Here is a 57,368-nt window from a genome sequence, read left to right on the forward strand (position 1 = left end):
GACGATGCCGTCCGCGACGGCCCGCATCAGGTCGGACCGATCGTCCACCGTCAGCCTTGCCCAGGGGCCCTTCTGCGCCGCCCGCGCCGCCTGCACCGCCAGGTCGATTTCGGCGCGGCCGCCCTCATGCACATGGCCGATCAGCGCGCCATCGCTGGGCCGATATTTGGGGAAAGTCCTGCCGGACGTTCCCTGCGTGAAGGTTCCGTCGATGAAATGCTGGAAATGCGCCAACTGTCCTCTCCATGTCGTTGCCTGACCTTCTAACGAAGGATAGCCTTACCCAATAATACTGTTTTATACGCTTTGAGATACCTGTAAGGCATATCTCGAACGGCATCGAAAGGCGCAAGACATGTTCGCGAACCGCATCGACATCCGCCACCTGCGCTATTTCGTGGAGACCGTGCGCCATGGCAGCATCCGGGGCGCATCCCAGGAACTCCATCTGTCCCAGCCGCCGCTGACCCGCCAGATCCAGTATCTGGAGGAAGTGCTGGGCGTGTCCCTGCTGGTGCGCAAGCGTCATGGCGTCGAACCCACCGCCGCCGGGCAGGCCCTCTATACGGAGGCGGTCAACATCCTGAACCTGGTGGAGCAGGCCTGCGCCACGACGCAACTGATCGGTCAGGGCGCGCTCGGCCGGCTGGACGTGGGCGTGTTCGGGTCCGCCGTGCTAGACATCGTGCCGCGCATCGTGCTCGATTTCCGAAAGCGCTATCCCAATGTCGAGGTGATCCTGCACAATATGGACCGCGACACACAGGTGAAGGCGTTGCAGGAACGGCGGATCGCCATCGGCTTCAACCGGTTCTTCCTGGAATATCCCGGACTGCAATGGGAAACCGTGGTGCACGAGCCGATGATCATCGCCATGCCGCGCAACCACCGGCTGGCGGGCCGCGCATCCATCGCCCTGTCGGACCTGGCGGGGGAACCGATGATCTTCTATCCCCGCGCCAGCCAGTCGGGCGGGTTCAGCAATTTCCTGCTGCGCGCCTTTCACGACCTCAACATCGAACCCAATGTCGTGCAGACGGTCGACGACGTGGTGACGGCCGTCGCCTTCGTGTCGAGCGGCGTGGGACTGGCGGCGGCGGTGGAATCGGCGCGGACGCTGCAATTGCCGGACGTGGTCTATGTACCGCTGGCCGAAGATGACGGTCCGGCCGCGTTCGACCTGTGCATGATCTACCGTTCCGGCGACGAATCGCCGCTGATCGACGGTTTCCGGCAGGCGGTGAAGACGGTGACGGAACGGCCGTTCGGCCACGGCCGTTGATTTCCGGCGGGGCCCTTCATCCGCCCCGCCGCCCCTTCCAATATTGCACCTGCGCGCGCGTCATGCCCAGCGCGGCGGCGGCGGCGCTGACATTGCCGCCGCTGCGGCACAGGGCGGCCGCAATCAGTTGATCCGCGATCTGTTGCTGGCTGAGTCCGCTGTCGAGCAGCATCGCGGCGACATCCTGCTCAGCGCCCCTGCCATGCTGGCGAAAACGGCGCGCGACGAAATCGCGGAACGGGTCGGGCACGAAGCCCTCTGTCCGGTTGCCCACGCCCAGCGTCAGATGGTGCAGGCCGATCGCCTCCCCATCCGCCGCCAGGATGACGCCCCGCTCCACCAGATTCTCCATCTCGCGGATATTGCCCGGCCAGCCATAGTCGTGGAAGGCGCGGACGACCTCCGCCTCCAGGCGCAGCGGGCCGCGGCCGTGCCGCTGGCAGAGGCGGGCAAGGAAATGATTGGCCAGTACCGGGATGTCCGCCCGGCGCTCCCGCAGCGGCGGGATATAGACGGGAAAGGGACTCAGCCGGTGGAACAGGTCGGCGCGGAAACGGCCCGCCTCCATCTCGGCGCGCAGGTCGGCATTGGTGGCGGCGATCAGGCGGACGTCGGCGGTCAGCGTCTTCGTCCCGCCCACCCGCTCATAATCGCCGTCCTGCAAAACGCGCAGCAGCTTGCCCTGCGCGGCGAGGGACAGCGTGCCGATCTCATCGAGGAACAGGGTGCCGCCGGCGGCCCGCTCGAACCGGCCGGGGCGCGTCGCGACGGCGCCGGTGAAGGCGCCCTTCTCCACCCCGAACAATTCCGCCTCCAGCAATGTCTCCGGAATGGCGGCGCAATTGACCGCGACGATCGGCCTGTCGGCGCGCCGGCTGCGCTTGTGCAGTTCGCGCGCGAACACTTCCTTGCCGACGCCGCTTTCGCCCAGGAACAGCACGGGCGCCATGGTGGGCGCGACCTTGTCCACCAGATGCAGCACCGTGTTGAAGCCGGACGACGCGCCTACGATCGCGCGCGCGCCCATATGCAGGTCCACGTCCACCGGCCCTGCGCTGTCCGGCGGCACCGGCCGACGGCTGTACGTGTCGGCGCGGAACCAGCGCAGTTCGGCGTCGGCGTCCGGCCATTCGTCCGCCGGCCGCCCGACCAGATAACAGCGGTCATGCCCCATCGCGATGCATTCCAGTTCGCGGAACACCATCGGCCGACCGAAGAAGGTGGAGGCATAGCCCGATGCATAGCCCGCCTGCTGCCATCCCGCCGGATGCGCGCCGATGCCCATTTCCTGCACATGGGACGCGCATTCCGCCGAATTGTGCCAGACATATTCGCCGTAGAAGCGCCCGGCCTCGAAATCCGCCTCGAACGCCAGTTCCTCGACCTGCACGGCCCCCTTCAGCGCATGGAATTGCGGACCGGCGCGATAGATGTCCTCCAGGCTGCCGCGATGCCGCAATTCCTGCGCGAGCTGCGCATCCGCGACGCCGGTGCCATAGCCGATGCGCGACATCAGCATGCGCGCGCTTTCATAGCCTAGCGCGCGCACCAGTTCGCGCCGCAACTGGCCCAGGACGATGTCGTCGACCAGCAGCATCCGCCGCTTGCCCAGGCGGATCTCCGCGCTTGCCGGGTCGAAATGGAAGCTGTCGCGCAGGTCGGCAAGGTCGCGGTCGCCGGTGGGCGCGACTCCCCCATCGTGAAATGCGGTCCCCAGTCCCGACTTGCCCGATGCCGATCCGCCTGCCCGCGCCATGCCCCACTCCTGTCGATTATTCGACAACCATAGGGGAAGAAGCAGATGATTTTCAACAGTCCGATCCTGTTCCACCCCCATCCAGGGGGTCGTGCGCGGCATGTCCTTCCCACCCCTTGTCCGGGAAGAACGGGATTTCGGCCCGCTTATGCGGAACGGACGGAGCGGAGACGCACAATCTGGCACGCTGCTTGCTGAACGATCCGCATCAGCCGCCATCCGTGCGGCGACCATGGGAAAAGGATCATCATGTCTGCAAAGAGCCAGTATCTCAAGCGCGCCTGGTACGTCGCCGCCCTCTCCAGCGAAGTCGATGCAACGCAGCTTTTCCACCGCCGGATATTGGGCATGTCGATCCTGATCTACCGCGATGCGCGGGGAGAGGCGGTCGCACTTCAGGACCGCTGCCCGCACCGCTTCGCCCCGCTTTCCATGGGCAGCCGGGTGGGCGACGCCATCGCCTGCCCCTATCATGGACTGCGGTTCGACGCGGGCGGGCATTGCGTCCACAACCCGCACGGCCGCGGCCAATTGCCCAAGGGACAGGTCGTGCGCAGCTTTCCGCTGATCGAACGGCACGGCTTCCTGTGGATCTGGATGGCGGAGGAGGCCGCCGATCCCGCGCTGCTGCCCGACTTCGCGCCGCTGGACGAGGGCCATGCCAACGGCGTCGGCCACACCTATATGAAGTTGCCGGTCGATTACCGGCTGATCCTGGACAATGTCATGGACCTCAGCCATGTCGACTACGTCCATGGCGAGATCATCACGACGCGCGGACAATTGTCGCCGCTGATCCCGCAGGTGGAGGAAACGGATCACAGCGTTTCGGCCAGTTGGGACTACAGCCAGACCCCGCCCATCGGAATCTTCGCCCCCTTCCTGCCCCGCCCGGAGGAGACGGCGCGGCACAGCATCCGCGTCACATGGACGGCGCCCGCCAACATCCAGTTGTCGATCGCGGCCGCGCAGGACGATGTGCCCTTCGAACAGGGCGTCAGCCAATATGACCTGCACAGCTGCACGCCCGGCGACGAGAATGAGACCCATTATTTCTTCGCCACGCGCCGAAACCATGCGGAAGAGGATGGAGACTATAACAGGTTCAAGACGGCGGCCATGCACGCGGCGTTCGAGACGGAAGATGGCCCCATCATCGCCGCGAGCCAAAGGGAGATGGGGGGCGAGGAATTCTTCGACCTCAAACCCATGCTGCTGTCCAACGATCTGGCGGCCGTGAAGGTACGCCGACAGCTGCAACGGGCGATAGATAATGAAAATGCGACTTCAAGTGGATGGGGCCGCGCCGTTGCCCGGTCCTGAACCAAAATAGTCGGGCGGCGCCGGGATTTCGCGCTTCATCGGCAAGAAGCGCCGGGCGTCAGGCGCGAAAACAGGTCGGCATCAGGGATTTACTTCCGGGCGGGCGACAAGTTCGCCTTCCCCTGCCGGCAGGGGCGGCGGCATCAACTCCCGGATCACGCCCCAATAGCTCTGCGTGACGTGCGCTTTCGCCGCATAGACCGGATCGGTCATCAGATGCGCGTGCAGCCGGCGCAGATTGGGCCAGGGCACCGACGGGAACAGATGATGTTCCAGGTGATAGCTCACGTTGAAGGGCGCGATCAGGAACCTGTCGAGCAGGGTGGGGATGACCGTGCGCGTGCCCTTCAGCTCGCTTTCGTCGGAGACGCCGTTATGCTCCGCCATTGCCCGGATCCGATTGAAGACATTCGCCCAGATGAACTGCGGGATCAGCAGGAGCCCCAATATCTTCCAGCGATAGGGCGACAACAGGATCAGGCCGTAGAAGAGCAGCGCCCACAGCACATAGCGGATGCGCAGGCCCAGGGGAAAATCATAACCGAAGCGCCCGGGATTGTGGAAATTGGCGAAAGGCGCCCAGACACGGCTGTCCCGCGCCATGCGATAGAGGTTGAGCCCGGTCACGCTGCGGACCAGCAGCCAGGCCATGGCAGCGGCGCTTTTCGGGAAATGCTGGTCGGAATCCCGCCGCTGGACACGATAATCGCGGTCGCGCAGCGTGTTGGTGTAGCGGTGGTGATGCAGGTGATTGGCGCGGTACAGGTCGACGCTGAAGCCGAGCGGATAGGCGACGAATATGTCCCCTATCAGGTCGTTGAGGCGCCGATTGCTGAACAGCATGCCGTGACATGCATCGTGCATCATCACTGCCAGGCACTGAATGCGCGTTCCGATGACGATGCCGGCCAGCAGGTAAACCGGAATTCGGTCGACATGGATGGCGATCGCCCCGGCCCCGATCGCTATTGCCCATTGGAGGACGAGCAGCAGAGCGTTGCGGCGATCGTCGATGACGGAAAGATCGCGGATCAGCGCCAAAGTGCCCCGCCGCGAATATCGATAGCCGGGGGGACGCTCCTTGGCGCTTTCTTCCATGGGAGTAGGTCTCCGAATGCAACATCAAACCGTCGCGGACGCTATGATCGGTGCGATCCGGCGTCAAGCTCGCTCCTGATGCGGGCGCTCGCGCAGCGCATCGGATCGCCCGCCGCCGCGGGCCAGTTTTCCTGAAGGGCGGACAACCGGTCCATCGCGCCCGTTCCACAAAAGGTCGGGGCGGCGATTGCCGCCATGCCGGATGGTGATAAGGATGGCTTATGCCCGCCTCTGAACCACTTGACCGCCGTTCGCTCACCCTTGCGGCGCTGTCCACCGTGGTCGAATGGTATGATTTCACCCTGTTCCTCTACCTGGCCACGGTGCTGGCGCGCGTGTTCTTCGTGGGCGGGAATGCGATGCTCACGACGCTGGCGGGGTTTGCGGTCGCCTATCTGATGCGGCCGCTGGGCGCGATGGTGTTCGGGCATTTCGGGGACCGGCATGGGCGAAGGGCGACGCTGCTCCTGTCCATGGCCTTGATGACGGTGGCGATGCTGCTGAGCGCCCTGCTGCCGACCGTGGCGCAGATCGGCCCGCTCGCCGGGATATTGCTGCTGGCCCTGCGGTGCGTGATGGGATTTGCCGTGGGGGGCGAATATACCGGCGTCGTCGCCTATCTGCTGGAAGGCGCGGCGCCGCATCGTCGCGCGCTCGTCACGTCGATGGCGGCGGCGACCAGCGAGGTCGGCGGGTTGCTGGCCGCGGGCGCGGCGGCGCTGACCGTGAGCCTTCTTCCCGCTCCGGCGCTTGAAAGCTGGGGCTGGCGATTGCCGTTCCTGTTCGGCGCGGCGCTGGCGGGCACGATCCTGGTGGCCCGCGCGGCGATGCGGGAATCGCCCGAGTTCGCGCTTCATCGCGCGGCAGGGACGCTGGTGAGCAGGCCGCTCGGTCATGCGGTATCGCGCCATGGAGCAGGCGTGGCGAGGGGCTTCGCCATCTCGGCCCTGGGATCGATCACCTATTATGTCGGCATCACCTACCTGCCGATCCATCTGGTCTCGTCTGGCGGGCTCGGCGAGGCGGAGGCGCTCAAACTGGCGACCGTCGCGGCGGTCGCGGTGATTGTCGTGACGCCATTTGTGGGCCTGGCCGCCGACCGGTTCGGGCGTCGCCCGGTGCTCGTCGCCCTGGCCGTCCTGTCGGCCGCGCTGCCCTATCTGTCCTTCCGACTGCTCGCCGGAGCGGGAACGTCTTCGGCGCTGGCCGGCGCCGTGGTGCTCGCCGCATTGGCCGGCGGCGTCAGTGCCGTGGGCGCGGTGACGACGGCCGAACAGGTTCCGGCCGAAGGGCGGCTGAGCGGGCTAGCCCTTGGCGCCACGACCGCGACCGCATTGTTCGGTGGCCTAACGCCGTGGCTCGCGCAACTGCTGACGGAGCGAACAGGATCGACCGCGGCGCCGGGCATCATGATCGCGCTGGTGTCGCTGGCGGTGCTTCCCGTGCTGCTGACGCTTCCCGAGACGCGGCCGCCACGAGGCTGAACCTCAGAGACCGAAGCGCCCCTTGGCTTGGGGCCGTCCAGAAATTGCAGGCCGTGAAGCTGGGCTTTGGGTGCCCCTGCCCGCAAAAAACCTTCCCAACGCCTTTCGCGACAGCAGGGCTATTGCCTGATCGGGGGCAACTGTGCTCATCGGGGGCAGCGCGCCATGGGAGGATCGCATCCTCCCGCTTTCGTCGGCGCCCGGCAGAATGAGGACTGGCCATGCATGCGATCCCGAAGCTTTCCCCCGCAACCATCGCCATAGAAGGATCGCAGGAGCGCTTTCCCGTTCGCAGGATATTCTGCGTCGGTCAGAATTACGCGGACCATGCGCGGGAAATGGGGTCCGATCCGGACCGGGCGCCGCCCTTCTTCTTTTCAAAGCCCTCCGACGCCGTCGCGGCGAATGGATCGCGCCTTCCCTTTCCGCCCTTGACGAGCGATCTGCATCACGAGGTCGAGCTTGTGGTGGCGCTTGGTTCGGGCGGTGCGAAGATCGGCGCCGAACAGGCGAGCGCCGCCATCTGGGGTTGGACTGTCGGCCTCGATCTCACACGCCGCGATCTGCAGTCGGAGGCGAAGAAGGCGGGCCGCCCCTGGGACATGGCCAAGGGGTTCGACGATTCCGCACCCGTCGGAGACCTGCGCCCCGGCCTGCCGCCGTCGTCGGGGGCCATTTCGCTGGCTGTCAACGGAGAGCTTCGCCAGTCCGGCGACCTGTCCCAGATGATATGGTCGGTGCCCGAAATCATCGCCAATCTTTCGACCTATGTGACGCTCGCCCCCGGCGATCTCATCTTCACCGGTACGCCCGCTGGAGTGGGGCCGATAGGAAGAGGCGACAGGCTGGTCGCGTCCATCGCCGGATTGCCGCCGCTGGAAATCTCCTTCGAGGATTGAATGCAGGCCCGCGCCCGCTGCGCATCCGTTCGCCGGCCTAATCGACCGCATAGGGTTTCAACCGAGCGCAAGCCGATGCGCGCATCGCCCGGCACGCGCTCAACGGACAGTCACCGACAAGGAGAGGAGCGCGGCGGACACAGCCGCGCATCCTTCCTGCGCCATGCCCTCAGGCGTCGAAGCCGGGCGACTGGCGCTGCGCCTTGCGGAGCGCGGCCTCCCAGACGAGGTCGTAATGCGATCTGGCGCCTTCGACCGGCTTGCGCTCGCGGCTCATCTGGCGGCGGACTTCCTCCTGCGCGGCTTCCGGGGCGATCAGCACCCTGTCGCGGCCCACGGCAAGGCTGCGGACCTGCGCCTTGCAGGCTTCCTCCAGATGATAGATGCCGCTGAACGCCTCGCCCGGCGTCGAACCCAGCGCCAGCGTGCCGTGATTGCGCAGCAGCATGACATTGGTGTCGCCCAGGTCGGCCACCAGCCGTTCGCGTTCGTCCAGATTGAGCGCCACGCCTTCATAATCGTGGTAGGAAAGGCGCGGGATCAGGGCCAGGGCGCGCTGGTTGAGGGGCAGCAGCCCTTCGGCATGGGCCGACACCGCCATGCCGTCGGCGCTGTGGAAATGGGCGATATAATGGGCATCGTCCCGCGCGCCGTGGATCGCGCTGTGGATCACATATCCGGCATAGTTGATGCTATAGTCGCTTTCCCCGATGACATTGCCGTCGAGGTCGACCTTGACCAGGCTGGAGGCGGTGATCTCATCGAACATCAGGCCGAAGGGGTTGATCAGGAAATGATGCTCCGGCCCCGGCACGCGCGCCGAGATATGGGTGTAGATGAAATCGTCCCAGCCATAGAGGGCGGACAGGCGATAGAAAGCGGCAAGATCGACGCGGACCTTCCATTCCGCTTCGCTGATGCCCGACTGGCGGAAACGGTCGTCCTTCAAGACTGTGGCCATGGCGCTGCTCCTTTGCGCGGTATTTTAGGGAGGCGGCGGGACACCGCCCAATGAGAATGACTTATCGATCGATTGGCGACGCTCATGCGGGGAACAAGCCTGCGTCCACGATCGAGGCGACGTCGATATGGGCAGGCAGCTCGCCATCGGCATGGAAGCGGTCGACCACCCGTTGCAACGGCTTCACCACCGTCGCGTCAGGCGGGATCAGCAGCGGGTTCTGCCGTTCCACGATCAGGGCGGCCAGTTTGGGGTCGACCTTCGTCTGCCGGACGAAGATACGGGCGTAGTCGGCGGGATGCGCCTGCGACCACAGGCTCGCCTTGCGGAGGCGGGCGAGGACGTCGCGCAGGGCTTCGCGCTTCGCCGGGTTGTCGAGCGCCGCTTGCGACGCGGCGATCAGGGTCAGGCCGCTGTTGATCCCCTCCCCGTCGCGCAGCACGCGCGCGCCGCGTTGTTCGGCCGCGAGCTGGTAGGTGCCGAAGGTCGCCCATGCCTCTATCTGCCCGGCGGCGAAGGCGGCGGCGGCGTCATTGGGCAGCATGAAGCCGATGTCGACCTTTCGCCGGTCGAGCTTCGCTTCCTTGAGCGCTTCGAGCAGCAGATAATGGGATATGCTGCCCCTCGCGCTCGACACGATCACGCGCTTGCCCGCAAGGCCCGCGACGGACCGGATCCGAGAGTCGCCGGGCACGAGAATGCCGATGTCCCTGGTCGATGAAATCGAACCCGCGATGATCTTCAGCGGCACGCCGGCCGAGGCGGCCAGCACGACCGGCAGGTCGCCCGCCGGAGCGGTGTCGACCGCCCCGGCGTTAAGCGCCTCCAGCAGCGGCGCGGCGCCGACGAAATTCGCCCATTGCACATCATAGGGCAGGTCGTTCAGGGCGCCCGCCGCCTCCGCCTTCGACTCCAGCAGATGGACCTGGTCGCCCAGCACCAGTTTCGTGCGGCCGCTTTTCCCCGCGCAGGCGGCGAGGCCGAGGGCGGCCGCCCCCGCCAGGAAGGTCCGGCGATCAGAAAGCAAGCGCGATCCGTCCATAATAATAGCCGCCTGCGGGGTTGAAGGGCGACGGGCCGTAATAGCCCTGCCCGGTCTGGGGATTGCCCGGCCCGTTGGTTTCCGGGCGGACGTCGAACAGATTGGTGGCGCCCACCGAAAGCGTGGCGAATTCCGTCACCTTCGCGCTGACGCTGGCGTCGGTGATGACCTTCGCCCCGAAATGACGGTCGTCGCCCGCCGCCGTGCGCTGCGTATATTTGCCGTAGCGGGTGGCGGTGAGGCTGAAGCCGAAAATGCCCTTGCTCCAGTTGAGCGTGCTGACCAGTTTCGTGTGCGGCTGGAGCACTTCCAGCTCACCGATCTTGTCGCCGCCGAAGAAGACCGAACCCGCCCCCAGCAGCGAAGCGCCGGTGGGACCGAAGAGTTGCGACGGGGTGGCGACGACGTCCGTCACCTTGGTCTTCGAATAGTTGAAGGCGAAGGTCAGGCCCAGCTTGCCCAGATCGCCCAGGTTCCTCGAATAATCGGCCACCAGGTCGAAGCCCTTGGTCGTGGTGTCGGCGGCGTTGATGAAATATTCGGCCTGTTCGATGTCCGACAGGCCATTGGCGGCGAGGATGGCGGAAATTCCCGGCCCGAACAGGCGGCCGGTGCGTTCGATCCGGTTCTTGATGCGGATATAATAGCCGTCCAGCGTCACCGACAGGGACGGCGTGGGCGTAAAGACGAAGCCCAGCCCGGCATTCCAGGTCTTTTCCGCCTTGAGCGGCTTCGCGCCCAGCAGCTGGCCGACGGCGGAATCCGCCGTCACCAGCTTGGCGACGGTGGGGCGCAATTCGGTCTGGCCGGTCTGCGCGTTGAAGAAGGAGGAGGTGCGCCCATCGGTCTGCGCATAGCCGATCTGCGTCAGCGACGGCGCGCGGAAGCCCGTGCCCACCGTGCCGCGAACGGCGAAGGTGGGGCTGACCTCATAACGGCTGTTGAGTTTCAGGCCGACCGGACTGCCCGAACCGTCGCTATAATGTTCGGCGCGGATCGCGGCGCCGATATACCAGGCGTCGAGCGGATAGATGCCGAGATCGACATAGCCCGCATAGACCTTGCGGCTGATGTCGGCTTCATCGGCGGGGGAGAGGACGATGCCCCCCTGCACCACCGGCGAGGCGGTGACGCCGACATTCCAGTCATATTGCTGGTCGCCGGGACGGAAGCTGTATGTGGCCGGTTCATAGGCCAGCGGATCGCCCGCGAAGGTGCGGAAACGGTCGAGCCGATATTCGCCGCCAATGGAGATTTGCAGCGGTTGGGCCAGGCCGATCTCAACCTCCCGATGCAGATCGACATTATGGGTCCATTGCCGGAACTCGAAATTGGCGAGATTGGGCCAGCTCGTCGGGCTGGTCGGTCCCAGCGAAGGACGAACGGACAGTTTCGAATATTGATGGCTGTAGTTGCGGCCGAAGGAGGAGCTGACATCATAGTCCCAGCCCCAGAGCCTCCCCCGAAGACCGCCGACGAACTGGAAGTCGTTCTCGTCTATATTGTTGAGCGGATAATAGCCGTCCGGGAAAAGCGCGGTGAAATTGGCGGTGCTGTTGGGGCGGCGGAAATTATTGCCGATCTGGGCGTCGCGCTCGCCATAGGTGCCGAAGCTGTAGAGGGTGGCATTCTCCGTCACCGGCAGTTCGGCATTATAGGAGAGGTTGAACGCCTTGATCTGCGGGTCGCCATTATGCGCGCCGTCGCGGCTCCATTGGGCGTTGCGGGCATTGGCGGCGGCGACATTGGCCAGCACCTGATCGCGGGTGAGGCCGCTGGTCGCCGCCACCTGGTCCACCGTGCGGTTGGCGGGAAGGCCGTAGATGTTCGCGTCGGTCGCGGGCAGATTCCACCAGGCGCCGCCGCGCTTGCGGATGTCGCCGCTCAGGGTCAGGAAGCCATCCTCCCCGATCTTCGTGCCGTAGCGGATCGTACCCTTCCAGCTGTCCGGCCTGCCATTGGCGTCGTAGAGCGTGCCATAGGTGAAATCGCCGCTCAGCCCTTCCTTCTTCGCGAGTTGGATATTGATGACCCCGGCTATGGCGTCCGTGCCATATTGGGCGGCGGCGCTGTCCTTCAGCACCTCGATCCGGTCGATCGCGCTGGTGGGAATGAGGTCGATGTCGACCGGGTTCGCGCCCGAGGTGTCGGCGGTCGAATTGTTGAGGAAGGCGCCATTGTGCCGCCGTTTGCCGTTGACCAGCACCAATGTGTAGGCGGGCGCCAGGCCGCGATTGGTGACGGGGCGCCCGATGGAGAAGACGCCCGCATGGGTCGCGCCGAAATTGAGCGAGGGCAGCAATTTGGACAGCGCTTCGCCAAATTCGGCCGAGCCGGTGGCCTGCAACTTCTCCGCGCCGACCACATCGATGGGCGCGGGGCTTTCCGCCACGGTGCGGGGCGCGCCGCGTACGCCGGTCACGATGATGGCGCTCGAATCGGCCGCCTCGGCATCCGCGCTGTCAGGTGTTGCAACGGTCTGCGCGAGCGAGGGCGCCGACGTCAGAAGTACCGCGGCAAGCGCGGTCGAGCACAGATAAAGGCGGTCAAGGTTCATGAATATATCCCCCGGTTTCCGGGGACCATCTATTTACTATCGATATGATTGAGAAATGACTTCGCTAGCCGATTCATGAGTAAATCTGAATTTTAGATATGCTTGGCGGCGACGAAGCTCAGCTTCATCCGCCCGTGCCGAAGCTGCGGTCGAAGGCGTCGGCCACCGGGCGCTTGCCCTCGGTCAGACCGGCTCTCTGGAAGCGCTGCGTGATGTCCTGCTCATGCGCGACGATCTTGCCGTTGATGGGCCGCGCCACGCGGTTGTTGCGGTCGAAACTGGCGCGGGCGATGTCGAGCGGCAGTCCGGTTTCCTTGGCCAGCACCTGCGCGAATTCGTCCGGATGCGCGCGGGCCCACTCGACGGCCTTCGCCTCCCGCCGGAGGAAATCGGCAAGCAGGGCGCGCTTGGGGCCGATGGAATCGCCATGGGCGATGTCGATATAGACCGGCAGGCCATAATCCTTCGCATCGACGACAGCCCGCGCGCCTTCCTTGATCGCCACATTGGTATAGGGCGTCCAAATGGACCAGGCGTCGATGGCACCGCTGTCGAAGGCGGCCTTGGCGTCGCCGGGCGGCAGGAAGGTGACGCGCACCCGATCCGCCGGAATATGCGCCCGCTCCAGCGCCTGGAGCAGCAGGTGATGGCCGATCGATCCGCGCGTCGTGGCCACCGATTTGCCGATCAGATCCTGTATCGAATGCGCGGGCGATCCGTTCTTCACCAATATGGCCAGCGCTTCGCCAGCCTGGGCGAAGGGCGTCTGGATGCCTATCGCCTTGACCGGGCTGCCGCTCTGATAGGCGAAGATGAAGGGCGCGTCGGCGGCAAGGCCGAGGTCCGCGGCGCCGCCGCCCACCGCTTCCAGCAAGGGCTGGGCGGCGGGAAATTCCGACCATTCGACCGTGTAGGGCGCATCCTTGAGAACGCCCGAGGCGATCATCATGGATTTGACCTGCCCCTTCTGGTTGGCGACGCGCAGCACCTTGTCGTCGCCGCCACCGAATTTCGCGGCGGCAAGGCCGAAGCCCGCCACCGCCACCAGCGCCACCGCGATGATCGCACCCCTGTTCTTCGCCATGTCAGCCCGCCAGCGCCAGTTCGGCCTTTTCGCGCTCGGCCACCTTGCGCCGCACGACGGGGAGCAGTTCCCGGCCATAGAGGATGGAATCCGCCAGCGGATCGAAGCCGCGGATCAGGAAATGGTCGATGCCGACGTCATAATAATCGAGCATGGCGTCTGCCACCTGCTCGGGCGTGCCGACCAGCCCCGTGCTGTTGCCCGATGCGCCGGTCAGCGCGGCGACGCCGGTCCATAGCCGCTTGTCGCGCCGGTTGGCGCTGGCGGTTTCAAGCAGGCGGAGCGACCCCGCATTGGGCGGGCGGTGGCCCGTCAGCGGCAGCCCGGCGGCGGTGCGGTTCTCACGCACCTGTTCCTCGATCTCCGCCGCGCGCTTCCACGCCGCTTCCTCCGTATCCGCAATCACCGGACGCAGCGACAGCGAGAAGCCGGGATCGCGGCCATAGCGCACCGCCGAGCGGCGCACCTGCCGAACGGTGTCCTGCACCGCCTCCAGCGTTTCGCCCCAAAGGGCATAGACATCGGCATGGCGCCCCGCGACCTCGATCGCCTCGGGCGACGAGCCGCCGAAGAAGACCGGCAGATTGTCGGGCTTGACGGCGCTGAACGCCTGCTTGACGTCGTAGAACCTGCCCTGATGGTCGAAGGGCTGGGCCGCTGTCCATTCCCGCCGCAGGATCGACAGATATTCGTCGGTGCGGGCGTAGCGTTCCGCCTTCACGCTTCTGGTGTCGCCGTCCCGCGCCATTTCCTCGTCGGCGCCGCCGGTGATGATGTGGACGGCGACGCGGCCGCCCGACAATTGATCCAGCGTCGCCAGTTGGCGCGCCGCGACCGTGGGCTGGGTGAAGCCGGGCCGGTGCGCGACCAGGAAGCCCAGGGTCGAAGTAATCGCCGCCGCATGGGCCGCGACGATCTGGCTTTCCGGACTGTTGGAGCTGAAGGGGATCAGCACGCGGTCGAAGCCGCCCTCCTCCTGCGCCTTCGCCGCCGCTTCGACATAATCCCTGTCGAGCGCGCGGCTGCGCACCGCCGACTGGATTTCGGAGCTGTTGTTGAAGCCGATATAGCCGATGAACTTGACGCTCATGATCGTTTCCTTCCCGATCAGATCACGAAGAAGCCGTGGGTGCCGTCGCGCTCCAATTGGGCGACGAGGCCATATTCCCAGTCCAGATAGGCCTGCATGGCGGCGGCCTTGTTGTCGGTGCCTTCATAAGGGCGCTTGTAGCGGCCCTCCGGCCCGCGCGGGCCGGGCGCGCCATCCGGCCCCTTCTCCAGCGTCACGGCGGACCAGTCGACGTCGAGCACGAAGACCTCCCACCCCAGTTGCGCGAGCCAGGAGGCGGTCATGTCGGCGCGGGGACCGAGGTCGTCGGTGACGACGATGCGCGCGCCGCGCACCGGGGCATTATGGTCGGTTTCCTGCACCAACTGGCCGCCCTGCGCGTTACGGAAGCCGGGGAGATGGCCGCCCTCATATTCGCGCGGCTGGCGCACGTCATAGAGATAGAGGGTGCGGGCCTTGTCCGCCTTCAGCTCCTCCAGTTCGCCCCAGCCGATGCGCTTCACCCCGGCGCGATAAGCGACATCGCGGGCATGGGCGCGGGCCTCCTCCGCCGAGCGATTGTCCACCTCCGGCGCGACGCGGGTCTGGCCGGTCTCCAGCTCCTGCCCGGCCAGCGTCCAGCCGATCGTGCCGTTGCGCAGCGCGAAGATGCGGTTGGGCAGGCCCGCATTGACCAGCGACTGCGTGCCGATGATCGACCGCGTCCGGCCGGCGCAGTTGACGATGATCGTCGTATCGGGATCGGGCGCGATGGTCCGGGCGCGCAGCACCAGTTCGGCGCCGGGCACGCTGGTGCCGGTCGGAATGCTCATCGTGTTATATTCGTCGTAGCGGCGGGCGTCGAGGATCGCGATGTCGGCCTTTTCCCGGATCAGCGCCTGCACCTCCTCCGCTGCCAGCGAGGGCGTATGGCGACGATGTTCGACCAGTTCGCCAAAGGCCTTGGAATAGCTGTTCACATCCTCGAACAGCTCATAGCCCGCCTCGCGCCAGCCGGTGAGGCCGCCTTCCAGTTCGCGGACGTCGGTATAGCCCAGCCCCTCGAACCGCACGGCCGCCTTGCGCGCCAGACCTTCGCCATTGTCATAGACGACGATCGGCGTGTCGAGCCGGGGGATGCGCCAGCGCGCTTCCTCGTCGATACGGCGCAGCGGTATCTGGGCCGCGAAGAGGGGGTGGCCCTGCGCGAATTCATGCTCCTCGCGCACGTCGATCAGCGCGATCTCGCTGCCCACCAGCAGGGCGCGGCGAATATCCTGCGGCGTGGCAGTCTGAATACGGTCCAGCGTATCGGTGGTCATGCGTTTCTCGATCTGTCCCAGAGGTTGGGGATCACGCCGTTGGCGTAACCCGATATGAAGGTCTTGGGCGTGCCGTCGGCGGCATAGGTCGCCCGCTCGACCGCGCCGATATTGGCGCCGTAGACATGGATGCTGATCGACGGCCGGTCGGGCAGGCCGTTGGTCACGCGATGAATATCGCCGATGCGGGGGGAGACGGCGTCGACTTCGCCCTCGCGCAGAAATTGTTCGCCATGGGGGATCAGCCGGCCGTCGGGCGACTGGCGGAAGCGCTCGACCTTTTCGACGCCGCGCAGCACGCCGACCAGGCCCCAGACGGTGTGATCATGGATCGGGGTCGACTGGCCCGGCCCCCAGACGAAGCTGACGACGCTGAACCGTTCCCGACTGTCGCAATGGAGCAGATATTGCTGATAGCGGTCGGGATGCGGGCGGGTGAATTGCTCCGGCAGCCAGTCGTCCCTGGCGATCAGGCGGCTCAGCAGGGCGCGTCCGCTTTCCAATATCGCCCCTTCATCGCGGGTCGCCGCCAGCAGGTCGGCAAAGGCGGTGACGAAGCCGCGCAGGCGACCGATGTCCGCGGCGCCCTCGACGGGTCGTTGCAGGGTCGAGACAGCGTTCATTCGGCTGCCTCGGCAATAGGCGCGAAAGGAACGACGCCCTCGCCATGATCCTCGCCACCGAGATAGGAGAGCAGTTTTTCGCGCAGCCGCCCGGAAATAGCGGAGCGTTCGCCGCGCGGAACCGCGATCCGCTCCTGCGCGACGATGCGGCCCTTGTCGAGCACCAGCACCCGGTCGGCCAGCGCGATCGCCTCCTCCACATCATGGGTCACGATCAGCACGGCGGGCCGGTGCGCGCGCCAGAGCGACAGGACGAGGTCGTGCATGCGATAACGGGTCAGCGCGTCGAGGGCGGCGAAGGGCTCGTCGAGCAGCAGCAGCTTGGGTTCGCGCACCAGAGCGCGGGCGAGCGCGACGCGCTGCGCCTCCCCGCCGGAGAGCGTCAGCGGCCAGGCGTCGAGCCGATGACCAAGGCCGACCTCCTTGAGCGCGGCTTCGCTGCGGTCGCGCACCCGGTCGCCCTTGAGGCCCAGGGCGACATTCTTCCATACCGGCTTCCAGGGCAGCAGCCGCGCATCCTGGAACACCACGGCGCGGGAATCGGGGACTTCCACATCCTGACCCCGCACCTCGTCCAGCCCGGCGAGGGTCCGCAGCAGGGTGGTCTTGCCCGAACCCGAACGACCCAGCAGCGCGATGAACTCGCCGGGCGCGATGTCGAGGTCCAGGCCGTCGATGATCGTGTTGGGACCGAAGCGTCGGGTGAAATCGCGCAGCCTCACCACCGGTTCGGGATGCGGAATATCGCTGTGGCCGGCGGCGCTTTGCAGGGCGGTGAATCCGAGACGGGCGTCCATGCTTATTGCTCCACTATGCTGGGGCGCCAGATCAGGGCGCGGGCTTCGACGGTGCGGACCAGCCAGTCGGCGCCAAGGCCGAGAATGGCATAGACCATGAGGCAGACGACGATGATGTCGGTCCGCATGAAATCGCGGGCATTGTTGATGAGATAGCCGAGCCCCGCCGAAGCGTTGATCTGCTCCGCCACGACCAGGACCAATATGGCGACCGACAGGGCATAGCGCAGCCCGACCAGCAGCGAAGGCAAGGCGGAGGGCAGGACGACGTGCCAGATCTGCTCCCAACGGCTGAGACCGAAGCTTTTCGCCGCATCCAGCAGGCGCAGGTCGACGCCGCGGATGCCGCTGTAGAGATTGAGATAGACCGGAAAGACCGCCGCGAAGGCGATGAGCGCGATCTTGGGCGTTTCCCCGATCCCGAACCAGACGATGAAAAGCGGCGTGAGCGCCAGCACGGGAATGGTCCGCTTGATCTGCATCAGCGGGTCGACCGCCAGTTCTCCGGTGCGGGACAGTCCGGCGACCAGACCGAGGGCGAGGCCAAGCCCCACCCCGATCAGCAGGCCGACGGCGACTCGGGCGAAGGACACCAGCAGGTTCGCGGGCAATTCGCCCGACAGCAGCATCTCCACCAGCGTCCCGATAACGGCCGAGGGCGCGGCCAGCGTGCGTTCGGGAATCAGGCCGCTGCGCGACCCCAATTCCCACAGCAGCAGCAGGAGGACAGGCGAAAGCCAGCGTCCGCCGAAGCGCGCCAGGGAAAATTTCTGCACCCCGCCATGCGCATGGCCGCGCCTGTCCGCCGTCAAAACCGTCATCAACTCGCCCTCTCGATAGGTGAGGGAAAGCCCAACATGAGTTCTCTACTGTTTCAATTAAGTTTTAATTGGCCGACCTATGAGCAGCGCTCATTTGAACCGGTTGAGCCTGAATCGGACGCGTCCGACCGCAGAAAATGGCGGGTTTGCGCGTCCGGATCGTTGTGGCCAAGATTTTTATGCCCTCTTTAAATCTCTACTATTTTGATTGATATATAAGTCTTCGCGATAAGGCTGCGACTCCGTTCCCGGCTTCGGATCGGCTGTGCTTCCCTTGCTATGAGGTTTTCATGCCGGTCAATCTGCCTACCAATCTGCTCCGCAGCTTCGTCGCCATCGTGGACACGGGGTCTATGCTGAACGCGTCGGAGCAGGTGTTCGTGACCCAGTCCGCGCTCAGCCTCCAGATCAAGCGGCTGGAGGAACTGGTGCAGCAGACCCTGTTCCTGCGGGAAGGCCGGCGGCTGAACCTGACCTCTGCCGGGGAAGTGCTGCTCGATTATGCGCGGCGGGTGCTGATGCTGCATGACGAGGCGGTCGCGGCGGTCAGCGCAGGCCGTTTCGCCGGCCCGGCGCGCATCGGCATGGTGCAGGATTTCGCGGACAGCCTGCTCAGCGGACTGCTGTCGCGCTTTTCCGAACTGCATCCCGATGCGCAGATCTATGCGCGGGTCGCCGGCACGGCGGAGTTGCAGACATTGCTCGACCGGCGCGAGCTGGACATCCTGCTGGGTTTCGCCGCGCCCAACGATCCGCATGCGGTGACGGTCGCGCCGATGAGCTGGTATGGCGAGGCCGCGCTGGCGGAGCGGGAGGTGATCCCGCTCGCCGTGCTGGAGGAACCTTGCCGTTTCCGGGAGGCGGCGATCCGGGCGCTGGAGGATAGCGGGCTGCAATGGCGGATCGCGGTGGAGACGCCCAATCTGGCGACGCTGAAGGCGGCGGTGGGGGCTGGCCTGGGCATTACCTGCCGCACGCATCTGTTCCTGGAGAACGACCAGGTGCTGGAGCATGACGGCCTGCCGCAACTCCCGCGCGTCGCCGCGATCCTGCGGGCTGGGGAAAAACTGGACAAGGCGGCGCATCGGCTGGCCGAATTGGCGCGGGAAACGGTGCAGACGCTGTAGCGCGGTTTCGGATCCGATTGACCGGATCGCAGCTTTTAGCCTGTAGTTGTCGTTATGGATTGGCCAGTCATTGCCTGGAAATCGCTTTGGCGCGCCGGACGGCAAATTGTCGCCGCCGAACCGCCATGCCGAAACCGGTTCAGCATGACGATGATGATATGTTCGACGGCATCGCTCCGGATCGGTCCTGATGCGGCTCCTTCCTAATAACCACGCGCCGGGTCGACGATGTCGCTGGGCTTTTCGCCGCGGATGAAGCGGGACAGATCGTCGTTCACCTTCTCCAGCAAGCGGTGGCGGATCAGGCTGTAGTTGCTGGAGATATGCGGCGTCAGCCGCACGCGCGGATGGGTGTAGAGTGCATGCCCCTCGGGCAGCGGCTCCGGATCGGTGACGTCCAGCGTTGCGAAACCCAGCCGCTCGCTGTCCAGCGCATCGATCAGCGCCTCCTGATCGATCACCGAGCCCCGCGCTATGTTGATGAGATGCGCGCCGGGCTTGATCCGGGCGAACAGGGCTTCGTTGAAGAGGTGGCGGGTCTCCGGCGTTCCGGGCACGGCGATGACGATATGATCCGCCTCCGCCGCCAGCGTTTCCAGGTCGCGGACATGCTGCACGCCGCTGATGCCTGATTGCGCGCCGCTTCGCCGCAGGCCGATGACCTGCGCGCCCAGCGCCAGGCCGCGCCGCGCCACCGCTGCGCCGATCGCGCCCAGCCCGACGATGCCGATGGTCGTCCCGGATACGCGGCCCAGCGGGCGAGGAACCCACTGATCGCGCGAACGGGCAGTCGCCGCCTCCAGATTCTTGGCATGGGCATAGATGGCGGCGATCACATAGTCCGCGATCTCCTCCGACGCGACGCCGCGACCGCAGGTGACGAGCGGGGCGTCCAGCAGCCAGCCGGGGTAGAAATCCACCCCGGCCGAGGCGCTATAGACCCATTTGAGCCGCCCCGGCCATATTTTCGGCCGGGCCTCCTGTGTGGATCGCCGCCAGGCAAGGGAAGGCCGCACCAGCAATATGTCCGCCTCGTTCGCGGCGGTCCACGGTTCATCCTCCGCCACGTCGATCAGGGTCGGGGCGGACGGGTGCAGGCCAAGGCTGCGGTTGAAATCAGGTTCCAACTGGCTGGCGATGATCAAGGACATGTCAGTTCCCCGGCACGGCGACTCTTGCCGAAGGGTCCGTGTTCCAGCACTGCCTGCCGCGCAAGTTGCTCATGAATGCCGTGCGGCCGGCCCGGTGCTCGGGCGGGCGATACAGGATAAGGATGGGTTGTCATTTTGAAATCGCGATAGAAGTTGCGATGAACATGCTCGCTTGCTCCAGCCAAGATGTTCCTGCCTCCAAAGCCGATGTCGGCATGGCAGGCTCAAGGATCGGCATAGGGAATATACCTGGCTGCCCGCGCTCACATCTGAATTTTTCTCAAGCATGAACTCGAGAATTTAATGGCTCACCGGGGGCGACCGAATTCAGGGCGACACTTCATGGGGATTCCGATTATGGCTGGAGGAGAAGCCGGTGGGGAACATCAGGCGCCTGCCCCAATGAGAAAATGCGATATTGGGATTTATGATATAAAATTGACGCGCCCTTTTGTTGCGTCCATTGGCTTTCATGGTGGCTCGACAGGGTTGATCGCTCGCCTGATCGGAGATGTTGTCGAGTTCCGGCAGCGGGCGGAAGCGGCGAGGAAAGACGTCGATCAGCCATCGGCAATCGGTCCTTTTTTGATATAGCGCTGGGGAAATAATGGCGACAGCATCCGACTTGCGGCCCACTCCTGTCCCGGACGAAGTTTTGGCCATTTTGCGCGAGCGTTTCGCTGCAACCGCCGCCGATCATGATCGCGACGCTTCCTTTCCCTTTGCAAATTTCGCCGCCTTGCATGAGCATGGATTATTGGCGCTGACGATTGCGCCCGAAAGAGGTGGCCGGGGCGCGGACCTTGCGGAGACCAGCCGAGTCGTGCGGGAGATTGCGAAGGGGGACCCTTCAACGGCGCTGGTCCTCATCATGCAGTATCTGACCCACGCCGGCGTGCGCGGCAAGGACCGCTGGCCCGCACATCTGCGCCGCCGTGTCGAGGCCGAAGCAGTATCGCGGGGGGCGCTTTCCAATGCATTGCGTGTTGAGCCGGAACTGGGCACGCCCACGCGCGGCGGCCTGCCGGCCACCACGGGGAAGCGCGACGGGGAAGGCTGGCGGATTTCCGGTCACAAGCTCTTTTCCACCGGAAGCCCGATCCTGAGCTACATGATCGTCTGGGGCCGTACCGAGGGCGACGATCCGCTTGTCGGCTACTTCCTCGTGCCGGCAGGCAGCCCGGGCATACGCATAGAGGAAACCTGGAATCATGCGGGGATGCGCGCAAGCGGCAGCCACGACGTCATCCTGACCGATGTGGCGATTCCGTTCGACCACGCCGTCGACTTGCGGCGGCCGGAGGAATGGAACGAGGATAATTCGCTCCAGCTCGCATGGATGGTCGGCCTGCTGGGCAGCCTCTACGACGCGGTGGCGCAACAAGGGCGCAACTGGTTTGCGGAATTTGCGAGCAGCCGCATACCGACAAATCTGGGGGCGCCCCTATCCTCCCTTTATCGTTATCAGGAACTGCTGGGCCGCATGGACGCGCTTCTGCTGAACAACAGGATATTGCTGCAGGACCTGATCCGCCGTACCGATGAAGGGTCGCCGCCTTCCGCGTCGGACGCGCAACTCCTCAAATATCTCATCACCGGCAACGCCATCGATGCCGTCGCGCTGGCGGTGGAGGCCACCGGCAATCCCGGGCTTACCCGCAACAATCCGCTTGAGCGCCATTATCGCGACGTGCTGTGCAGCCGCGCCCATGCCCCGCAGAACGATTCGATCCTGACTTCTGCCGGACGCGCCGGTTTCAGCCGACAGGCGTCGCCGCGGAAGGGCGATAGGTGACGCCCCATCGCCCTTCCGGAACGGTCATGCGCTACCGTTCCCTGATCACGAGAGATTTGCCCAGATAGCGCGCCGGATTTACGTTACGCAGCGTCTGGACCTTGCGCCCCTCGCGAGCCATCCAGGTGACTTCCACCTTCACCGCTTCCATCGACTTCAGGCCGAAATGCAGGGGCGCCGCATTTTCCGAATTATAGCCGTCGCCGGTCGAAAGCTGGCGCGTGGCGAGGATCTTGCCCGCCTTGTCATACAGGCGCACTTCCGCCCCCATGCGGGTAAAGCACCCCTTCGCATCGAGTAGCGTGACGGACAGGCTGCGCTTGGCCGCCGCGCGATCCAGATCATTGTGGAACAGGAAATGTCCGCCCTGGCTGGTATAGCCGCGCATGACAGAGAGATCGAGCGCTCCATCCCGGTCATAATCGACCCACTGCACCCCATGGTCCCCGACGTTCAGCCTGGACTTTTCTGTCAGGACCTGGCGGAAGCCCCTGCCGCCTTCATTGTGGAACAGGCTGTCCCTGGGCTGCTGCTGATCGCGCGGGCCGTGGTAGGACGTGACATAAAGGTCGATGAAGCCGTCATTGTCATAGTCGCCCCAGGCGGCGCCGACGGCGTGATTGTCGATGGCGACACCCAATTCCTTCGCGACATTGGTGAAGCTGCCATCGCCATTATTATGATAGAGCGTATTGATGCCGTAATTGGGCACGAACAGGTCGAGAAAGCCGTCATTGTCATAGTCGCCGACGGCGCAGCCGACCCCGCCTTCCTCCTTCGACCGGCCCGGATTGTCCATGCCCAGTTGCGGGGCGACGTCGGTGAAGCTGCCGTCGCCATTGTTGCGCCAGAGCGCGTCCGCCGCGCCCGACTGGTTGGCGAGGAAGACGTCGAGAAAACCGTCGCGATCATAGTCGAACCAGCAGGCGCCCACCGTCGGCCGCGGGTCGGATATGCCCGCACCCTGCGAAACCTGCACGAACCTGCCGCCATCGTTGCGGAACAGGCTGTTGGGACCGATGCGGTTGGCCGCATAGACGTCGAGGTCGCCGTCATTGTCATAATCGACCCAGCTCGTCTGACGCGCTGAACGGTTGGGGATGGTAAGGCCCAGTTCCGGGGCGACATTGGTGAATTTCCGCCCGCCCTCATTGTGGAAGACAAGGCTCAGATCGCCCGGCATGGTGGCCCCGCCCAGCAGGTCGATCCACCCGTCGCCATCATAATCGCCCCATGCGACGCCCCGCATTTCCGGGCCGGAGGTCGGCAGGCCCAATTCCGGTCCGACATTCACGAAGCGGCCTTTGTCGTTGCGGTATAGACGGATGTCGCCGCCCTTCAACGATACGGCCAGGTCGAGATCGCCGTCATTGTCGAAATCCGCCCAACTGTTGGACAGCGAACCGGCAATGGCGAAATCGGCGGTCTGGACGGAGGTGAACGGCGGTTCCGCCGGCGCCGCGTCTTGGGCGACGGCGGGCTGGCAGAGCAGCATCGCCGGCAGGATATGGCACAGGGACGGGATCTTGGTCTTCATGGGGCTCCCCCTTCTTTCCACAGCTAGATGCGGCTGGTGTTGCGGGTATCGGGCATGCGCAGATAGACGATCAGCGAGACCCCGATCATGGCGGTGACATACCAGTAGAAGCCGCCCTCCATTCCGGCATGTTTCAGCCAGAGCGCGGCATATTCGGCCGTGCCGCCGAACAATGTGTTCGCCAGCGCATAGGGCAGCGCGACGCCCAGTGCGCGGATATTGGCCGGGAACAGTTCCGCCTTCACGATCGCGTTGATCGAGGTATAGCCGGTGACGATGACCAGTCCCGCCAGCACCAGCAGGAAGGCGCTGAAAGAGGAGGTCACCGTTTCCAGCGTCGTGAAGATCATCGTGGTGAACAGCACGCCGCCCGCCCCGAAGCCGATCAGCAAAGGCTTTCGCCCGATTCGGTCGGAAAGCCATCCGGCCATGGGTTGCAGCAGCATGTAGATGAACAGGGCCGAGGCCATGATGGCGGTCGCCGTCTGCCGGCCGAAGCCGGCGCTGTTCACCAGGAACTTCTGCATATAGGTGCTGTAGGCGTAGAAGGCGAGCGTACCGCCCGCCGTCAGCGCCATCACCAGCAGCACTTCGCGGGGATGGCGGCGAATGAGGTTCCATCCGCTCGATCGCGGCTGCTCCTCCACCGCCGCGCTCTGCTCGAACGCCTCGGTTTCCCTGAGGCCCCGGCGCAGGCGATAGACGCCCACCGCCATCAGCCCGCCAATGACGAAGGGCACGCGCCAGCCCCAGCTTTCGAGCTGATGTTCCGTCAGGGCAAGCTGGAGCAGCAACAGCACGCACAGGGCCAGCAACTGCCCCGCGATCAGCGTCACATATTGGAAGCTGGAGAAGAAGCCGCGCTGCCGCTGCTGCGCCATTTCGGAAAGATAGGTCGCGCTGGCGCCATATTCTCCGCCGATCGACAGCCCCTGCATCAGGCGCGCGAACAGCAGCAGCAGCGGCGCCATCACGCCGATCGACGCATAGCCGGGGATCGCCGCGATCATCAGCGAACCGCCCGCCATCAGCATGACCGACAGGGTCAGACCTGCCTTCCGGCCCCTTCGGTCGGCATAGATGCCCATGATCCAGGCGCCGATGGGGCGCATCAGAAAGCCCACGGCAAAGATCGCCGCCGCGTTCAGCAGTTGCGCGGTGCTGTCGTCCGAAGGAAAGAAGACGGGGGCGAAATAGAGGGTGAAGGCAGAATAGACGTACCAGTCATACCATTCGATCAGATTGCCGATCGACCCGCCCAGGATGGAGCGCAGGCGGTCCTGCCTGGACAGGCTGGCCGGCTGGAGAGACGAAACATGTTCCATCCCTGCTGATACGGACGGCCCGCCGCCTTCTGCTAATGCTATTCGGCGGACACCAATATAATCGAACTGTCGCTGCCGGGGACGGCGCGCACGCCGAAGCCGCTCTCCAGCGCCTGGACGAAATCCTGCGACCGGTCCAGCCGGAAGGCGCCGCCGATCCGCAGGCTGGCAATGGCGGGATCGCCAATCACCATGGGGTTGGAGCGGTAGCGGTTGAACTCCTCCACCGCCTGCGCCAGCGTATCGCCATCGAATTCGACCATGCCTTCCTGCCAGGCGATCCGCTGCTTCATCTTGGCCGGCTCGAGATGGGTGACGGCAATGCTGCCGCTGCGCACGGCGGCGCTGCGTCCGCTGCCGATCCTGCGGACGGCGGAGCCTCCGTTGCGCACCGCCACCATGCCCTCGATCACCGTCAATTCGGTGACGTCGGGACGCAGGCGCACGTTGAACATGGTTCCCACCGCACGGACCAGCGTGCCGTCGGCATTGACGATGAAAGGCCGCCTGGCGTCGTGGGCGACATCGAAGCGCGCCTCCCCCTTCAGCAATTTGATCGACCGGATGTCGTCCCGCAGGGCGACCTCGACCGAGCTGTTGGTATTGAGGTGAACCAGCGATCCGTCCGCCAGCTTGACCGTGCGGGTCTCGCCCAGCGCCGTGCGATAGCGGTCGACCGCACCCAGCAACCTGAGCGTCACTGTCGCCGCCACCCCTATCGATGCGGCGGCAGCGGCAAGGCCGACGAGCAGGCCCCGCCGCCCGATCAGCGGGACGGCGGCGTCCTCGGCGCCAGAAACCGATGGGACGGGGGCCGGTTGATCGTCCCCGCCGACAGGCAGCTCCTGCAACCGGCCGGTCAGTTCCCAGCCCGCCTCCGCCTTGGCGAAGGCGAAGCCGTGAGCGGGATCCTGCGCCACCCACGCATAGGCCTGGTCCCAGTCTTCCGCGGCGTCGCTTGCCCGCGCCTTAAGGTACAGACGAGCCGCTTCGGCCTCGATCGCCTGCATGTCCTCCGCGCTTCTGTAGCGACCAGCCAAATCCAGAACCCTCAAACTGCCCGATAGCCTGCATTATCTTCACGGCCGCCCGCGTCAAATGCTTGTCTACGGTAAAGACGGATAGCTCCATTTCCTCTGCTATGTCCTTGACCGATTTCCCGTGCACGCGGCGCAGGATGAAGGCCCGGCGGCATTGCGGCGGCAGCGTGTCCAGAATGGCCTGCAGATGACGCAGTTCGTCACGCGCCTGCAGCGCTTCCTCCGTCGAATTGTCGGCCTGCAGCACGTCGAGTTCGGCCACCAGTTCGAGCGAGACGATCTTTTCCCGCCTGGCCTCGTCGATCAGAAGGTTGCGCGCGATCTGGAACAGAAAGGCCTTTCCGCTATGCGCGCGGTGGATGTCGCCGCTCGCATAGGCGCGGGTCATGCATTCCGCGACAAGATCGTCGACATCGTGGCTGCGCGATACGACCCTGCGCAGCCGCGAACGCAAGGCGCCCTCATGCGGCAGGATGGCCTGCTTGAACCAATCCAGCCTCGCCCTGATCGATTCCACGTCCACGCTTGTCCCCTGTTCCTGTCGATACCTCCCTACGCTTTCGTCTCTTTGGCGGCGCAGCGGTCTTCATTCGATAGAATGAGCCTCGACGTCACGAAAATGAGATATTTTCAAGCGTCGTTAGCAGAAACGCGATCGGCCTCCGTATCCACCACTGACAATGCAAATTTTCACAGGGGGTACGATGACGCAGAATTTTCGGAACCTGTCGTTGTGCGCAACGGCGGCGCTCATTGCATGGAGCGCGCAGTCGGCGGCCGCCGCCGAACCGACGCAGTTCAAGATCCCGGCCCAATCGATGCAGACCGCGCTGACGCTCTTTGCCAAGCAGTCGGGCATCCAGCTTCTCTTTCCCTATGATCAGGTTGCCGGGCTGCACGCCCAGTCGGTGAATGGCAAGATGGCGCCCGACGTCGCGCTCCAGCGGCTGATCGCGGGGTCGGGTCTGAAGATCACATTGTCGAACAACAATGTCATGGCGCTGGCGCTGAGCGCCCGGGCGCAGAAGACACGCGCGGTAGAGGTCGCCAGCCTGGGCGTCACCGCCCTGCCCTTCGCCGTTCAGTCGGCCGGCGCAGGCCCTGCCCCTCAAGCCGGCGCCACGAGCACCGAAGAACCCGACGGTCCCGCCATCGTCGTCACCGGATCGCGCGGGCAGGCGCGCACCGTCACCGACAGCCCGACGCCGATCGACGTCATTTCCGGCGCGGACCTGACGCGGACGGGCAAGGCCGGCGTCTTCCAGGCGCTGAACACGCTGGTGCCATCCTTCAACCTGCCGGTGCGGGCCGGCGGCGCGACGTCCACGGTCATCGCGACCGGCGGTCTGCGCGGTCTCAATCCCGATCAGGCGCTGATCCTCGTCAACGGCAAGCGCCGCCACAAGACCTCGCTCATCAACGCGGTATCCACCCTCTACAACGGATCGGTCCCTTCCGACCTCGACATGATCCCGACATCCGCCGTCGATCATATCGAGGTGCTGCGCGACGGCGCGGCGGCGCAATATGGCTCCGACGCCATTGCGGGCGTCATCAACATCATCCTGAAGGACGACGCCAAGGGCGGTTCCGCGAACGTCACCGCCGGCCAGAATTTCGACCGTTCCGACGGCGAACTGTACCAGGCGGACCTGAACTTCGGCATGAAGCTGGGCGACAGCGGCTTCGCCAACCTCTCCCTCAACCTCAAGAAGCAGGAGATGTCGAACCGGGCGCTGCCGCTGGCCGACTGTTCGGTGACGGCGACGACCACCTGCCTCTATCCGCTGATCGGCGGCCAGCTCGACCCGCGCGATGCCGCAGCCGTGGACAAGGAGCGGATCGTGACCACCAGCTTCGGCGTCATGCCCTCCCGCAGCATCAATACCGCGCTCAACGCCGGCTACAACCTTGGCGGCGTCCAGCTCTATGCCTTCGGCACCTACAGCCAGCGGCGGTCGGATCTGTGGTATTCCTACCGCTATCCCAAGGACGTCAACAATGTGATGGCGATCTACCCCAATGGCTATCGCCCGCACGTCATGATCGACGAGGAGGATTTCGAATTCACCGTCGGCGCCAAGGGTGAACTGTCCGGATGGGACTGGGACTTTTCCACCGGCTACGGCCGCAACCGCGCCCGCCAGTCTTCCGAAGGCACGGTCAATCCCACGCTGGGCGCGCTCAGCCCCACCGAATTCTACATCGGCACGCTGAAGTCGTCGGAGTTCGTCACCTCGCTCGACCTGACGCGCGGCTTCGACGTCGGCGGCGGCAACCTCCAGGTGTCGGCCGGCGCGCAGCAGCGGCACGAGCGCTACCAGACCTTCGCGGGCGATCCGGCAAGCTATGCGGTCGGCACCTTCATCTCGTCGGGCATGACGCCCGGCGCGCAGAGTTCCGCCGGCTTCCAGCCCAGCGACGCCGCCTATATGTCGCGCGACAACTATGCCGTCTATGGCGATGTCGCCTGGGACCCCAGCAAGGACATCACCATCGGCGCGGCTGCCCGGTTCGAGCATTATGACGACGGCAGCGGCAATACGCTGATCTGGAAGGTGAACGGCCGTTATGCCATCGCACCGTGGATCGCCCTGCGCGCAGCGGCGAATACCGGCTTCCGCGCGCCGGCGGTGGCGCAGCAGATCTATACCCAGACGACCAACCAGTTCCGCACCGTCAACGGCGTGAACAACGTCCTGCTTCAGATCAAGACGCTGGCGGTGGACGATCCGGCGGCGGTCGCGCTGGGCGCCAAGCCGCTGAAGCCCGAAAAATCGTTCAACATATCGGGCGGCGTTGTGCTGACCCCCTTGCCGAACTTCAACCTGACGATCGACGCCTATCAGATCGACGTCGACGACCGCATCACCATCACCAGCACGCTGACCGGCACGGCGGTTTCCAACATCCTGATCGCCAGCGGTATTCCCGCATCGCAGGCCAATACCCTGTCGGCCCAATATTATACCAATGCCATCGATACCCGGACTCGCGGCATCGACATCGTCGCCTCATACAAACACAACCTGTTCGATGCGCTCGCCATGCAGTGGAACCTTGGCTACAACTACAACAAGACCAGGATCACCGACATCATCGACAACCCGTCGGAACTCAGCACGATCAGCTTCGAACTGTTCGACCGCGCCCGGCGCAGCAATATGACGACCAACCTGCCGCGCACGAAGCTGTCGATCAGCAATCTCGCGACGCTGGGCGATTTCACGCTCTCCTCCCGCCTGACGCGCTTCGGGAAGTTCCAGGTGTTGCAGAACGGCGTGACCAGCGGCGGCGTCACGACCTATCCGAACGACCGCAGCTATGGCGCGAAGTGGATCACGGACATGGAACTGGGCTGGCAGGTCACGCCGCTGGTCAACCTGGCCGTCGGCGCGAACAACCTGTTCAACGTCTATCCCGACGAAACCGGGCAGATCAGCGCCACGCTGGGCCAGGGCGCCTATCCCGGCACTTCGCCCATCGGCTTCACCGGCGGGTTCTATTATGCCCGTGTCGGACTGAACTTCTAACCCACCAGGACACTGATGCGCCGCCTTCCCACAGAGGCGGCGCATTTTCCGCGATGACAGGAGATGATGGCGATGCGCCACATGACGATCTGGCTGGCGGCGCTGGCCGCTTCCTCCGCAATGACTGCCTCCGTCGCCGCCCCTTCGGCCAAATGGGGCGGGGGCGAGATTTTGTGGGACAGCTTCGGCGTGCCGCACATCTATGCCAGGACGGAAGAAGGCGGCTTCTACGGTTTCGGCTATGCCCAGGCGCAAAGCCACGGCAATCTGCTGCTGCGCATGTATGGCGAAAGCCGCGCCCGGGCCGCGGAATATTGGGGGGCGAAATATGAGAGCCAGGATAAATGGCTGATCGCCAACGACGTTCCCGAACGGTCGAAATCATGGTTCAGGCAGCAGACCCCGCAGATGCGGAAGAACCTCGACGCTTTCGCCGCCGGGGTGAATGCCTATGCCGCCGCGCATCCCGACAGGATCGCGCCGGAGGTCAAGGTCGTGCTCCCCTTGACCGGGGTGGACATCATCGGTCATGCGCAAAGGCTGATGAACTTCGGCTATATCGCATCCGACCGGAAGGTGTTGAGCGATCCATCGATCAACGAAGCGGGCGGATCGAACGCCTGGGCTGTTGCGCCGTCCCGCTCGGCGAGCGGCAAGGCGATGCTGCTCGCCAATCCGCATCTGCCCTGGGCGCCAAGCCAGCTCACTTATTATGAGGCGCAGATCAATGCGCCGGGCCTTACCATTTATGGCGCCACGCAAGTGGGGCTGCCCGTGCTGCGCTTCGGCTTCAACAATGACCTGGGCTTCACCAACACCGTCAATACGATGCAGGGCTTCACCAGCTACAGGCTGACGCTGGAAGGCAGCGGCTATCGCTTCGACGGGAAGGTTCTGCCGTTCAGGTCGGTCACGAAAAGCTACAAGGTGAAACAGGCGGACGGATCGCTGAAAACCGTCAGCTTCGAACAGAAGAGCGCCGTGCAGGGCCCGGTCTTCACCCTGCCCGACGGCAAAACGACCATCGCGCTCAAGGTGGCCGGGCTGGACCGCCCCGGCGTGCTCCAGCAATATCTCGAAATGGGGAAGGCGCGAAACTGGGCCGGCTTCGAAAAGGCGCTGCGCAAGATGCAGGTGGTGATGTTCAACATCATCTATGCCGACCGTGCGGGCCATATCCTCTATCTCGACAACGGCCTGTTGCCCAGACATGCGAACGGCGACCTCAGCTATTGGTCCGCGCCCGTTCCCGGCGACACCTCCGCAACGCTGTGGAAGGATGTCCACAGCTATGACGACATGCCCAAGGTGCTCGATCCCGCCAGCGGCTTCGTGCAGAACGCCAATGATCCGCCATGGCTGGCCACCTGGCCCCGTGCGCTCGATCCCAGGGATTTCCCCGCCTATGTCGCGCCGGTGGGACCGATGAGCCAGCGTGCGCAGATGTCGGTCAAGCTGATGAGCAGTACGGACAAGATCGGCTTCGAGGATTTCGTGGCGCGCAAGGTGACGACGACATCGCTGATGGCGGAACGCTTGCTGCCCGATCTGCTGGCCGCCGCGTCGGCCTCCGCCGATCCCGATGTGCAGACGGCCGTGACGCTGCTCAAGGGTTGGGACCGTCGCTTCGAACCCGACAGCCGTGCTGCCCTGCTGTTCGAGACCTGGGCCGCTATCTTCGCGCCGAAGAATTTCACGGATCAATCCAACTATGCCGTCAAATGGACGCTGGACGATCCGCTGGAGACGCCACGCGGCCTGAAGGCCCCGGCGGCGGCGGTCGCCATGCTGAAGCAGGCGGTGGCGAAGACCAGGGAAGTCTATGGCGCGGTCGACCGGCCATATGGCGAAGTCTCGCGCTTCCATATCGGCGACGTGAACCTTCCGGCCAATGGAGGCTTCGGCAACACCGGCGTGTTTCGCACGATCACCTGGGGGCCGATGAAGAATGGCGAGCGCACGCCCGTCCACGGCGAAACCTGGGTGTCGATGGTCGAATTCGGCACGCCGATGAAGGCGGTGGGCCTGATGAGCTACGGCAATTCCAGCCAGCCGGGCTCCAAGCATAACAGCGACCAGCTCCGACTGCTGGCCGACAAGAAATTCCGCACATTGTGGATCGATCGCGCGGATGTCGAGCAGCATCTGGAGGAGAAGACCGCCTTTTGACGGTGGCCGGATCGCCGGGACATATATGTTGCGTCAGACCGCGACCAGGCCATCCGGCATGTCTTCGCACAGACGCAAGGCGCGGCGGGCCCGTTACTGCGCCGCGCCGCCTCCGGCGGTGTCGCTGTCGAAATCCTCGGGATTCCCGCCGCCGCCCGCGCCTGCACCGCTGCCTTCGACTTCGCCAACGCCCTCCTTCGGCCGCTTGCCCCGATTGTCAGTGCCCGCTGCGGGTGGGGTGCTGATGTCAGGCTTGCGGTCCGGGGTGAGATGTGAGCCGCTGCCGACAGCCCCATGCGGGTCTCGACCACCCGCTGCGGGCAGGTCGTCCACGGACGCGCCAGTCCCGTCAACCTGATCCTTGCCGTCGGGAATATGTTGGGGAATCATGGATCTCTCCTGTCAGCCGTAAAAGGAGCCAACTGGCGGAGAGCCTGCATGTTCCAGTGCCCGGCAGCAGCGGTGGCGGGCTTTGGCGGGAGCATAATGGCCGAGATGCCGACGCGAAGCCTTACGACCGTGTCGCGGCCTTACTGCTTTTCATGCATGACCACCGGCTTCCCTGGCGTCCTGCCGGAATGGCGAGCGCGATCGGCCTTTCCCACCCGGCGGCCTGAGGCGGCGGGTGGGTGGCGGACCATGATTTTCAGCCTCTTTTCGGTATGGAATCGTTAAATCTCGCGTCCCAGAGCGGTCGGACATCGACCGGCTTGGGCAGCAGCTTCTGCGCGAGGAAAAGGTCCGCCACCTGCTGCTGCGAGGCGATGGCCGCATCGGTGACGGGGCGCAGTTCGTAACTGTCGCTCTTGCGGCGGAACTGGTCCACCACATAATCGCGCGGAACGCCGATGTCCCTGGCGACGATGCCCGCCCATTCGGCTTCATTGGCCACGGCCCAGCCATAGGCCTGCTGCACCAGCGCCAGATATTGGCGGATGATCTGGGACATTTCCGCGTCGGCCAGCGCATCGGCATGGGCGCATACGAGATAGTTGCCCGACAGGATGCCGTAAGCGGTGCGCAATATCCGCGCACCCTCGGTCGCGATGGCCCGCTGGATCGGAAAGCCATAGATCGCCCAGGCGTCCAGCGCGCCTTGGGAAAAGGCCGCCGCGCCGTCGGCAACGCCCATGGCCACGGGCGTGATGTCGCCCCAGCCAAGACCCGCTTCCTCCAGCATCCGGATCAGGAAATATTGCGAGGTGGTTGCCCGCACATAACCGACGCGCTTGCCCCTCAGGTCGGCTATGGAACGCGCCTTTGATCCCTTGGGCACCAGAACCGCCTGATTATTGACGTCGCCGTGAAGGACGGCGATCTGACGGAAGCTCTGGATCGTAGAGGCGGCCGCGAAGATCGGCGGAATCTCGCTCATTCCTCCATAATCCAGCGACCCGCCGTTCAACGCCTCCACCACCAGATGTCCCGACTGGAACTCGCTATAGTGGATGTCGAAATCCTGCCGGGGGATGCCAGCGGCCTTGAACAGCAACCGCATGTCGGTCTCGCCCTTGCCGACGATCGCGGCGCGCAGCCGGGGCCTGTCGCGCCCGGCGCCACAGCCGGCCAGCAAAAGGCCGGACGCCGCGCCCGCCGCCAGAAAACCACGCCGCGACCAGCCCTCAGCGACCACCGGCGCTTTCCTGCTGCGGTGCGCGCTCGAAGAGGATCATATTCGGATCACGCAGAAATTCGCGGCGGGCGGCATCGCGCAAGCGAAGCCAGGAATCTATCAGGGCACGTAACGGCTTCATACTCATCCTTCCGGCATGGAATGGCCATTATCTATTTTAATGGTAGAGATTAGTCTCACAAGCAATGCTGGGGGACCTATTAGATTTCTTTAGCGCAGGACCGTGCCCTTTGAAGGAGCGGGCGACCCAAAGACGGCGATGAGGGAAGCCGGGCGCGCACCATGGGTCATGGAAGCGCCCGCCCCTTTCCCATGCCCCCATGACCACCGACAGGGGGCCGGCACTCCCAAAAAACTGGCCCGGCAGCCGAAGCCGCCGAGCCAAGGAGAAAGGCATGAAAGCCCTTCGGGTCGCAGGGCTGCTCTTGCGCAATCCACCCGATTCGGATTGTAAAAATCCGACATGAGGGCCGAGGACGCCGGACCGCCTAATCCATGTTGTTTGCGCATGATGCAGGGAAAGTTAGTGCGCCAGCGGTCACGAAGGAATCGGGTCGCACCGGTCCCCGCCCCGCTCGCCGGGGCGGGGATTTTCTGCGGCGGGATCGCCGGGGCGGAAACAGCCGGAACGCCAGGGCGATCACGGTTGCGCGGCCAGCATCCCCCGCGGGAAACCGGCGGCGAGATGGTCGATCCAGGCCCTGACCGCCGGGGGCAGGCCGCGCCGGGTCGTGAAGACCAGATGCACGATCCCTTGCACGCCGCGCCATGCGGGAAGGATATGCACAAGCTGCCCCTCCGCCAGCGCGGCATTGCAGATATGGTCGGGAAGCAGGGCGATCCCCAGGCCCTCCACCGCGGCCTTCCGCACCGCCAGCATGTCTTCGCAACCCAGCCGGGGCGCAAAGCGGATGGAATGCGAACGCCCGTCGTCGGTTTCCAGATGCCATTCGCTTTCATCGCCGGCATCGCTCGTACCCAGGCAGGGCAGATCGGCCAGTCCGGCAATATCGGCAAGGCGGCTCGCCCATTGCCGGCTGCCCACCAGAATGCGCGTCGATTTCCCCAATGAACGCATGGTGAGGGCCGCATCGCCCGTCAGCGTCGTGCGCACCCGCAGGGCGACGTCGATGCGTTCCTCGATCAGGTCCACGGCCCGGTCGGTCGCGACGATTTGAAGGCGGACCCCGGGATAGCGCCGGAGAAAAGCGGGAACCAGGTCCGAGACGATTTCGACGAGGCCGTTAGGGCAACTGAAGCGAACCCGGCCATGGGGTTCGGCCTGCGCCTGCATGACCAGTGCTTCGGCCTGTTCCACTTCGGCCAGGATGGTGCGGCATCGCTCATAAAAGGACTGGCCTGTGTCAGTGACGCGGAAGCGGCGGCTGGACCGCTCGATCAGCCGAAGCCCCAGACGCTCCTCCAGACCGGCGATGCGGCGGGACAGTTTCGACTTGGGTTCGCGCAGGGCGCGGCCGGCCGCCGCGAAACCGCCATGGGCCACAACCTGCGCGAAATAGGCATAGTCATTGAGATCAATCTTCATCATCGTTCCTCTTAAGGAACGCTAAGTGCCATTTCTGCCGACTACAAGCCTTATCGTCCCGAATCTATCTCCATCGGGCAAAGGCGATCCTGCCGAAATGCTCAAGGAGACAGACGATGACGGACAAGTTCGACAACAAGGTGGTGGTGATCACGGGCGGCACGAGCGGCATCGGGCTGGCCACGGCGAAGGCCTTTGCCGGGGAAGGCGCATCGGTGTTCATCACCGGCCGCCGTCAGGATGCGCTCGATGCGGCGGTCCGGTCCATCGGCGGCAGGGTGACGGGGGTTCGCGGCGACATGGCGGACCTGGCCGACATCGACCGGCTCTACGACGCGGTACAGCAGGACCATGCACAGATCGACGTCCTCTTCGCCAATGCGGGCGGCGGCGAGTTCGCCCCGCTGGGCGCGATCAGCGAGGACCATTATCAGCGGACCTTCGACACCAATGTGAAGGGCGCGCTGTTCACCGTGCAGAAGGCCTTGCCCTTGCTGAAGGACGGCGCATCCATCGTCCTGACGGCCTCCACCACCAGCGTGGCGGGCACGCCGGCGCTGAGCGTCTATTCAGCCACCAAGGCCGCCGTGCGCAATTTCGCCCGCAACTGGATATTGGACCTGAAGGACCGCCGCATCCGCGTGAACGCGGTCAGCCCCGGCGTGACCGAGACCGCCGGCCTCAATGAACTGTTCGGCGGCGGCGAACAGGCGGAAGGAACCAAGGAATATCTCGCGGGACTGATCCCGGCCGGCCGCGTCGGACAGCCGGAGGAAATCGCCAGGGCGGTGTTGTTCCTCGCCTCCGACGAGGCGAGCTTCATCAACGGGATCGAACTTTTCGTGGACGGCGGGCAAGTGCAGATCTGAAAGGCCCGCTTGCCGGACGGCGCCGGCCCCCCCGGGGGGGGGTCGGCGCCTGTTCCTGTCAAGACCCCGATGACGCCCGGCGCCCGCTCATATCTGCGCCAGGCCGCCGTCGACGAACAGCTCGCCGCCGGTCATGAAGCTGCTGTCTCCCGACGCGAGGAACGCCGCGGCGGCCGCAATCTCCGACGGATCGCCCAGGCGCCCGAGGGGCGTTGCTTCACCCAATGCCTCGAAAGCCTCCCTGCCGACGACGTCGAGCGCCAGATCGGTGAGCGTCGGCCCGGGCGAGAGCACGTTCACGCGAATGCCGGTGCCCTTGAGGTCCAGCGCCCAGCTCCTTACCAGATTGCGGACGGCGGCCTTGGAAGCGCTGTAGACACTGAAGCTGGGCGTTCCCATTTCTCCGGTGGTCGAGCCGGTCAATATGATCGCGCCGCCATCCCGCATCAGTGGCAAGGCCTTCTGCACCGTGAAGATCGCGCCCTTCACATTGACGTCGAACGTGCGGTCATAATGTTCCGGGGTGATTTCGCCCAAAGGCACCAACTCGCCGGTGCCTGCATTGGCCACCACGATGTCGAGCTGGCCCCGCCGCGCTTCCACCGCGGCGAACAGCCGGTCGAGATCCTCAGGGCTCGTCACCGATCCCTGCACGGCGACCGCGTTCCCGCCAAGCCGGGCGACGGCCGCATCAAGCGCTTCCTGCCGACGTCCGAAGAGGAAAACGAAAGCGCCCTCCTCCACGAAACGCTGCGCCGTGGCGAAACCGATGCCGCTTGCGCCGCCCGTCACCACCGCCGTCTTGCCATTCAATCTCTTCATCTTCGCGTCTCCTTGTTCAGGTGATGCGTAGCTGGCGAGGCACATTCCTATGGACAAGTATGCACCTTTTGGTAAGTATCAAAAATATGTCCGAGCAACCATCCTGCATGCCGGGCTTCTCCTGCGGCCTGGACGCCACCCTCAAGGTGATCGCCGGCAAGTGGAAGCCGTTGATCATCTACTTCCTGCTGGAAGCGCCCAATCGCTATGGCGAACTGAAGCGGGCCGTGCGCGGCGTGAGCGACAAGGTGCTCATCCAGCAGCTCAAGGAACTGGAGAGCGACGGCATCGTCGTCCGGACGGACTATAGGGAAGTGCCGCCCCGGGTCGATTACTCGCTGACCGCACTGGGCCGCAGCCTGGCCGATGCCCTGGCGCCCCTGTCCAATTGGGGCGCGGAACATATGGAGGAAGTCGCCCGCGTCTTTGCCGAGCGTGACAAATGGCGGCGGGGCTAGGCGATTCCCGAGGGGCGAACCGCCCCGGACTGCCACATGGGTCGTGCTTCCACAGGCGGAAGCCGGTGCCGCCGCTCCATCCGCCTAGGCCAGGAAGCGATCGCTTTCGGCAACGAAGTCCTCGATTTCCTGGAACAGGAAGCCATGCCCGGTCTCGGGACAACGGACCAGCTTGGCGTTCGGCGCCTGTTGCGAGAGGACATAGGATGGTTCAGGAGGAGCCATGCCTCTATCGGGAGAAGATCTTCTCCACGCTCACAAGGCGGGTCGACGGTTCAAAGTCGTCGTTTAATCCTCCAAACTTGCCTCGCTTCGTGCGGCGGTGGCCTGCGGCATCGAGATAACGGCGCATTCGCGCTTCTTCGCGGACAATTCGACACCCGGCTTCACCGGCTTGCTGCCGGCCCTGCCAGCCATCTCCTACGAGGTTGCCCTTTCCTCCAAGCCCTCACAACGCGCCCGGCAACTGGCGGACCGCATCAGGGACATGCTCCGGCTCAGCCCGCTGCAGGAGGATGCCATGACCGCAGGCCGGCATGTCCGGAAGCCGGACCATCGCTCCCCTTCCCTGTCAGTCCTGTCGAACCTTCTGGACGATAGCAGGCGTATAGGCAGGCCAGCGGCAGATCGCCTGCAAACGCGTGCGCTGGAGGAACAACATGCCTGACGGAGACCCCTGATCATAAGCCTCAGGCCGACAAGCCTCACCCCCGCACCGGTTGACGGTGCTTCGCGTCCCGCGCTCCGCTTCAACGAGGCAGTAGCCGTCAAAACATAGCCGCTTCCTCCAGGAAATGAGGCGCCCGCATGGCGGAATCGTCGCTCGAATATCCATCGCCATGCCGAAAAACGCGCTGCGGGGTAGCGTTCTCCCCTTGCAACCAGCCCGAAAATGCTCGTTAAAGGCAGGCGCATGAACCGGCTGCTCGCCCTATTCGCCTGTCTCGCGCTGGCGCTGTCCTTTACGACGGCATCGGTCGCGCATGCGATGGAGCCGATCGATTGCATCGACGCAGAAGGACCAGCGGCTGCCGAAACGCATGACGGCGGCGATGCGGGACAGACGTCCGGCGATACCGACCGCGCCTATCCTCACCAACATGGGGGATGCCATGGGCATCATGTCGCGGCCGCTGTCGCCATGTCGGAAATCACGTCCGGTCCGGTCCATCGGATGGTGAAGCTGCGTTGGACGCCCACCATCCATGGCGCCGCACCTCCGCGGAGCGAGTTGAGACCGCCGATCGCCTGACCACTGCCGCCCGGCCTGCGCATCGCGCAGGCGGTCATCCGTTGTCAGGAGTTTCCGAACATGAACCGTTTGCTGGCGGCGTTGCTTGCCGCCACCTCACCCCTATCCGCCGCGCAGGCGAAGTCCGCGCCGACGGCCGAAGCACCGCCCGGCCTGACGCTTGAGCAGGCGCTCGATCTCGCCAGCGCCACTGCCCCTTCGCTGGACGCGGCGGGGGCCGGCGTCGATGCAGCCAGGGCCGCGCAGGCAGCGGCCGGTCTGCGGCCGAACCCCATCCTCACCGTCGAAGCCGAGAATGTGGCCGGCACCGGCCTCTATTCGGACACGAAAAGCCTGGAGGCCACGACTTCGCTGGCCCTCCCGCTGGAACTGGGCGGAAAGCGATCGGCCCGGCTTGCCATCGCGGCCGCCCAGCGCGATCGCGCCTTCATCGAACAGGCGGTTGCGCGGGTCGACCTGCGGTTCGCGGTGACGCGGGCCTATGCGGAGGCCGCGGCGTCGGAGCGGCGGCTGGCGAATGCGCGCGACCAGCTTCGGATTGCCGGGGAAGGCTTGCATGCCGCTCATGTCCGCCTGCGTGCCGGCCGCGCCTCGCCCATGGAGGTGCAGCGCGCCGAGCTGGCCAGGATCAATGCGCAGGCCGCTCTCGTGCGGATGGAACGGTCGGCGGAAACGGCCCGCTTCATCCTGGCCCAGCGAATCGGGCAGGCGATCCCCGGCGCTCTCGACGCAGGCTGGTTCGACCGCATCGGCACAGCCCCCGGCCCGTTGCAGCCCCTGGAGCTGACAGAGACGCTGGCGCTTGCCGCCGCCAACGCCGATCTGGCGGCGAGCAGCGCGCAGGTGCGGCTTGCCCGAACCCAGCGCATTCCCGATCTGACGGTGGGCGCGGGCGTCCGCCGACTGGAAGCGACCAACGACAGCGCAGCGCTTTTCAGCCTGTCGCTGCCCCTCCCCTTCCTCAACGGCGGCAAGGCGGCGGTCGGGCAGGCCCTGGCGGAGCAGCGTCGCGCCGAAGCCCAGCGGCGAGCCACCGCGCAGGAGGTCGCCCAGGCGATAGCCCAGGCGCAGGCCGAGGCCGCGAACGCCGCCATCGGCGCGGAGACGGCGACCGGACCCGCCCTTGCGGCCGCTGAGGAAGCCGCCCGCATCGCCCGCATCGGCTATCGCGAGGGCAAGTTCAGTCAGCTCGACCTGCTCGATGCCGAACGCACGCTCACCGAAACGAAGGCAGCCGCCATAGAGGCGCTGCTCGCCTATCACAATGCACGAGCGCAGCTGGAGCGATTGACCGCTCGCGCGCCGGATCAGGGAGACGATCGATGAACCTCCTCCAGCGGACCGTCATGGCCGCAATCCTGACATTCACGGTCGCCGCCTGCGGAAACCAGCCTGCCGAAGAAAGCCATGCCGAAGGGGAGGCGCATGCCGGCGGGGAAGGGCTGATCCGCCTCACCGCGCAGCAGATCGCCGCCGCGGGCATCGAACTCGCCCGGCCCACCCCGGGTGGGGCGGGCGCCATCACCCTGCCCGCCACCATAGAGGGCGATCCGCAGGGGACGCAGGTGGTTTCCGCCGCGATCGGCGGGCGCATCGTGGCCCTCAGCCGCAATCTGGGCGAATGGGTGCGCAAGGGCGACATGCTGGCGGTGATCGAAAGCCGCGAGATCGCCTCGCTCAAGGCGGAGGCCGAAGCGGCGCAGGCGCGGCTGGCGCTCGCCCAATCCAATTTGCGGCGGGAACAGCGCCTGTTTGCCGAACGGGTTTCGCCCGAACAGGATCTGGTCGCGGCACGCACCGCCGCGACGGAGGCCGGGATCGCGCTGCGCCTCGCCCGGCAGCGGATTGCGGCGTCAGGGGGCGGGGGCGGTGGGCTCAACCGGCTGGGCATCGCCGCACCGATCGGTGGCCAGGTCATCACCCGCACCGTGACGCTGGGGCAGATGGTCGCCGAGGATGCCGAACTCTATCGCGTCGCCAATCTCTCTAAACTGGCGGTCCGCCTGTCGCTTTCCCCTGGCGATGCGAGCCGCGTCCGGCCGGGCGCGCGGGTGGACATCACCGCGCCGGGCCGCAGGACCAGCGCACGCATCGGCTTCGTCTCTCCGGTGCTCGATGAGAGCACGCGCCTCGTCCCCGTGCTGGCCATTATCGACAATCGCGGCGGCCAGTGGCGTATCGGCGAACCCGTCACCGCCGCCATCGCGGTGACGGGCGAATCGGGCGGCATGACGGTGCCGTCCGGCGCGGTCCAGACGGTCGAAGGGCGGCCCTCGGTCTTCGTCCGCACAGCCCAGGGGTTCAGGGCCGTGCCGGTCACTACAGGCCGGCCAGGCGGCGACGCGGTCACGATCCTGTCGGGCCTGACCGGGCGCGAGCAGATCGCCGTCGCCAACAGCTTCACTCTCAAGGCCGAGCTCGGGAAGAGCGAAGCCACGCATGAGGATTGAACCATGATCGGGCGTATCGTGACCTTTTCGGTCGAGCGGCGCTGGTTCGTGCTGCTCGTCACCCTCATCGCGGCCGCGATCGGCGGCTGGGCGCTCAGCCGCCTGCCCATCGACGCGGTTCCCGACATCACCAACAACCAGGTGCAGGTGAATATCCGCGCGCCCGCGCTGTCGCCCGAACTGGTCGAAAAGCAGGTCGCCTTCCCGATAGAGACCGCGCTGGCGGGGGTGCCGGGGCTGGAATATACAAGATCGCTGAGCCGCAATGGCTTCGCCCAGGTGACGGCGGTCTTCACCGATTCCACCGACATCTATTTCGGCCGCGCCCAGGTTGCCGAACGGCTGCGCAGCGCGGAGGATAGCCTGCCGGACGGCGTCACGGCTGAAATGGGCCCGATCGCCACCGGCCTTGGCGAAGTCTATATGTGGACGGTCCATCTGGCCCATCGCAAGGATGATCGACACTCGCCCGGCGAACCCGGCATCCAGCCCGACGGCAGCTATATCACGCCGGAGGGCGAGCGGCTGGTCGGCCAGTCCGATCAGGCGACCTATCTGCGCACGGTGCAGGACTGGATCGTCGCCCCGCTGCTCAAGAACACGCCAGGCATCGCCGGCATCGATTCCATCGGCGGCCATGTGAAGCAATATCAGGTCGCGCCCGATGTCCAGCGGCTCGCGGCGCTGAACCTGAGCCTCAACGATCTGGCGACCGCATTGGAGGAGAATAACAGCGCCGTCGGCGCGGGCGTCATCGACCGCAACGGCGAAGGGCTGACGGTGCGGTCGGATGCCCGCATCCGCAACGCCGACGATCTCAGCCGAACGGTCATCGCGACGCGGGAAGGCGTTCCCATCCTGCTCCATCAGGTCGCGACGGTGCGGACCGGCCAGGCGCTGCGGATGGGGTCCGCATCCGAGAACGGACGGGAGGTCGTCGTCGGCACCGCGGTCATGCGGATCGGGGAAAACAGCCGGGCCGTTGCCTCCGCCGTCGCCGGGCGACTGGACGAGATCAATGCCTCATTGCCAACCGACGTCATCGTAGAGCCCGTGCTGGATCGCACCGCGCTGGTCAACGCGACGATCGGCACGGTGGCGAAGAACCTGTCCGAAGGCGCGCTGCTCGTCATCGTCGTGCTGTTCGCCCTGCTCGGCAATTTCAGAGCCGCGCTGATCGCCGCGCTGGTCATCCCCATCACCATGCTGCTCACCAGTTTCGGCATGCTGCGCGGCGGTGTCTCGGCCAATCTCATGAGCCTGGGCGCGCTCGACTTCGGGCTCATTGTCGACGGGGCCGTCATCATCGTGGAAAATGCCCTGCGCCGGATCGCCGAGCACCAGCATGACAGTGGCCGGACGCTGAACCCTGAAGAAAGGCTGTCGGCCGTAGCCTTGGCCGCGCGCGAGATGATAGGCCCGTCCGTCTACGGCCAGGCGATCATCATCCTCGTCTATGTCCCGCTCCTCACGCTGGACGGGGTGGAGGGCAAGACCTTCACGCCGATGGCGATGACGGTCATCCTCGCGCTCGGCTTCGCCTTCATCCTCTCGCTGACCTTCGTTCCGGCCATGTTGGCCCTGCTGCTGTCGAAGCCGGTCGAGGAGAAGGAGGGGCGGATCATGTCCTGGCTGAACGCACGCTATCGGCCGGGGCTGGAAGCGGCGATGCGCCGGCCCAGCCGGACGATCGGAATCGGGGTCGCGGCATTTCTGGCGGCCATCGCCGGCTTTTCGATGCTGGGGCAGGAATTCCTGCCCCAGCTCGACGAGGGCGACATACTCGTCCAGGCGGTCCGCGTTCCGGGCACTTCGGTCGACCAGAGCCAGGCCATGCAGTTCGCGGTCGAACGCGTCGTCGCGGGCGAGCCCGAAGTCCGCTTCGTCTTTTCCAAGACGGGCACGGCCGAGCTTGCTTCGGACCCCATGCCGCCCAATGCGACCGACACCTTCGTCATCCTGAAGCCCCGCGCGCAATGGCCCGACCCCCGCCTCGCCAAGGCGGATCTGGTCGAACGGCTGGAGCAGCGGCTCGCGAAGCTGCCGGGCAACGCCTATGACATCACCCAACCGATCCAGATGCGCTTCAACGAGCTGATCGCGGGGGTGCGCGGCGACATCGCCATCAAGGTCTTCGGCGACGATGTCGACCAGATGAGCGGCACGGCGGATCGCATCGCCGCCGTGCTGCGGCGGACCCCGGGCGCCACCGACGTGCGGGTGGAACAGACCGAAGACCTCCCCATTCTCGACGTGCAACCCAATCGCGATGCGATGGCGCGGCTGGGCATCAGCGCGCGGGTGTTGCAGGACATATTGGCCGCCGCGGTGGGCGGGCGCGACGCGGGCATGATCTTCGAGGGCGACAGGCGCTTTGCCGTCACGATCCGGCTGGGCGAGGAGGCGCGAACCGATCTGGAGACGCTGGGCCAGGTGCCGGTGCCCACTCCGGCGGGTGCCTTCGTGCCGCTGGCAAGCGTCGCCCGGATCGCGCTGGTCGACGGCCCGAACCAGATCAGCCGCGAAAACGGCAAGCGCCGCATCGTCGTGCAGGCCAATGTGCGCGGGCGCGCCGTGTCCGGCGTCGTCGCGGATGTACGGGCGGGGATCGCGCGGGACGTGCGGCTGCCCGCCGGCACCTATCTCCAATGGGGCGGCCAGTTCGAAAATCTGGCATCGGCGCGGGAACGGCTGCTGCTGGTCGTACCGGCCTGCTTCGCGCTCATTCTCCTGCTGCTCTACGGGGCGCTCGGCAGCGTGCGGGACGCCGTGATCGTCTTCACCGGCATCCCTCTCGCGCTGGTCGGCGGCGTTCTGGCGCTGGCGCTGCGCGGCATGCCTTTCTCGATCTCGGCCGCGGTGGGCTTCATCGCCCTGTCCGGCATCGCCGTGCTCAATGGGCTGGTCATGGTGACGTCGATCCAGGACCTGATGGCGCGCGGCATGGATCGCGGCAAGGCAGCCTGTGAAGGCGCCCGGGCGCGGCTGAGGCCGGTGGTCATGACGGCGCTGGTCGCCTCGCTCGGCTTCGTGCCGATGGCGCTGGCGACCGGCCCCGGGGCGGAGGTGCAAAAGCCGCTCGCCACCGTGGTCATCGGCGGCCTTGTTTCCGCAACCTTGCTGACCCTGTTCCTGTTGCCGACGCTCTATGCCCGCTTCGGCCGGCGGGTCGGGTCGGCTGCGCCGGGACAGGAGGAAATGGCGGCCATCTCCTGAAAGGGGAATGCCCGCTCCCCCGGCTTGCTGCCGGGGGAGCGGGAGAGATTTCATGTCGCAGGTGGAATCCTTGGCACTTGCGGGCTCCGCCGCAGTTCCCAGCGATAAGGAGGATGCCGTGCCGGACCAGATCGTTTCCATTGGCCTGCTGACAGCGAAAGACCTTGAGCTTCTCGGTCAAGGATTCCGGCGGCACTTTCCCATACAGGATGACGACCTCTTCAAGGACCTGCTCGCGAAGCTGGATGAACTGCCGGCGCGGCCCGAGCCCCGCGCCAAAGACAGGCGATGAGCGGGCGACGCAGAAGGCTTGGCATGGGCCTGCTGCTGACGGCGATCCTGTTGAGCATTGTCGTCATCGTCGGCCTGATGATCCATTCAAGCATCGACGCGCCCGATCCGGCGTCGCGACCCCCCACGGGCGCCATGCCGCCGGAGGGCGAACCGATGCGCCCGGCGGATTAGATCACGCATTCATCCCGCCTTGCGCGGCGCCCATCAGGCGGTGCATGGAGCGGCAGCCATGTCCCAGACCAAAACGCCCAACATCCTTATCGATGCCGACGCCTGCCCGGTGAAGGAGGAGACCTACAAGGTCGCCTGGCGCCATGGCGTGCCGGTCATCGTCGTCAGCAACAGTCCCATCAGGGTGCCGGCGCATCCGCTCGTCTCCCGCATCGTTGTGGGCGAGGGCTTCGATGCGGCGGATGATTGGATCGCCGGGCATGTGGACGCCGGCTCGATCATCATCACCGCGGACATCCTGCTGGCCGACCGATGCCTGAAGGCTGGATGCGGTGCAGTGATCGCGCCCACGGGCAAGCCCTTCACCCTTGCCTCCATCGGCAATGCCGTGGCGGTACGGGCGATCAAGGCGGACTTGCGCGCCGGCATCCTGGCGGACGGCGTCGGCGGACCAGCGCCGTTCGCGAAGGCCGACCGGTCCCGCTTCCTGTCCGCCCTGGACGAAGCGGTCGTCCAATTGCGGCGGCGGTAAGACCAAGACCTGGAGCAGGGCCCGAAACCCGACCGCGCCCTAACCTGCGTCATCGATGGGACAGGATCGCCCGGCGCCCGGTCGCGTTTGATGAGGCGCAGGTCGGTGATCGGCTCGCGGGACGCTGGTGCGCATGCCAAGAGAGGAGGAAAGGATGGTCCGTATGCTTTTGATCGCAGGCAGCCTGCTTGCCGGGGCCTGTTCGGGCGAGACCCCGTCCGACCGGAATGCAGTCAACGGATCGGCCATCAACCGCGCGGACGATGCGCCGGGCAATGGCGCCGCAGGACCGCTGCCGACCAGCGGATCTGGCGAGGTGCCGCCCAACGCGCCGGGCGCGGATAATCAGGCGACGGGCTCCAATATCAGCGACCGATAAGGCGGAATTGCCGGAACCGGGCGCTCCGCGCACCGGCGGAAATACGACCTCTTCGGCGCATTGTTCCGGCGTCGTCGAGCCAGTAGAGATGGGCCATGAGTCTGCTTTCGGCGGCCCTTCTCGCGCTCGCGATCGTCCTGCTGCTGTTCGGGATCGCCACCATCGTCGAAAGGCGCGGCGGCCTTGCGCTCGGCCGTTATGACGTGCGCCACGGCGCCTATGCGCTGGCGCTGGGCGTCTATTGCTCAAGCTGGACCTTCTACGGCGCGGTCGGGAGCGCCGTACGCGACGGCTGGCATTACCTCCCCATCTATCTCGCGCCGATCTGCCTGCTGATCGTCGCGCCCCGTTTCCTGCGCAGGCTGGCCGAGGCGGTGGCGGAGGAACAGGCAACCACCGTGTCCGACTTCATCGCCGCGCGTTTCGGTCACGATGTGGTCGTGGCCCGTCTGGTTACGGTCATCGCCTTGCTGGGAACAGTGCCCTATGTCGCGCTGCAATTCCGCTCCATCGGCAGCGCGATCTCCATCGTGACGGGCCGCCCCGTCGCGACGCTGACCATGCTGACCGCCGCCTGGCTGCTGGCGCTTTTCGCCATGCTGTTCGGCGCCCGCCGGTTCGAACTGGCGGGGCGCAGCGAAGGCCTGGTCTATGCGATCGGCATCGAATCCCTCCTCAAGATCGTCGCGCTGACCACGGTGGCCGTCCTCGCCTTCGTCCTGCTGGGACAGGCGGACCCGACGGACCTCAGCCGCGGCGTCGCCATATTGTCCGCCAATTTCCGGCCGGAACGGTTGTCGATCGAGGTCGGCATCATCTTCCTCATCTCCGCCATGACCGTCATCGTCCTGCCCCGGCAATTCTACATGGGCCTGGTTGAGGCGCGGGAAACGGGCGATCTTGTCGGCGCGCGCTGGGGACTGGCCGCCTATCTCGGCGCGATGGCGCTGATGGTGTTGCCCATCGCGCTGGCCGGCGCAAGCCTGCTGCGCGGCGCCCAACCCGATCTCTACATGCTGGCCCTGCCCGGAATGACCGGACAGGGCATCGTGCTTGCCCTGGCCCTGCTGGGCGGGATCGCGGCGGCGGCGTCGATGGTCGTGGTCGATTCGACCGCGCTCGCGACCATGGTCTCGAACGACCTCCTCTTCCCCACCCTGCTCGCGCGCGAGAATGGCGGGGAAGCGGGCGCCGGGGCGCTCGGCCGGCGCATGCTGCTCGTGCGGCGCCTCTCCATCCTCGCCATCATCGCGGCGGCGCTCGCCTGGGCGCTGCTGGTTTCGGCCGAACAGTCGCTCGCCTCGATCGGCCTTGTCGCCTTCGCCGCCATGGCGCAGTTCACGCCGCACCTGATCCTGGCCACCTATGCGCCGGGTCGCGATGCGCTGGCGGCGCGGGCAAGCCTTGCCGTCGGCCTTGTCATCTGGTTCTACACCCTCGCCCTGCCGCCCATATTGCCGCCCGCCTGGCTGGATGCGCTGGAGGGAAGCGCCGCCGATCCCCTGCGCCTCTTCGGCATCGGCGCCGCCTCGCCGCTGGTGCATGGCGTGGCGTGGAGCCTGGGCGCGAACCTTCTGGTCTTCGGCCTGGTCGCCGCGCGCAAGGTGAAGGCGCCCGTCCTGCCCCGCTTGGGCAGCCAGCGCCCGATCACCGACCTGGCCGAACTGGCGCAGCTCACCGCCAGCTTCATTGGTGAAGAGGAGGCTGCCCGCGAATTTCCGGCGGCCATGCGGGGCACGCCCATCGACAGGCGGTCGGCGCAGCGCGCCCGCACGCTCATCGCGCGCGTCGTCGGCGCTTCCTCCGCCCGCGCGCTGGTCGCCTCGGCACTGGCCGGGGGGCAGATGAGCCTTTCCGACGTTACCCGGCTGCTGGGCGAGCGCGGCCAGTCGCTGCGCTTCTCCCGCGAACTGCTCGCCGCGACCTTCGAGCATATCGATGCCGGCATCAGCGTGGTCGACGCCGACATGAACCTGATCGCATGGAACAGCCAATATCTCGACCTGTTCGACTTTCCTCCCGGCTTCCTGCGGGTGGGCGTGCCGATCGCAGAACTGATCCGCCATAATGGGCGGCTGGGCGATTTCGGCGACGAGGACATAGAGTTCCACGTCAGGAAACGCCTGCGGCACATGCGCCGCGGCCTGCCCCACAGTTTCGAGCGGCGGCGAAAAGACGGCCGCGTCATCAAGACCATCGGCGGGCCGATGCCCGGCGGCGGCTATGTCACCAGCTTCATCGACATCACCGAGGATGCACGCATCCGCGACGAGCTGGGCCGCACATTGGGGGAACTGGAAACCCGCGTCGCCGACCGCACACGCGAACTCAACGAGACCAATTTGCGCCTGGCCGAGGCGACGAAGGACAAGACCCGATTCCTCGCCGCCGCCAGCCACGACCTGCTTCAGCCGCTCCACGCCGCGCGGCTGTTCACCGCCGCCCTGCAACGCGAGGTGGAAGGAACGCCGCACATCCTTGCCGAACGCATCGACAGCGCGATCATGGCGGCGGAAGGGCTGCTTCGCGCTCTCCTCGACATCAGCAAGCTCGATGCCGGCGGTGTCGAGCCCAGCCCGGAGCCGATCGACCTTACGCCGTTTCTCACCAGCCTTGCTGAAGGATTCGCGCCGATGGCGAAGGAGAAGGGGCTGCGCCTGCTGACCGGTCCCCTTTCCGGCCATCTCGATACCGACCCGGGACTGCTCCGCTCGGTCCTCCAGAATTTCGTCTCCAACGCCCTGCGCTACACGCAGCAGGGCGGGATATTACTGGGCGTCCGGCGCAGGGGTTCGATGATCCGGATCGACGTCGTCGATAGCGGCGTCGGCATCGCCGCCGACCAGATCGGGACGATCTTCGGAGAATTCACCCGGCTCGGCGCGCTGGACGTCGAGGGACTCGGCCTTGGCCTCGCCCTTGCACGCCGCATCGTCCGGCTGCTCGGCGGGCGGATCGAGGTGCGGTCCGTGCCCGGAAAGGGCAGCCGGTTCAGCCTGCTGATGCCTGCCGCAACCGGGCCAGCCGCGCCGGCACCGGCACCGGGGGCGCAGGCCCCCCTTCCGGCGGCGAGGGGTCTGGCCGTGCTGGTGGTCGATGACGATCCGATGATCGTAGCCGCGACCGAGGCGCTGCTGGCCAGCCTCGGCCATCGGCCGCTGGCCGCCGCCGAAGGCAGGACCGCCCGAAAGCTCGCGTCCGCAGCCGACGCCGCGCTGGTCGACTTCCAGCTTGGGACGCAAGAGGACGGCCTTGCCCTGATCGCGGCGCTGCGGCGGGAGCATCCGGGATTGCCCGCCGCGCTGGTCACGGCGGAGGACGATGCGAGCCTCGCCACCCGCGCCGCCATGCTCGACATCGCCTTCATCGCCAAGCCTGCGGCGCCGGAGGCGATCTCGGCCTTCCTGGCCCGCGTCAGTGGTTGAGATCGAGCCCCAGCGAGCGCGCGACCAGTGCCGCCTGCGTGCGGTTCTGCACATCCAGCTTGCGCATGATCGCGGTCATATGCGCCTTCACCGTCGCTTCGGTCACCATGAGGTCGTGCGCGATCTGCTTGTTCAGCTTGCCGTTCAGCACCTCCAGCAGGACCTTCAACTGGGTCGGCGTCAGGGATGCGATCTCCTTCTGGACCGCATCCTCGGGTCGCGGCGGAGCGGGCGGGAGCCGGTGGCCGCCCAACGCCCGCGCGATCGCCGCCTCGATCGCGGGCAGGTCGCTATCCTTGGAGAGGAAGCCGACGGCGCCCAGCGCCTGGGCTTCCTCCGCCGCCTTGGCCCCGTCCGCGCTTGAAACCACCAGGATCGGCACGTCCGGCTGTTCCGCATGCAACAGCGCTATGCCCGAATAGCCGACCGCGCCCGGCATCTTCAGGTCGAGCAGGATGAGGCGCAGGCCCGTGGCCCCGCTCGCCGCCTGAACGGCGCCGGCGAGCGTCCCCGCTTCGATGATGCTGGCCCGCGGAGCGACCTTCATCACCGCCACCGCCAGCGCCTGACGGAAAAGCGGGTGGTCGTCCGCGATGAGAATCGTTTCTATTGCGCCTCTTCCAACCGTGGTCTGTTCGCCAGCAGATTATCGACCACGGTGGGATCGGCAAGCGTCGACGTGTCGCCCAGGTTGGAAACGTCGTTTTCCGCGATCTTCCGCAATATGCGCCGCATGATCTTGCCCGAACGGGTCTTGGGCAGGCCGGGGGCGAACTGCACCACGTCCGGCGATGCGATGGGGCCTATTTCGCTGCGTACCCAGCGTATCAGCTCGCCGCGCAGGGCGTCGTCCGGCTCGACATCGGCATTGGTGGTGACATAGGCGTAGATGCCCTGCCCCTTGAGGTCGTGCGGCATGCCGACGACGGCGGCCTCGGCAACCTTGGGATGGGCGACGAGCGCGCTCTCGATCTCCGCCGTGCCCATGCGGTGGCCGGAAACGTTGATGACATCGTCGATGCGGCCGGTGATCCAATAATAGCCGTCCTCGTCGCGCCGGCATCCGTCGCCGGTGAAATAGCGCCCCGGAAAGGTCGTGAAATAGGTCTGGAAAAAGCGGTCATGATCGCCCCAGACGGTGCGCATCTGCCCCGGCCAGCTATCCGCGAGGACGAGGCAGCCTTCGCCCGCCCCCTCGATCAGCCGCCCGTCGCCATCGACCAGTTCGGGCCTGACCCCGAACATCGGCAACGTCGCTGAGCCCGGCTTGAGCGCGACAGCGCCGGGCAGCGGGCTGATCATCGCGCCGCCGGTCTCGGTCTGCCACCAGGTGTCGACGATGGGACAACGCCCTTCACCCACGACCTGATGATACCATTCCCACGCCTCCGGATTGATCGGTTCACCGACGCTGCCCAGCAGCCGCAGGGACTTGCGGCTGGTCTTGCGCACCCATTCGTCGCCCTCGCGCATCAGCGCGCGCAGGGCGGTGGGGGCGCCGTAGAAAATCTCCACGCCGAACTTGTCCACCACCTGCCAGAAGCGGGATGCATCCGGGAAATTGGGCACGCCCTCGAACATCACGGTCGTCGCGCCGTTCATCAGCGGCCCATAGACGACATAGCTGTGGCCCGTGACCCAGCCGATGTCGGCGGCGCACCAGTAGATCTGGCCGGGGCGATAATCGAACACATATTGGTGCGTCATCGCCGCCCAGACGGCATAGCCGCCGGTCGTGTGCAGCACGCCCTTCGGCTTGCCCGTCGAACCGGAGGTATAGAGGATGAAGAGCGGGTCTTCCGCGCCCATCTCCTCCGGCTCGCACTCCGCGGGCTGGGCTTCCACCGCCGTGGCCCAGTCGATGTCGCGCCCCCCGACCATCGCCACATCGGCGCCGGTGCGGCGCAGCACGATGACGGTATCGACATCCGCGCAATGGGCGAGGGCGGCGTCGACATTCGCCTTCAGCGGAACCTTCCTGCCGCCGCGCAGGCCCTCGTCGGCGGTGACGACGATGCGGCTCGCGCAATCCTCGATGCGGCCGGCAAGCGCTTCGGGCGAGAAGCCGGCGAAGACGATCGAGTGGATCGCGCCGATCCGCGCGCAGGCCAGCATCGCGACCGCCGCCTCCGGCACCATGGGAAGATAGAGGGTGACGCGGTCGCCCCGCCTGACGCCCCGCGCCTTCAGCAGATTGGCGAAGCGGCATACCGCCTCATGCAGCGCGCGATAGCTGATGCGCCGTTCGGGCTCTGCCGGATCGTCGGGCTCCCAGAGGATCGCGATGGCGTCGCCACGCTCCGCCAGATGGCGGTCGAGGCAATTGGCGGACAGGTTGAGCGTGCCGTCAGCGAACCAGCTTATGCCGAAATCCTCCGCCGAAAAACTGGTCGCCTTCACCTGGCTGAAAGGACGCATCCAGTCCAGGCGCTGCGCCTCCTCCGCCCAGAAGCCATCCGGATCGGTGATCGAGCGCGCATACATCTGCCGGTATCGCGCGGCGTCGACCAGCGCTTCGTTCGCCCAGTGGTTGGGAACGGGGTAAATGCCCTGGTCCATAGTCTCGCACTCCTTTCCTTGATCGCTACCGATCCGTGGGCGGCATCCTAATTGCCGCAGGCGCACATCGGACCCCCGACGAAGGTCGAACATGTCCGACCATGGTTCGGCTGTCGCGCCACGGCGGCATGCGCGATCCTGACCATAGCCGGAACACAAGCCGGATCCTGGAGAGGTCGATGCCAAAGCCGAACAGGCCATTATTGCGCGTGCTGCTGGGGGCGAGCGCGCTCGCCGCGCCCCAGTTGGCCGGCGCGCAGACCATGAAGGAGGCGGATCTCGCCGCGCGTCTGGAACGGATGGAGAGCGAGATCACCCAGCTCCGGACGGAACTCGCCGCCGCGCGCAGCCAGCAGGACGAAACCCGCGCCGCCGCCGCCGACGCCACCCGCAAGAGCCAGGAGGCTTCGGCGCAGATGAGCCGACTGGCGGACGGCACGCCCAGGCTTGGCTTCCGCTCTGGCAATAGCAATGTCGTCCTGTCCGGCTATGTGAAGCTGCTCGCGAGCAGCGCCCGCTACAGCGGCGGCGACGATCCGAGCAACACGCTGGGGCGCGACCTCTATCTGCCGCAGTCCATTCCCGTCTTCAATCCCGCCTCCCCGACTTCCCCCACCCATGTCACCGATTTCTCGGCCAAGCAGACGCGCTTCTGGGTGGATGCCACGACCAAGCTCGGCAAGCATGCGCTGAAGGCCTATATCGAATTCGACTTCCAGGCCGCGCCCGGCACGCCCCAGGCGCTGGGCCAGGGCACGCAGCGCACGACCAACGCCTATGACCTCGCCATGCGGCGCGCCTTCATCCAGCTCGATCGCTGGACCTTCGGGCAGGATTTCACCAATTTCTCCAACCCCGCGATCTTCCCGGAGAGCACCGACTATGTCGGGGGCGTGGACGGCCTGATCTTCGTGCGCCAGCCGATGGTGCGCTACAGCCTTCCGCTGGGCCACGGCCTCGCCTTCCATCTGGCGGCGGAAAATCCGGAAACGGCTTCCGCCACCGCCGGCGCACCCGCCCTCGTCGAAAATGGCGAGGACCATGCGCCCGACATAACCGGGCGGCTGGAATATGCGGGCGGGTTCGGTTTCCTCGACCTTGCGGTGCTGGGCCGCCAGTTGCGCGTCGACAATGCGAAAACGGGCGCAGCCCATATCGTCGATTCCCGCCTGGGATGGGGCATCAGCGCCGCCGGCAAGATCTTCCTGGACGACAGGCATGGCAGCGACATCCGGTTCCAGGCAAGCTATGGCGAAGGGATCGGCCGCTATCTCGGCCTGAACTTCGGCCCGGACGCGGTCCTCCAGGCCAATGGGGAACTTGCCCGCGTCCGCAACCTCGCATTGTTCGGCGCGGGCCGCTATGCGCTGGACGACCAATGGCGCGTCAACCTGATCGCCAGCTATCAGCGCATCTTCTACGCCGACGATCTCGATCCGGCGACGACTTCGGGCATAGCGATGTTCAATCGCCAGGCGTGGAGCGTCGCCGGCAACCTCTTCTATTCCCCGGTGAAGAACGTCGATCTCGGCATCGAGTACCGGCATGGCGAGCGCCGGCTCGTCAACGATCTCAACGGCCATGTCGACCGGTTCGACGTCGCGGCGAAATATAATTTCTGACAGGAGGGACGGTTATGGCTTCGACATATGACGGACTGCCAAAACATCATGAGGCGACGCGAAGCGAAAAGCTGATCATCACCGCCAGCTCGCTCGGCACCGTGTTCGAATGGTATGATTTCTACCTCTACGGGCTGCTGACCGCGATCATCGCGGCGCAGTTCCTGACGGGCCTCAACCCGACCACCTCCTTCATCATGGCGCTGCTGATCTTCGCGTCGGGGTTCATCGTCCGTCCCTTCGGCGCCCTCGTCTTCGGCCGCATCGGCGACCTGTTCGGGCGGCGCTACACCTTCATCATCACGCTGCTGGTCATGGGCCTGTCCACCTTCCTGGTCGGGTGCCTTCCCACCTACAAGTCGGTCGGCGTCGCCGCGCCGATCATGCTGGTGGTGCTGCGCATGTTCCAAGGGCTGGCGCTGGGCGGCGAATATGGCGGCGCGGCGACCTATGTCGCGGAGCATGCGCCCGACAACCGGCGGGGCTTCTACACGAGCTGGATTCAGATCACCGCGACCGCAGGGCTCGCCATGGCGCTGCTGATCGTGATCACCGTCCGATCGCCCATCACGGGCGTGGGCGAGGAAGCGTTCAAGGAATGGGGCTGGCGCATTCCCTATCTGGTCTCCGGCCTGTTCCTCGTCCTTGGCCTTTGGCTGCGCCTGAAGCTGCATGAATCGCCCGTTTTCCAGAAAATGAAGGCGGAGGGCACAGGCTCCAAGTCCCCGATCAAGGAAGCCTTCGGTGAGTGGAAGAACCTCAGGATCGTCTTCATCGCCTTTTTCGGCGCGATCGCGGGCCAGGCGGTGGTCTGGTATTGCGGCCAGCTCTACGCGCTGTTCTTCCTGGAGAAGATGCTGAAGATCGACGGCCTGACCGCCAACACGCTCATCATCATCGCGCTCCTCATGGCAGCGCCCTTCTTCCTGTTCTTCGGCTGGCTGTCCGACCGCATCGGCCGCAAGCCCATCATCCTTTCGGGCTGCGCCCTGGCCGCGCTGACGCTGTTCCCGGTCTTCCACCTGCTCACCGACGCCGCCAATCCGGCGCTGGCCCGGGCACAGGCAGCCGCCCCGGTCACGGTCACGGCCGACCCGGCGGAATGTTCTTCCCAGTTCGATCCGGTCGGCGCGAACAAGTTCGACACGACAAGCTGCGACATCGTCAAGAACGCACTGGCCAAGGCGGGCGTCAACTACACCAACGTCGTCGCCGCGCCCGGCACAGTCGCAACGGTCGCGGTCGGCGGCAGGCGCTTCACGGCGCCCGACCCGTCCCGGCTTTCGGGCGACGCGAAGAAGGCGGCCATCGCGGCCTTCACCGCCCAACTGATCGGCGCGCCCGCCAGCCCGGCCAGGGCGGCGGAGGGCGACAAGCCTGCCGTCGCGGCGCGCCCTGCCGTCGAGGGTGAACTCGCCAGAGTCGGCTATCCCGGCAAGGCGAACCCGGCCGAGATCAACAAGCCGCTCGTCGTCGCCCTGCTCTTCTACCTCGTGCTGCTGGTGACGATGGTCTATGGTCCGATCGCCGCCATGCTGGTCGAACTGTTCCCCAGCCGCATCCGCTACTCCTCCATGTCGCTGCCCTATCACATCGGCAATGGCTGGCTGGGCGGGCTGCTTCCGGCGATCGGCTTCGCGATGGTCGCGGCGACCGGGGACATCTATTACGGTATCTGGTACCCGGTGGTGGTGGCGGCGGCGACCGTCGTCCTGGGAATGATCTTCCTGCCCGAAACCTTCCGGCGCAATATCGACGCCTAAGGCGTTTTCCCAGCAGACGGGATCATCTGCTGGCTTGGAAAACGCGGTAAAGCAAAGGCCTGGAGGTTCCCTGCCGGCGCACCCTGATCCTTCCAGATTGTCGAGGATCAAGGTGCGCCGTCGGTCCGACAGCTACTCTGGCGCCGTTGACAAGGGAGACAGTTTCATGACCGACGCCAAGACCATCCTCAGCCTGCCGACCCGGTCGGGCCTCCAGCTCCATGTCCGGCCTGCGGAGGAAAGCGACGAGACGCTGCTCGCGGCCTTTTTCGACAAGGTCAGCGACGAGGACCGACGCTTCCGCTTCTTTTCCGCCGTGCCCCATGTCGGTCATGAGCAACTCGACCCGCTGATCCATGCCGACCATTTCCGCAGCGAAAGCATCCTGGCGTTCGATGGCGCCACGGGCGAACTCGTCGCCTCCGGCATCCTGGCCTGCGACAATGCGATGGACACGGCCGAAGTCGCCGTATCGGTGCGCGGGGATTATAAGGGCCGGGGCGTCGGCTGGGCGGTGCTCGAACATCTGGCCGGCGAGGCGCAGAAGCGCGGCGTGCGGCGGGTGATCTCGATCGAGAGCCGCGACAATCACGGCACCATAGAATTGGAGCGGGAAAAGGGCTTTGCGGTCGAACCGGTGGAAGGCGATCCGACGCTGGTCATCCTCGCCAGATCATTTCGCTGAACGGGCAAACCAGATGCCGCGGGAGCGGCGTCCCGATGGGGCGCCGCTCCCGCGTCCAAGTCAGAAGCGATAGCCGACGACCAGCGCAGCCTGGTGGCGCTCGGGCTTCACGTCGAAGACGCGCTCATAGCTCGAATAGCGATATTCGAGGCGGGCAAGGAAACCCATCACATTGGTTTCGACGCCAGCGCCCAGACGATAGCCCTGAAGGTTGCCCGAGGCGGTCTGGATCGTGGCGCCGTTCTGATAGGAACCCTTGGCACGGGCGTTGGTGTAGCCGCCCTTGGCATAGAGCATCACATTTTCGGCAACCTGGCCGCCGATGCGAATGCCGGCATAGAGATCGCGGCCGGTGCGCGCGCTGACGCGATCGCCGGCGACGAAGACGTCGGTGCTCGAATCCTTGGTGTCGGAATCGGCATATTCGCCTTCAATGCCGAACACCGCGCCCCGCAGGTTGATGTCATAGCCGATGACGCCGCCATAGAGCAGCCCGGTGTCATGCGCGTCCGCGCCGAGATCGGCATGGTCGGCACCCACGACGGCGCCGACATAGGGGCCGGAGAAGTTGGAGCGCACCGCGTCCTGCGCGAAGGCGGGAGAGGCGAAAGAAGCCGCGACGGCGGCGATGGCGATGATCTTCTTCAAGTCAATATCCTTCGAGAAGCTTCGAAATCCAGAGGGTGCCGCACTTAGAATTCGAATAGTCCCGCGTAAACCGCCGGTCGGTCTTCATTGGTCGCAACAGCTTGTCCTTGTTGCACAATTGCACCAGCGACGTCGCCGATAAGCCCGTATGACGGACGATCCTTCTCATCGGATCGTGAGGCCGGGATTTTTTTATGAGAGGACGGAACCATTATTGCTGTTGTTCGTGCAGGCGCATTCCCATGCCGCGCTGACCCTGTTCATGGGTCACCCCGGACGTTTGCGCTATCGGGACGCTCTTTTCGTGGCGAACCAGATGACGTGCCGTGGCCCCTTGCCGTTGCTGCGGGCGCGCACGGCAACCTCTTCGACCGTCAGGCCAGCGCGGGAAAGGCGGCGGGTGAAGCTCGCATCGGGAGCGGCGGACCAGATCGCCAATATGCCGCCGGGCCTGAGCGCGGCGATCGCAGCCGCGATCCCCTGCGCCGAATAGAGACGGTCGTTCGCCTGGCGCACTAAGCCGTCCGGCCCATTGTCGACGTCGAGCAGGATGGCGTCGTACAGCCCCCGCGCCGTGCCGATCAGATCGGCCACATCAGCCTGGACCAGCCGCACGCGCGGATCGTCCAGGCAACCCGCGGCCAGTTCCGCCATCGGCCCGCGCGCCCACTGGATGATCTCCGGCACCAGTTCCGCCACGGTGACGGTTGCCGTGCCGTCGAGCGCCGCCAGCGCCGCGCGCAACGTGAAGCCCATGCCATAGCCGCCGATCAGCAGATGCGGGCGCGCCCGGCCGCGCAGCCGTTCGCAGCTCAGATTGGCGAGCGCCTCTTCCGACCCGCTCATCCGGCTGCTCATCAGTTCGTTGCGGTCGAGCACGATCATGAAATCCCCGCCTCGGCGATAGAGGGTCAGTTCCTCCCCGCCGGGAACCTGCGCCGTTCCGATGAATTCGCGTGCCTGCATACCAACTACTCCCGGCGGGTCCGCCGCCAGCGGGGGCTTTACGGCAATGCGGCGCGGCGTCAAAGGAGCGAGATGCGATATTTCCTCGATACAGAATTCAACGGCTTCGGCGGCGACCTCATCAGCCTGGCGCTCGTCCCCGAAATTGGAGACCAGGATTTCTACGTCTCGCTTCCCCTGCCGGCCGAAATCCATCCCTGGGTGGAGAAGAATGTGATTCCCTATCTGCGCTTCGTGCCGCCGGGCGTCGACCATCAGTTGAACCGGGTGGAGGCCGCCCAGCATCTGGAAGCCTATCTGGCGC

50 protein-coding genes (2 of these 50 running past the window's edge) are annotated in these 57,368 nt (G+C 65.6%); 24 read left to right on the top strand and 26 right to left on the bottom strand.

Translation table 11 applies throughout. The annotated features are described in order from the left end of the window. On the bottom strand, positions 1-234 hold the 5' end (the start) of the coding sequence (locus H5V43_RS20660) for a 2-hydroxymuconic semialdehyde dehydrogenase (protein WP_025548047.1). Its footprint begins 1,209 nt before the window's first position; 234 of the gene's 1,443 nt are visible here — the first part of the coding sequence; it begins with the start codon at positions 232-234; its stop codon lies off the left edge, out of view. 121 nt (positions 235-355) lie between these two features. On the opposite strand from H5V43_RS20660, the gene H5V43_RS20665 reads away from it, so the two are divergent. Then, complete coding sequence (locus H5V43_RS20665; RefSeq protein ID WP_037481829.1) at positions 356-1,282, top strand: LysR substrate-binding domain-containing protein; 927 nt, start codon at positions 356-358, stop codon at positions 1,280-1,282. 16 nt (positions 1,283-1,298) lie between these two features. Here the strand turns inward: H5V43_RS20665 and H5V43_RS20670 are convergent, their stop codons facing one another. Then, positions 1,299-3,038 (bottom strand): sigma-54-dependent Fis family transcriptional regulator, encoded by a 1,740-nt coding sequence (locus tag H5V43_RS20670; RefSeq protein WP_044661073.1) that lies wholly within the window; start codon positions 3,036-3,038, stop codon positions 1,299-1,301. A 249-nt stretch (positions 3,039-3,287) separates the two neighbouring features. On the opposite strand from H5V43_RS20670, the gene H5V43_RS20675 reads away from it, so the two are divergent. Beyond that, positions 3,288-4,361, top strand: a complete 1,074-nt coding sequence (locus H5V43_RS20675) for an aromatic ring-hydroxylating oxygenase subunit alpha (RefSeq protein ID WP_025548049.1) — start codon at positions 3,288-3,290, stop codon at positions 4,359-4,361. Between the two features lie 81 nt (positions 4,362-4,442). Here H5V43_RS20675 and H5V43_RS20680 read toward each other — a convergent pair whose 3' ends face one another. Continuing rightward, entirely contained in the window at positions 4,443-5,459 is a 1,017-nt protein-coding gene (locus tag H5V43_RS20680; protein WP_025548051.1) for a fatty acid desaturase family protein, read from the bottom strand. A 221-nt stretch (positions 5,460-5,680) separates the two neighbouring features. Between H5V43_RS20680 and H5V43_RS20685 the strand changes: the two genes are divergently transcribed. Next, positions 5,681-6,943, top strand: a complete 1,263-nt coding sequence (locus H5V43_RS20685) for an MFS transporter (RefSeq protein ID WP_044661072.1) — start codon at positions 5,681-5,683, stop codon at positions 6,941-6,943. A 221-nt stretch (positions 6,944-7,164) separates the two neighbouring features. Then, positions 7,165-7,842 carry a fumarylacetoacetate hydrolase family protein gene (locus H5V43_RS20690; protein WP_037481832.1) on the top strand — a complete coding sequence of 226 codons (678 nt, stop codon included), beginning with the start codon at positions 7,165-7,167 and terminating at the stop codon, positions 7,840-7,842. 169 nt (positions 7,843-8,011) lie between these two features. Here H5V43_RS20690 and H5V43_RS20695 read toward each other — a convergent pair whose 3' ends face one another. The 9 genes from H5V43_RS20695 to H5V43_RS20735 form a co-directional block, all read right to left on the bottom strand. Next, a complete protein-coding gene (locus tag H5V43_RS20695; RefSeq protein WP_025548055.1) occupies positions 8,012-8,803 on the bottom strand; it encodes a class II aldolase/adducin family protein in 792 nt (263 codons plus the stop codon). An 82-nt stretch (positions 8,804-8,885) separates the two neighbouring features. Then, complete coding sequence (locus tag H5V43_RS20700; RefSeq protein ID WP_157846844.1) at positions 8,886-9,830, bottom strand: ABC transporter substrate-binding protein; 945 nt, start codon at positions 9,828-9,830, stop codon at positions 8,886-8,888. Further along, positions 9,820-12,402, bottom strand: a complete 2,583-nt coding sequence (locus H5V43_RS20705) for a TonB-dependent receptor plug domain-containing protein (RefSeq protein ID WP_052628174.1) — start codon at positions 12,400-12,402, stop codon at positions 9,820-9,822. The genes H5V43_RS20700 and H5V43_RS20705 overlap by 11 nt, the downstream gene beginning before the upstream one ends. A 124-nt stretch (positions 12,403-12,526) precedes the next feature. Beyond that, positions 12,527-13,486 (bottom strand): ABC transporter substrate-binding protein, encoded by a 960-nt coding sequence (locus H5V43_RS20710; RefSeq protein WP_193666835.1) that lies wholly within the window; start codon positions 13,484-13,486, stop codon positions 12,527-12,529. 1 nt (position 13,487) lies between these two features. Then, positions 13,488-14,576, bottom strand: coding sequence for an LLM class flavin-dependent oxidoreductase (locus H5V43_RS20715; protein WP_025549482.1), 1,089 nt, complete (start codon positions 14,574-14,576; stop codon positions 13,488-13,490). Between the two features lie 17 nt (positions 14,577-14,593). After that, positions 14,594-15,856, bottom strand: a complete 1,263-nt coding sequence (locus H5V43_RS20720) for a rhodanese-like domain-containing protein (protein ID WP_044661068.1) — start codon at positions 15,854-15,856, stop codon at positions 14,594-14,596. Then, entirely contained in the window at positions 15,853-16,479 is a 627-nt protein-coding gene (locus H5V43_RS20725; protein ID WP_025549481.1) for a cysteine dioxygenase family protein, read from the bottom strand. Before H5V43_RS20725 ends, H5V43_RS20720 begins: the two co-directional genes overlap by 4 nt. After that, a complete protein-coding gene (locus tag H5V43_RS20730) occupies positions 16,476-17,276 on the bottom strand; it encodes an ABC transporter ATP-binding protein (protein WP_044661067.1) in 801 nt (266 codons plus the stop codon). Before H5V43_RS20730 ends, H5V43_RS20725 begins: the two co-directional genes overlap by 4 nt. Positions 17,277-17,278: 2 nt before the next feature. Continuing rightward, a complete protein-coding gene (locus H5V43_RS20735) occupies positions 17,279-18,097 on the bottom strand; it encodes an ABC transporter permease (protein ID WP_025549480.1) in 819 nt (272 codons plus the stop codon). 290 nt (positions 18,098-18,387) lie between these two features. On the opposite strand from H5V43_RS20735, the gene H5V43_RS20740 reads away from it, so the two are divergent. Beyond that, complete coding sequence (locus H5V43_RS20740) at positions 18,388-19,224, top strand: LysR substrate-binding domain-containing protein (protein WP_025549479.1); 837 nt, start codon at positions 18,388-18,390, stop codon at positions 19,222-19,224. A 203-nt stretch (positions 19,225-19,427) separates the two neighbouring features. Here H5V43_RS20740 and H5V43_RS20745 read toward each other — a convergent pair whose 3' ends face one another. After that, positions 19,428-20,375 carry a D-isomer specific 2-hydroxyacid dehydrogenase family protein gene (locus H5V43_RS20745; protein ID WP_025549478.1) on the bottom strand — a complete coding sequence of 316 codons (948 nt, stop codon included), beginning with the start codon at positions 20,373-20,375 and terminating at the stop codon, positions 19,428-19,430. Positions 20,376-20,717: 342 nt separating this feature from the next. On the opposite strand from H5V43_RS20745, the gene H5V43_RS20750 reads away from it, so the two are divergent. Continuing rightward, a complete protein-coding gene (locus H5V43_RS20750) occupies positions 20,718-20,969 on the top strand; it encodes a hypothetical protein (protein ID WP_128830762.1) in 252 nt (83 codons plus the stop codon). Between the two features lie 13 nt (positions 20,970-20,982). Further along, on the top strand, positions 20,983-22,170 hold the full coding sequence (locus H5V43_RS20755; protein WP_025549477.1) for an acyl-CoA dehydrogenase family protein: 1,188 nt from the start codon (positions 20,983-20,985) through the stop codon (positions 22,168-22,170). 31 nt (positions 22,171-22,201) lie between these two features. Here H5V43_RS20755 and H5V43_RS20760 read toward each other — a convergent pair whose 3' ends face one another. Genes H5V43_RS20760 through H5V43_RS20775 form a run of 4 tightly spaced genes read right to left on the bottom strand, consistent with a single transcriptional unit; the run spans position 22,202 to position 26,595 of the window. Continuing rightward, on the bottom strand, positions 22,202-23,707 hold the full coding sequence (locus H5V43_RS20760; RefSeq protein WP_025549476.1) for a CRTAC1 family protein: 1,506 nt from the start codon (positions 23,705-23,707) through the stop codon (positions 22,202-22,204). 23 nt (positions 23,708-23,730) lie between these two features. Then, the gene (locus H5V43_RS20765) at positions 23,731-25,032 is read right to left on the bottom strand and encodes an MFS transporter (RefSeq protein WP_025549475.1); all 1,302 of its coding nucleotides are present in this window, start codon (positions 25,030-25,032) and stop codon (positions 23,731-23,733) included. 38 nt (positions 25,033-25,070) lie between these two features. Then, positions 25,071-26,042: a FecR family protein gene (locus tag H5V43_RS20770; RefSeq protein WP_025549474.1), complete on the bottom strand. Its 972-nt coding sequence runs from the start codon at positions 26,040-26,042 to the stop codon at positions 25,071-25,073. Beyond that, a complete protein-coding gene (locus tag H5V43_RS20775) occupies positions 26,002-26,595 on the bottom strand; it encodes an RNA polymerase sigma factor (RefSeq protein ID WP_082166057.1) in 594 nt (197 codons plus the stop codon). The genes H5V43_RS20770 and H5V43_RS20775 overlap by 41 nt, the downstream gene beginning before the upstream one ends. A 181-nt stretch (positions 26,596-26,776) precedes the next feature. On the opposite strand from H5V43_RS20775, the gene H5V43_RS20780 reads away from it, so the two are divergent. Both H5V43_RS20780 and H5V43_RS20785 read left to right on the top strand, forming a co-directional pair. Continuing rightward, on the top strand, positions 26,777-29,605 hold the full coding sequence (locus H5V43_RS20780; protein WP_025549472.1) for a TonB-dependent receptor: 2,829 nt from the start codon (positions 26,777-26,779) through the stop codon (positions 29,603-29,605). 72 nt (positions 29,606-29,677) lie between these two features. Further along, on the top strand, positions 29,678-31,774 hold the full coding sequence (locus H5V43_RS20785; RefSeq protein ID WP_025549471.1) for a penicillin acylase family protein: 2,097 nt from the start codon (positions 29,678-29,680) through the stop codon (positions 31,772-31,774). A gap of 93 nt (positions 31,775-31,867) precedes the next feature. Here the strand turns inward: H5V43_RS20785 and H5V43_RS20790 are convergent, their stop codons facing one another. The 3 genes from H5V43_RS20790 to H5V43_RS20800 form a co-directional block, all read right to left on the bottom strand. Then, positions 31,868-32,164, bottom strand: coding sequence for a hypothetical protein (locus tag H5V43_RS20790; protein WP_025549470.1), 297 nt, complete (start codon positions 32,162-32,164; stop codon positions 31,868-31,870). A 256-nt stretch (positions 32,165-32,420) separates the two neighbouring features. Then, the gene (locus H5V43_RS20795; protein ID WP_025549469.1) at positions 32,421-33,407 is read right to left on the bottom strand and encodes an ABC transporter substrate-binding protein; all 987 of its coding nucleotides are present in this window, start codon (positions 33,405-33,407) and stop codon (positions 32,421-32,423) included. 640 nt (positions 33,408-34,047) lie between these two features. Further along, positions 34,048-34,956 (bottom strand): LysR family transcriptional regulator, encoded by a 909-nt coding sequence (locus tag H5V43_RS20800; protein ID WP_244968695.1) that lies wholly within the window; start codon positions 34,954-34,956, stop codon positions 34,048-34,050. 113 nt (positions 34,957-35,069) lie between these two features. Here H5V43_RS20800 and H5V43_RS20805 point away from each other — a divergent pair, with 113 nt between their 5' ends. Next, on the top strand, positions 35,070-35,822 hold the full coding sequence (locus H5V43_RS20805; protein ID WP_025549467.1) for an SDR family NAD(P)-dependent oxidoreductase: 753 nt from the start codon (positions 35,070-35,072) through the stop codon (positions 35,820-35,822). An 87-nt stretch (positions 35,823-35,909) separates the two neighbouring features. On the opposite strand, the gene H5V43_RS20810 is transcribed toward H5V43_RS20805, so the two are convergent. Next, complete coding sequence (locus tag H5V43_RS20810; protein ID WP_025549466.1) at positions 35,910-36,644, bottom strand: SDR family NAD(P)-dependent oxidoreductase; 735 nt, start codon at positions 36,642-36,644, stop codon at positions 35,910-35,912. A gap of 86 nt (positions 36,645-36,730) precedes the next feature. Between H5V43_RS20810 and H5V43_RS20815 the strand changes: the two genes are divergently transcribed. After that, the gene (locus H5V43_RS20815) at positions 36,731-37,102 is read left to right on the top strand and encodes a winged helix-turn-helix transcriptional regulator (protein ID WP_025549465.1); all 372 of its coding nucleotides are present in this window, start codon (positions 36,731-36,733) and stop codon (positions 37,100-37,102) included. A gap of 84 nt (positions 37,103-37,186) precedes the next feature. On the opposite strand, the gene H5V43_RS20820 is transcribed toward H5V43_RS20815, so the two are convergent. Further along, a complete protein-coding gene (locus H5V43_RS20820) occupies positions 37,187-37,327 on the bottom strand; it encodes a hypothetical protein (RefSeq protein ID WP_197565247.1) in 141 nt (46 codons plus the stop codon). 688 nt (positions 37,328-38,015) lie between these two features. Between H5V43_RS20820 and H5V43_RS20825 the strand changes: the two genes are divergently transcribed. From H5V43_RS20825 to H5V43_RS20865, 9 genes are all read left to right on the top strand, one after another. After that, positions 38,016-38,354, top strand: a complete 339-nt coding sequence (locus H5V43_RS20825) for a hypothetical protein (RefSeq protein ID WP_025549463.1) — start codon at positions 38,016-38,018, stop codon at positions 38,352-38,354. A 60-nt stretch (positions 38,355-38,414) separates the two neighbouring features. Continuing rightward, on the top strand, positions 38,415-39,680 hold the full coding sequence (locus H5V43_RS20830; protein WP_025549462.1) for a TolC family protein: 1,266 nt from the start codon (positions 38,415-38,417) through the stop codon (positions 39,678-39,680). Beyond that, complete coding sequence (locus tag H5V43_RS20835) at positions 39,677-40,804, top strand: efflux RND transporter periplasmic adaptor subunit (protein ID WP_025549461.1); 1,128 nt, start codon at positions 39,677-39,679, stop codon at positions 40,802-40,804. The genes H5V43_RS20830 and H5V43_RS20835 overlap by 4 nt, the downstream gene beginning before the upstream one ends. Positions 40,805-40,807: 3 nt before the next feature. Further along, the gene (locus H5V43_RS20840; RefSeq protein WP_025549460.1) at positions 40,808-44,020 is read left to right on the top strand and encodes an efflux RND transporter permease subunit; all 3,213 of its coding nucleotides are present in this window, start codon (positions 40,808-40,810) and stop codon (positions 44,018-44,020) included. 52 nt (positions 44,021-44,072) lie between these two features. Continuing rightward, positions 44,073-44,312, top strand: coding sequence for a hypothetical protein (locus H5V43_RS20845; protein ID WP_025549459.1), 240 nt, complete (start codon positions 44,073-44,075; stop codon positions 44,310-44,312). A gap of 23 nt (positions 44,313-44,335) precedes the next feature. Next, entirely contained in the window at positions 44,336-44,485 is a 150-nt protein-coding gene (locus tag H5V43_RS20850) for a hypothetical protein (RefSeq protein ID WP_165363373.1), read from the top strand. Between the two features lie 58 nt (positions 44,486-44,543). Next, positions 44,544-45,017 carry a YaiI/YqxD family protein gene (locus H5V43_RS20855; protein ID WP_025549458.1) on the top strand — a complete coding sequence of 158 codons (474 nt, stop codon included), beginning with the start codon at positions 44,544-44,546 and terminating at the stop codon, positions 45,015-45,017. 154 nt (positions 45,018-45,171) lie between these two features. Continuing rightward, positions 45,172-45,396 carry a hypothetical protein gene (locus H5V43_RS20860; protein ID WP_229742647.1) on the top strand — a complete coding sequence of 75 codons (225 nt, stop codon included), beginning with the start codon at positions 45,172-45,174 and terminating at the stop codon, positions 45,394-45,396. 95 nt (positions 45,397-45,491) lie between these two features. Continuing rightward, a complete protein-coding gene (locus H5V43_RS20865) occupies positions 45,492-48,821 on the top strand; it encodes a PAS-domain containing protein (protein ID WP_044661064.1) in 3,330 nt (1,109 codons plus the stop codon). On the opposite strand, the gene H5V43_RS20870 is transcribed toward H5V43_RS20865, so the two are convergent. Together H5V43_RS20870 and acs are read right to left on the bottom strand one after the other, a co-directional pair. Further along, on the bottom strand, positions 48,811-49,368 hold the full coding sequence (locus H5V43_RS20870) for a LuxR C-terminal-related transcriptional regulator (RefSeq protein ID WP_229742670.1): 558 nt from the start codon (positions 49,366-49,368) through the stop codon (positions 48,811-48,813). The genes H5V43_RS20865 and H5V43_RS20870 overlap by 11 nt on opposite strands. A 59-nt stretch (positions 49,369-49,427) precedes the next feature. After that, positions 49,428-51,380 (bottom strand): acetate--CoA ligase, encoded by a 1,953-nt coding sequence (acs, locus tag H5V43_RS20875; RefSeq protein ID WP_099186592.1) that lies wholly within the window; start codon positions 51,378-51,380, stop codon positions 49,428-49,430. A 179-nt stretch (positions 51,381-51,559) separates the two neighbouring features. Between acs and H5V43_RS20880 the strand changes: the two genes are divergently transcribed. From H5V43_RS20880 to H5V43_RS20890, 3 genes are all read left to right on the top strand, one after another. Next, complete coding sequence (locus H5V43_RS20880; protein WP_025550014.1) at positions 51,560-53,002, top strand: DcaP family trimeric outer membrane transporter; 1,443 nt, start codon at positions 51,560-51,562, stop codon at positions 53,000-53,002. 14 nt (positions 53,003-53,016) lie between these two features. After that, positions 53,017-54,765, top strand: coding sequence for an MFS transporter (locus H5V43_RS20885; protein WP_025550013.1), 1,749 nt, complete (start codon positions 53,017-53,019; stop codon positions 54,763-54,765). 166 nt (positions 54,766-54,931) lie between these two features. Continuing rightward, a complete protein-coding gene (locus H5V43_RS20890) occupies positions 54,932-55,450 on the top strand; it encodes a GNAT family N-acetyltransferase (RefSeq protein ID WP_025550012.1) in 519 nt (172 codons plus the stop codon). 60 nt (positions 55,451-55,510) lie between these two features. On the opposite strand, the gene H5V43_RS20895 is transcribed toward H5V43_RS20890, so the two are convergent. Further along, positions 55,511-56,098: an outer membrane protein gene (locus H5V43_RS20895; protein WP_025550011.1), complete on the bottom strand. Its 588-nt coding sequence runs from the start codon at positions 56,096-56,098 to the stop codon at positions 55,511-55,513. Between the two features lie 285 nt (positions 56,099-56,383). Further along, complete coding sequence (locus H5V43_RS20900) at positions 56,384-57,064, bottom strand: spermine/spermidine synthase domain-containing protein (RefSeq protein ID WP_025550010.1); 681 nt, start codon at positions 57,062-57,064, stop codon at positions 56,384-56,386. A 72-nt stretch (positions 57,065-57,136) separates the two neighbouring features. On the opposite strand from H5V43_RS20900, the gene H5V43_RS20905 reads away from it, so the two are divergent. Continuing rightward, positions 57,137-57,368, top strand: partial view of a hypothetical protein gene (locus H5V43_RS20905; protein ID WP_007686433.1) — the 5' portion only. The gene runs 221 nt beyond the window's last position; the window shows 232 of its 453 coding nt (coding positions 1-232); the start codon lies at positions 57,137-57,139; its stop codon lies beyond the right edge, outside the window.

The sequence above is a fragment of the Sphingobium fuliginis genome (assembly GCF_015074805.1).
In the GTDB taxonomy this organism is placed as follows: domain Bacteria; phylum Pseudomonadota; class Alphaproteobacteria; order Sphingomonadales; family Sphingomonadaceae; genus Sphingobium; species Sphingobium fuliginis.

Coding starts and splice junctions, on each gene's coding strand:
- H5V43_RS20670 (WP_044661073.1), bottom strand. CDS start 3,038: ATGGCGCGGGCAGGCGGATCGGCATCGGGCAAGTCGGGACTGGGGACC.
- H5V43_RS20820 (WP_197565247.1), bottom strand. CDS start 37,327: ATGGCTCCTCCTGAACCATCCTATGTCCTCTCGCAACAGGCGCCGAAC.
- H5V43_RS20885 (WP_025550013.1), top strand. CDS start 53,017: ATGGCTTCGACATATGACGGACTGCCAAAACATCATGAGGCGACGCGA.
- H5V43_RS20850 (WP_165363373.1), top strand. CDS start 44,336: ATGGGCCTGCTGCTGACGGCGATCCTGTTGAGCATTGTCGTCATCGTC.
- H5V43_RS20695 (WP_025548055.1), bottom strand. CDS start 8,803: ATGGCCACAGTCTTGAAGGACGACCGTTTCCGCCAGTCGGGCATCAGC.
- H5V43_RS20900 (WP_025550010.1), bottom strand. CDS start 57,064: ATGCAGGCACGCGAATTCATCGGAACGGCGCAGGTTCCCGGCGGGGAG.
- H5V43_RS20800 (WP_244968695.1), bottom strand. CDS start 34,956: ATGATGAAGATTGATCTCAATGACTATGCCTATTTCGCGCAGGTTGTG.
- H5V43_RS20715 (WP_025549482.1), bottom strand. CDS start 14,576: ATGAGCGTCAAGTTCATCGGCTATATCGGCTTCAACAACAGCTCCGAA.
- H5V43_RS20780 (WP_025549472.1), top strand. CDS start 26,777: ATGACGCAGAATTTTCGGAACCTGTCGTTGTGCGCAACGGCGGCGCTC.
- H5V43_RS20675 (WP_025548049.1), top strand. CDS start 3,288: ATGTCTGCAAAGAGCCAGTATCTCAAGCGCGCCTGGTACGTCGCCGCC.
- H5V43_RS20710 (WP_193666835.1), bottom strand. CDS start 13,486: ATGGCGAAGAACAGGGGTGCGATCATCGCGGTGGCGCTGGTGGCGGTG.
- H5V43_RS20805 (WP_025549467.1), top strand. CDS start 35,070: ATGACGGACAAGTTCGACAACAAGGTGGTGGTGATCACGGGCGGCACG.
- H5V43_RS20785 (WP_025549471.1), top strand. CDS start 29,678: ATGCGCCACATGACGATCTGGCTGGCGGCGCTGGCCGCTTCCTCCGCA.
- acs (WP_099186592.1), bottom strand. CDS start 51,380: ATGGACCAGGGCATTTACCCCGTTCCCAACCACTGGGCGAACGAAGCG.
- H5V43_RS20855 (WP_025549458.1), top strand. CDS start 44,544: ATGTCCCAGACCAAAACGCCCAACATCCTTATCGATGCCGACGCCTGC.
- H5V43_RS20815 (WP_025549465.1), top strand. CDS start 36,731: ATGTCCGAGCAACCATCCTGCATGCCGGGCTTCTCCTGCGGCCTGGAC.
- H5V43_RS20745 (WP_025549478.1), bottom strand. CDS start 20,375: ATGTCCTTGATCATCGCCAGCCAGTTGGAACCTGATTTCAACCGCAGC.
- H5V43_RS20750 (WP_128830762.1), top strand. CDS start 20,718: ATGGGGATTCCGATTATGGCTGGAGGAGAAGCCGGTGGGGAACATCAG.
- H5V43_RS20685 (WP_044661072.1), top strand. CDS start 5,681: ATGCCCGCCTCTGAACCACTTGACCGCCGTTCGCTCACCCTTGCGGCG.
- H5V43_RS20845 (WP_025549459.1), top strand. CDS start 44,073: ATGTCGCAGGTGGAATCCTTGGCACTTGCGGGCTCCGCCGCAGTTCCC.
- H5V43_RS20690 (WP_037481832.1), top strand. CDS start 7,165: ATGCATGCGATCCCGAAGCTTTCCCCCGCAACCATCGCCATAGAAGGA.
- H5V43_RS20830 (WP_025549462.1), top strand. CDS start 38,415: ATGAACCGTTTGCTGGCGGCGTTGCTTGCCGCCACCTCACCCCTATCC.
- H5V43_RS20665 (WP_037481829.1), top strand. CDS start 356: ATGTTCGCGAACCGCATCGACATCCGCCACCTGCGCTATTTCGTGGAG.
- H5V43_RS20890 (WP_025550012.1), top strand. CDS start 54,932: ATGACCGACGCCAAGACCATCCTCAGCCTGCCGACCCGGTCGGGCCTC.
- H5V43_RS20720 (WP_044661068.1), bottom strand. CDS start 15,856: ATGACCACCGATACGCTGGACCGTATTCAGACTGCCACGCCGCAGGAT.
- H5V43_RS20760 (WP_025549476.1), bottom strand. CDS start 23,707: ATGAAGACCAAGATCCCGTCCCTGTGCCATATCCTGCCGGCGATGCTG.
- H5V43_RS20680 (WP_025548051.1), bottom strand. CDS start 5,459: ATGGAAGAAAGCGCCAAGGAGCGTCCCCCCGGCTATCGATATTCGCGG.
- H5V43_RS20880 (WP_025550014.1), top strand. CDS start 51,560: ATGCCAAAGCCGAACAGGCCATTATTGCGCGTGCTGCTGGGGGCGAGC.
- H5V43_RS20740 (WP_025549479.1), top strand. CDS start 18,388: ATGCCGGTCAATCTGCCTACCAATCTGCTCCGCAGCTTCGTCGCCATC.
- H5V43_RS20770 (WP_025549474.1), bottom strand. CDS start 26,042: ATGCAGGCGATCGAGGCCGAAGCGGCTCGTCTGTACCTTAAGGCGCGG.
- H5V43_RS20810 (WP_025549466.1), bottom strand. CDS start 36,644: ATGAAGAGATTGAATGGCAAGACGGCGGTGGTGACGGGCGGCGCAAGC.
- H5V43_RS20735 (WP_025549480.1), bottom strand. CDS start 18,097: ATGACGGTTTTGACGGCGGACAGGCGCGGCCATGCGCATGGCGGGGTG.
- H5V43_RS20765 (WP_025549475.1), bottom strand. CDS start 25,032: ATGGAACATGTTTCGTCTCTCCAGCCGGCCAGCCTGTCCAGGCAGGAC.
- H5V43_RS20840 (WP_025549460.1), top strand. CDS start 40,808: ATGATCGGGCGTATCGTGACCTTTTCGGTCGAGCGGCGCTGGTTCGTG.
- H5V43_RS20725 (WP_025549481.1), bottom strand. CDS start 16,479: ATGAACGCTGTCTCGACCCTGCAACGACCCGTCGAGGGCGCCGCGGAC.
- H5V43_RS20825 (WP_025549463.1), top strand. CDS start 38,016: ATGAACCGGCTGCTCGCCCTATTCGCCTGTCTCGCGCTGGCGCTGTCC.
- H5V43_RS20865 (WP_044661064.1), top strand. CDS start 45,492: ATGAGTCTGCTTTCGGCGGCCCTTCTCGCGCTCGCGATCGTCCTGCTG.
- H5V43_RS20835 (WP_025549461.1), top strand. CDS start 39,677: ATGAACCTCCTCCAGCGGACCGTCATGGCCGCAATCCTGACATTCACG.
- H5V43_RS20860 (WP_229742647.1), top strand. CDS start 45,172: ATGGTCCGTATGCTTTTGATCGCAGGCAGCCTGCTTGCCGGGGCCTGT.
- H5V43_RS20705 (WP_052628174.1), bottom strand. CDS start 12,402: ATGAACCTTGACCGCCTTTATCTGTGCTCGACCGCGCTTGCCGCGGTA.
- H5V43_RS20755 (WP_025549477.1), top strand. CDS start 20,983: ATGGCGACAGCATCCGACTTGCGGCCCACTCCTGTCCCGGACGAAGTT.
- H5V43_RS20730 (WP_044661067.1), bottom strand. CDS start 17,276: ATGGACGCCCGTCTCGGATTCACCGCCCTGCAAAGCGCCGCCGGCCAC.
- H5V43_RS20870 (WP_229742670.1), bottom strand. CDS start 49,368: ATGAAGGTCGCTCCGCGGGCCAGCATCATCGAAGCGGGGACGCTCGCC.
- H5V43_RS20790 (WP_025549470.1), bottom strand. CDS start 32,164: ATGATTCCCCAACATATTCCCGACGGCAAGGATCAGGTTGACGGGACT.